Origin of the sequence: Candidatus Pelagibacter communis (assembly GCF_001180185.1) — a bacterium.
Taxonomy (GTDB): domain Bacteria; phylum Pseudomonadota; class Alphaproteobacteria; order Pelagibacterales; family Pelagibacteraceae; genus Pelagibacter; species Pelagibacter ubique_F.
In genome coordinates, this window is sequence record NZ_CVSS01000008.1 from 1 (window position 1) to 57671 (window position 57671).

General features: G+C 31.0%; 64 protein-coding genes (1 of these 64 running past the window's edge). 10 read left to right on the forward strand and 54 right to left on the reverse strand.

The window, feature by feature from the left end:
* From AMN95_RS00255 to ffh, 22 genes are all read right to left on the reverse strand, one after another.
* On the reverse strand, nt 1-544 hold a 544-nt coding region (locus AMN95_RS00255; RefSeq protein ID WP_179850328.1), incomplete at its 3' end, for a biotin/lipoyl-containing protein.
* Between the two features lie 4 nt (nt 545-548).
* A complete protein-coding gene (locus AMN95_RS00260; protein WP_075522007.1) occupies nt 549-3467 on the reverse strand; it encodes a 2-oxoglutarate dehydrogenase E1 component in 2919 nt (972 codons plus the stop codon).
* Nucleotides 3468-3502: 35 nt separating this feature from the next.
* Nucleotides 3503-4378, reverse strand: coding sequence for a succinate--CoA ligase subunit alpha (sucD, locus tag AMN95_RS00265; RefSeq protein ID WP_075522008.1), 876 nt, complete (start codon nt 4376-4378; stop codon nt 3503-3505).
* A 1-nt stretch (nt 4379) separates the two neighbouring features.
* Nucleotides 4380-5540, reverse strand: coding sequence for an ADP-forming succinate--CoA ligase subunit beta (sucC, locus tag AMN95_RS00270; protein WP_075522009.1), 1161 nt, complete (start codon nt 5538-5540; stop codon nt 4380-4382).
* A gap of 2 nt (nt 5541-5542) precedes the next feature.
* Entirely contained in the window at nt 5543-6505 is a 963-nt protein-coding gene (mdh, locus tag AMN95_RS00275; protein ID WP_075522010.1) for a malate dehydrogenase, read from the reverse strand.
* Nucleotides 6506-6514: 9 nt separating this feature from the next.
* Complete coding sequence (locus tag AMN95_RS00280; protein WP_075522011.1) at nt 6515-8008, reverse strand: CoA-acylating methylmalonate-semialdehyde dehydrogenase; 1494 nt, start codon at nt 8006-8008, stop codon at nt 6515-6517.
* Nucleotides 8009-8050: 42 nt separating this feature from the next.
* The gene (locus AMN95_RS00285) at nt 8051-8830 is read right to left on the reverse strand and encodes a succinate dehydrogenase iron-sulfur subunit (RefSeq protein WP_075522012.1); all 780 of its coding nucleotides are present in this window, start codon (nt 8828-8830) and stop codon (nt 8051-8053) included.
* On the reverse strand, nt 8830-10605 hold the full coding sequence (gene sdhA / locus AMN95_RS00290) for a succinate dehydrogenase flavoprotein subunit (RefSeq protein ID WP_075522013.1): 1776 nt from the start codon (nt 10603-10605) through the stop codon (nt 8830-8832). Before sdhA ends, AMN95_RS00285 begins: the two co-directional genes overlap by 1 nt.
* On the reverse strand, nt 10602-10925 hold the full coding sequence (gene sdhD, locus AMN95_RS00295) for a succinate dehydrogenase, hydrophobic membrane anchor protein (protein ID WP_075522109.1): 324 nt from the start codon (nt 10923-10925) through the stop codon (nt 10602-10604). The genes sdhA and sdhD overlap by 4 nt, the downstream gene beginning before the upstream one ends.
* A gap of 1 nt (nt 10926) precedes the next feature.
* Nucleotides 10927-11310 carry a succinate dehydrogenase, cytochrome b556 subunit gene (gene sdhC, locus AMN95_RS00300; RefSeq protein ID WP_075522014.1) on the reverse strand — a complete coding sequence of 128 codons (384 nt, stop codon included), beginning with the start codon at nt 11308-11310 and terminating at the stop codon, nt 10927-10929.
* Nucleotides 11300-12307 (reverse strand): aspartate-semialdehyde dehydrogenase, encoded by a 1008-nt coding sequence (locus AMN95_RS00305; protein WP_075522015.1) that lies wholly within the window; start codon nt 12305-12307, stop codon nt 11300-11302. The genes sdhC and AMN95_RS00305 overlap by 11 nt, the downstream gene beginning before the upstream one ends.
* Nucleotides 12308-12322: 15 nt before the next feature.
* On the reverse strand, nt 12323-13432 hold the full coding sequence (locus AMN95_RS00310) for a dimethylsulfoniopropionate demethylase (RefSeq protein ID WP_075522016.1): 1110 nt from the start codon (nt 13430-13432) through the stop codon (nt 12323-12325).
* On the reverse strand, nt 13429-14205 hold the full coding sequence (locus AMN95_RS00315) for an alpha/beta fold hydrolase (RefSeq protein ID WP_075522017.1): 777 nt from the start codon (nt 14203-14205) through the stop codon (nt 13429-13431). Before AMN95_RS00315 ends, AMN95_RS00310 begins: the two co-directional genes overlap by 4 nt.
* 8 nt (nt 14206-14213) lie before the next feature.
* Entirely contained in the window at nt 14214-15830 is a 1617-nt protein-coding gene (locus AMN95_RS00320; RefSeq protein ID WP_075522018.1) for an acyl-CoA synthetase, read from the reverse strand.
* A gap of 6 nt (nt 15831-15836) precedes the next feature.
* Nucleotides 15837-17600, reverse strand: a complete 1764-nt coding sequence (locus AMN95_RS00325; RefSeq protein WP_075522019.1) for an acyl-CoA dehydrogenase C-terminal domain-containing protein — start codon at nt 17598-17600, stop codon at nt 15837-15839.
* A 26-nt stretch (nt 17601-17626) separates the two neighbouring features.
* Nucleotides 17627-18733: a 3-isopropylmalate dehydrogenase gene (gene leuB, locus AMN95_RS00330; protein ID WP_075522020.1), complete on the reverse strand. Its 1107-nt coding sequence runs from the start codon at nt 18731-18733 to the stop codon at nt 17627-17629.
* Nucleotides 18720-19331, reverse strand: a complete 612-nt coding sequence (leuD, locus tag AMN95_RS00335) for a 3-isopropylmalate dehydratase small subunit (protein ID WP_075522021.1) — start codon at nt 19329-19331, stop codon at nt 18720-18722. Before leuD ends, leuB begins: the two co-directional genes overlap by 14 nt.
* Nucleotides 19331-20734, reverse strand: coding sequence for a 3-isopropylmalate dehydratase large subunit (leuC, locus tag AMN95_RS00340; protein WP_075522022.1), 1404 nt, complete (start codon nt 20732-20734; stop codon nt 19331-19333). The genes leuD and leuC overlap by 1 nt, the downstream gene beginning before the upstream one ends.
* Before the next feature lie 11 nt (nt 20735-20745).
* Nucleotides 20746-21282 (reverse strand): 50S ribosomal protein L19, encoded by a 537-nt coding sequence (gene rplS, locus AMN95_RS00345; protein ID WP_075522023.1) that lies wholly within the window; start codon nt 21280-21282, stop codon nt 20746-20748.
* A 16-nt stretch (nt 21283-21298) separates the two neighbouring features.
* Entirely contained in the window at nt 21299-21985 is a 687-nt protein-coding gene (gene trmD, locus AMN95_RS00350) for a tRNA (guanosine(37)-N1)-methyltransferase TrmD (RefSeq protein ID WP_075522024.1), read from the reverse strand.
* Nucleotides 21986-21997: 12 nt separating this feature from the next.
* Nucleotides 21998-22510 carry a 30S ribosomal protein S16 gene (gene rpsP, locus AMN95_RS05760; protein ID WP_075522025.1) on the reverse strand — a complete coding sequence of 171 codons (513 nt, stop codon included), beginning with the start codon at nt 22508-22510 and terminating at the stop codon, nt 21998-22000.
* 13 nt (nt 22511-22523) lie between these two features.
* Nucleotides 22524-23882, reverse strand: a complete 1359-nt coding sequence (ffh, locus tag AMN95_RS00360; RefSeq protein ID WP_075522026.1) for a signal recognition particle protein — start codon at nt 23880-23882, stop codon at nt 22524-22526.
* A gap of 161 nt (nt 23883-24043) precedes the next feature.
* Here ffh and dapF point away from each other — a divergent pair, with 161 nt between their 5' ends.
* Together dapF and ftsY are read left to right on the forward strand one after the other, a co-directional pair.
* Nucleotides 24044-24868, forward strand: a complete 825-nt coding sequence (gene dapF / locus AMN95_RS00365) for a diaminopimelate epimerase (RefSeq protein WP_075522027.1) — start codon at nt 24044-24046, stop codon at nt 24866-24868.
* Entirely contained in the window at nt 24868-25785 is a 918-nt protein-coding gene (gene ftsY, locus AMN95_RS00370; protein ID WP_075522028.1) for a signal recognition particle-docking protein FtsY, read from the forward strand. Before dapF ends, ftsY begins: the two co-directional genes overlap by 1 nt.
* Here the strand turns inward: ftsY and AMN95_RS00375 are convergent.
* The 21 genes from AMN95_RS00375 to hspQ all read right to left on the reverse strand — a co-directional run bounded on the left by AMN95_RS00375 (nt 25778) and on the right by hspQ (nt 43920).
* Nucleotides 25778-26341, reverse strand: a complete 564-nt coding sequence (locus AMN95_RS00375) for a hypothetical protein (protein WP_102133189.1) — start codon at nt 26339-26341, stop codon at nt 25778-25780. The two genes, ftsY and AMN95_RS00375, sit on opposite strands and share 8 nt — an antisense overlap.
* A 49-nt stretch (nt 26342-26390) precedes the next feature.
* Nucleotides 26391-27209: an alpha/beta hydrolase gene (locus AMN95_RS00380; RefSeq protein WP_075522030.1), complete on the reverse strand. Its 819-nt coding sequence runs from the start codon at nt 27207-27209 to the stop codon at nt 26391-26393.
* A complete protein-coding gene (locus tag AMN95_RS00385; protein ID WP_075522031.1) occupies nt 27193-28098 on the reverse strand; it encodes a DMT family transporter in 906 nt (301 codons plus the stop codon). The genes AMN95_RS00380 and AMN95_RS00385 overlap by 17 nt, the downstream gene beginning before the upstream one ends.
* A gap of 11 nt (nt 28099-28109) precedes the next feature.
* Nucleotides 28110-28286: a hypothetical protein gene (locus tag AMN95_RS05600; RefSeq protein WP_179850329.1), complete on the reverse strand. Its 177-nt coding sequence runs from the start codon at nt 28284-28286 to the stop codon at nt 28110-28112.
* Between the two features lie 4 nt (nt 28287-28290).
* Nucleotides 28291-29619: an amidase gene (locus AMN95_RS00390; RefSeq protein WP_075522032.1), complete on the reverse strand. Its 1329-nt coding sequence runs from the start codon at nt 29617-29619 to the stop codon at nt 28291-28293.
* A 7-nt stretch (nt 29620-29626) separates the two neighbouring features.
* Nucleotides 29627-30988 carry a TRAP transporter large permease gene (locus AMN95_RS00395; protein WP_075501351.1) on the reverse strand — a complete coding sequence of 454 codons (1362 nt, stop codon included), beginning with the start codon at nt 30986-30988 and terminating at the stop codon, nt 29627-29629.
* Complete coding sequence (locus AMN95_RS00400) at nt 30978-31568, reverse strand: TRAP transporter small permease subunit (protein ID WP_179850330.1); 591 nt, start codon at nt 31566-31568, stop codon at nt 30978-30980. The genes AMN95_RS00395 and AMN95_RS00400 overlap by 11 nt, the downstream gene beginning before the upstream one ends.
* An 87-nt stretch (nt 31569-31655) precedes the next feature.
* Entirely contained in the window at nt 31656-32813 is a 1158-nt protein-coding gene (locus tag AMN95_RS00405) for a TRAP transporter substrate-binding protein (RefSeq protein ID WP_075522033.1), read from the reverse strand.
* Between the two features lie 118 nt (nt 32814-32931).
* Entirely contained in the window at nt 32932-33885 is a 954-nt protein-coding gene (locus tag AMN95_RS00410; protein WP_075522034.1) for a 2-hydroxyacid dehydrogenase, read from the reverse strand.
* 11 nt (nt 33886-33896) lie between these two features.
* The gene (locus tag AMN95_RS00415; protein WP_075522035.1) at nt 33897-35270 is read right to left on the reverse strand and encodes an FAD-binding oxidoreductase; all 1374 of its coding nucleotides are present in this window, start codon (nt 35268-35270) and stop codon (nt 33897-33899) included.
* Between the two features lie 39 nt (nt 35271-35309).
* The gene (locus tag AMN95_RS00420) at nt 35310-36476 is read right to left on the reverse strand and encodes a pyridoxal phosphate-dependent aminotransferase (RefSeq protein WP_075522036.1); all 1167 of its coding nucleotides are present in this window, start codon (nt 36474-36476) and stop codon (nt 35310-35312) included.
* Between the two features lie 9 nt (nt 36477-36485).
* The gene (locus AMN95_RS00425) at nt 36486-37637 is read right to left on the reverse strand and encodes an alpha-hydroxy acid oxidase (protein WP_075522037.1); all 1152 of its coding nucleotides are present in this window, start codon (nt 37635-37637) and stop codon (nt 36486-36488) included.
* Nucleotides 37637-38788: an alpha-hydroxy acid oxidase gene (locus AMN95_RS00430; RefSeq protein WP_075522038.1), complete on the reverse strand. Its 1152-nt coding sequence runs from the start codon at nt 38786-38788 to the stop codon at nt 37637-37639. The genes AMN95_RS00425 and AMN95_RS00430 overlap by 1 nt, the downstream gene beginning before the upstream one ends.
* 9 nt (nt 38789-38797) lie before the next feature.
* Nucleotides 38798-39316: an acyloxyacyl hydrolase gene (locus tag AMN95_RS00435; protein WP_075522039.1), complete on the reverse strand. Its 519-nt coding sequence runs from the start codon at nt 39314-39316 to the stop codon at nt 38798-38800.
* 21 nt (nt 39317-39337) lie between these two features.
* Nucleotides 39338-39697 (reverse strand): cytochrome c-type biogenesis protein, encoded by a 360-nt coding sequence (locus AMN95_RS00440; RefSeq protein ID WP_075522040.1) that lies wholly within the window; start codon nt 39695-39697, stop codon nt 39338-39340.
* Nucleotides 39684-40208 (reverse strand): DsbE family thiol:disulfide interchange protein, encoded by a 525-nt coding sequence (locus AMN95_RS00445; RefSeq protein ID WP_075522041.1) that lies wholly within the window; start codon nt 40206-40208, stop codon nt 39684-39686. Before AMN95_RS00445 ends, AMN95_RS00440 begins: the two co-directional genes overlap by 14 nt.
* Entirely contained in the window at nt 40205-42079 is a 1875-nt protein-coding gene (locus AMN95_RS00450) for a heme lyase CcmF/NrfE family subunit (RefSeq protein ID WP_075522042.1), read from the reverse strand. Before AMN95_RS00450 ends, AMN95_RS00445 begins: the two co-directional genes overlap by 4 nt.
* Nucleotides 42080-42499: a cytochrome c maturation protein CcmE gene (gene ccmE, locus AMN95_RS00455; RefSeq protein ID WP_075522043.1), complete on the reverse strand. Its 420-nt coding sequence runs from the start codon at nt 42497-42499 to the stop codon at nt 42080-42082.
* Between the two features lie 9 nt (nt 42500-42508).
* Entirely contained in the window at nt 42509-42736 is a 228-nt protein-coding gene (locus AMN95_RS00460; protein WP_075522044.1) for a hypothetical protein, read from the reverse strand.
* Nucleotides 42733-43440: a heme ABC transporter permease CcmC gene (gene ccmC / locus AMN95_RS00465; RefSeq protein WP_075522045.1), complete on the reverse strand. Its 708-nt coding sequence runs from the start codon at nt 43438-43440 to the stop codon at nt 42733-42735. The genes AMN95_RS00460 and ccmC overlap by 4 nt, the downstream gene beginning before the upstream one ends.
* Nucleotides 43441-43599: 159 nt before the next feature.
* Nucleotides 43600-43920 (reverse strand): heat shock protein HspQ, encoded by a 321-nt coding sequence (gene hspQ / locus AMN95_RS00470; protein WP_075522046.1) that lies wholly within the window; start codon nt 43918-43920, stop codon nt 43600-43602.
* A gap of 87 nt (nt 43921-44007) precedes the next feature.
* On the opposite strand from hspQ, the gene AMN95_RS00475 reads away from it, so the two are divergent.
* Together AMN95_RS00475 and AMN95_RS00480 are read left to right on the forward strand one after the other, a co-directional pair.
* The gene (locus AMN95_RS00475) at nt 44008-44562 is read left to right on the forward strand and encodes a septation protein A (protein ID WP_075522047.1); all 555 of its coding nucleotides are present in this window, start codon (nt 44008-44010) and stop codon (nt 44560-44562) included.
* Nucleotides 44552-44890, forward strand: a complete 339-nt coding sequence (locus AMN95_RS00480) for a DUF2794 domain-containing protein (RefSeq protein ID WP_075522048.1) — start codon at nt 44552-44554, stop codon at nt 44888-44890. The genes AMN95_RS00475 and AMN95_RS00480 overlap by 11 nt, the downstream gene beginning before the upstream one ends.
* A 2-nt stretch (nt 44891-44892) precedes the next feature.
* On the opposite strand, the gene AMN95_RS00485 is transcribed toward AMN95_RS00480, so the two are convergent.
* Complete coding sequence (locus AMN95_RS00485; protein ID WP_075522049.1) at nt 44893-45654, reverse strand: Bax inhibitor-1/YccA family protein; 762 nt, start codon at nt 45652-45654, stop codon at nt 44893-44895.
* Nucleotides 45655-45716: 62 nt separating this feature from the next.
* On the opposite strand from AMN95_RS00485, the gene AMN95_RS00490 reads away from it, so the two are divergent.
* From AMN95_RS00490 to AMN95_RS00505, 4 genes are read left to right on the forward strand one after another with little or no spacing between them, the layout of a single operon-like run.
* Nucleotides 45717-46754, forward strand: coding sequence for an aldo/keto reductase (locus tag AMN95_RS00490; protein ID WP_075522050.1), 1038 nt, complete (start codon nt 45717-45719; stop codon nt 46752-46754).
* Between the two features lie 23 nt (nt 46755-46777).
* The gene (locus tag AMN95_RS00495; RefSeq protein ID WP_256997905.1) at nt 46778-47257 is read left to right on the forward strand and encodes an invasion associated locus B family protein; all 480 of its coding nucleotides are present in this window, start codon (nt 46778-46780) and stop codon (nt 47255-47257) included.
* Between the two features lie 3 nt (nt 47258-47260).
* Complete coding sequence (locus AMN95_RS00500) at nt 47261-48448, forward strand: argininosuccinate synthase (RefSeq protein WP_075522052.1); 1188 nt, start codon at nt 47261-47263, stop codon at nt 48446-48448.
* A gap of 6 nt (nt 48449-48454) precedes the next feature.
* Nucleotides 48455-49594, forward strand: coding sequence for an FAD-binding domain-containing protein (locus AMN95_RS00505; protein ID WP_075522053.1), 1140 nt, complete (start codon nt 48455-48457; stop codon nt 49592-49594).
* Here AMN95_RS00505 and AMN95_RS00510 read toward each other — a convergent pair.
* From AMN95_RS00510 to AMN95_RS00535, 6 genes are all read right to left on the reverse strand, one after another.
* Entirely contained in the window at nt 49591-49812 is a 222-nt protein-coding gene (locus AMN95_RS00510; protein ID WP_023854586.1) for a hypothetical protein, read from the reverse strand. The two genes, AMN95_RS00505 and AMN95_RS00510, sit on opposite strands and share 4 nt — an antisense overlap.
* Complete coding sequence (locus AMN95_RS00515) at nt 49809-50528, reverse strand: type 1 glutamine amidotransferase (protein ID WP_075522054.1); 720 nt, start codon at nt 50526-50528, stop codon at nt 49809-49811. The genes AMN95_RS00510 and AMN95_RS00515 overlap by 4 nt, the downstream gene beginning before the upstream one ends.
* Nucleotides 50529-50608: 80 nt before the next feature.
* Nucleotides 50609-51298 (reverse strand): hypothetical protein, encoded by a 690-nt coding sequence (locus tag AMN95_RS00520; RefSeq protein WP_256997906.1) that lies wholly within the window; start codon nt 51296-51298, stop codon nt 50609-50611.
* Nucleotides 51295-52782 carry a CRTAC1 family protein gene (locus tag AMN95_RS00525; protein ID WP_256997907.1) on the reverse strand — a complete coding sequence of 496 codons (1488 nt, stop codon included), beginning with the start codon at nt 52780-52782 and terminating at the stop codon, nt 51295-51297. The genes AMN95_RS00520 and AMN95_RS00525 overlap by 4 nt, the downstream gene beginning before the upstream one ends.
* Nucleotides 52722-52850, reverse strand: a complete 129-nt coding sequence (locus AMN95_RS05780; protein ID WP_075522056.1) for a DUF2256 domain-containing protein — start codon at nt 52848-52850, stop codon at nt 52722-52724. The genes AMN95_RS00525 and AMN95_RS05780 overlap by 61 nt, the downstream gene beginning before the upstream one ends.
* A complete protein-coding gene (locus AMN95_RS00535) occupies nt 52850-54340 on the reverse strand; it encodes a cryptochrome/photolyase family protein (protein WP_075522057.1) in 1491 nt (496 codons plus the stop codon). Before AMN95_RS00535 ends, AMN95_RS05780 begins: the two co-directional genes overlap by 1 nt.
* 27 nt (nt 54341-54367) lie before the next feature.
* Between AMN95_RS00535 and AMN95_RS00540 the strand changes: the two genes are divergently transcribed.
* Together AMN95_RS00540 and AMN95_RS00545 are read left to right on the forward strand one after the other, a co-directional pair.
* The gene (locus AMN95_RS00540) at nt 54368-55078 is read left to right on the forward strand and encodes an SDR family NAD(P)-dependent oxidoreductase (RefSeq protein ID WP_075522058.1); all 711 of its coding nucleotides are present in this window, start codon (nt 54368-54370) and stop codon (nt 55076-55078) included.
* Entirely contained in the window at nt 55053-56147 is a 1095-nt protein-coding gene (locus tag AMN95_RS00545) for a PQQ-dependent sugar dehydrogenase (RefSeq protein WP_075522059.1), read from the forward strand. Before AMN95_RS00540 ends, AMN95_RS00545 begins: the two co-directional genes overlap by 26 nt.
* A 5-nt stretch (nt 56148-56152) precedes the next feature.
* On the opposite strand, the gene AMN95_RS00550 is transcribed toward AMN95_RS00545, so the two are convergent.
* The 4 genes in view from AMN95_RS00550 to AMN95_RS00565 are tightly spaced (at most 37 nt apart) and all read right to left on the reverse strand, a layout consistent with a single transcriptional unit that may run on beyond the window.
* Nucleotides 56153-56425, reverse strand: a complete 273-nt coding sequence (locus AMN95_RS00550) for an SHOCT domain-containing protein (protein ID WP_075522060.1) — start codon at nt 56423-56425, stop codon at nt 56153-56155.
* Nucleotides 56426-56428: 3 nt separating this feature from the next.
* Nucleotides 56429-56632, reverse strand: coding sequence for a hypothetical protein (locus AMN95_RS00555; RefSeq protein WP_075522061.1), 204 nt, complete (start codon nt 56630-56632; stop codon nt 56429-56431).
* 37 nt (nt 56633-56669) lie between these two features.
* The gene (locus AMN95_RS00560; protein ID WP_075522062.1) at nt 56670-57515 is read right to left on the reverse strand and encodes a bifunctional 5,10-methylenetetrahydrofolate dehydrogenase/5,10-methenyltetrahydrofolate cyclohydrolase; all 846 of its coding nucleotides are present in this window, start codon (nt 57513-57515) and stop codon (nt 56670-56672) included.
* Between the two features lie 7 nt (nt 57516-57522).
* Nucleotides 57523-57671, reverse strand: the 3' portion of a protein-coding gene (locus AMN95_RS00565; RefSeq protein WP_075522063.1) for a YggT family protein. It continues 142 nt past the right edge of the window; the window shows 149 of its 291 coding nt (coding positions 143-291); the start codon falls outside the window, past its right edge — the gene reads right to left on this strand; it ends in the stop codon at nt 57523-57525.

Genomic DNA, 57671 nt, shown 5'->3' on the forward strand with positions numbered 1-57671 from the left:
TCAAATTTATTAAATCACCTTTTAAAATTCTTCCATCTTTTCCTGTGCCTTTTATAGAGTTAGTGTCTATGTTTTTTTCTATGACTATTTTCCTCACAGCTGGTGATAAAGTTTGATTACTTTTAGTAATTTCGAAATCTTTCTCTTCTTTTATTTCATTAGTTAAGACTAATGGCTCTTCAATTCCTTTAGTTTCTTTATCAAAAATATTAGGATCTTTTTGTGGTACCTCTAAATTTATCACGTTATCTGTTTTAATTGTTGAATTTATTTTTTTAATCTCTTCTTTTTTATTCGACGCAGAACCATTTTCTGACACAGATCCAAGTAGAGCACCTACCTCTACTACAGATCCATCTTTTGAAGTTATTTTTGACAATATACCAGTAACAGGCGAAGGAACTTCTAAATTTACTTTATCGGTCTCTAATTCAACTATTGGCTCATCTGCTTCTACCTGATCACCTTCATGTTTTAACCACTTTGAGACTGTTGCTTCTGTAATGCTTTCGCCCAAAACAGGGACCACAATTTTTTCACTCATTATTTTATTCAAATACTTTTTTAATAATTTCTTGTTGTTGAGAATTGTGCCTTTTTGCATAACCTGTTGCAGGAGTTGCATCTGGGCTTCTTCCTATATAAGAAATTTTATTATTATTAGCCTTTAAAGTATCCAATGTCCATTGGATATAATCTCTTACTGAAAACCAAGCACCCATGTTTTTTGGCTCCTCTTGACACCAGAAAAATTGAGCATTTTTTGCATAAGGTTTTAACTCATTAACTAAGGCTTTAGCTGGAAAAGGGTATAATTGTTCAATCCTATACATAAGCACATCATCTATTTTTAGTTTTTCCCTAGCATCTAATAAATCAAAATAAATTTTTCCGGAACATAGAATTACTTTTCTAATCTTAGAACTTTCTTTTAGCTTAATAAAGCCTTGTATTTTTGGATCTATCGCATGATCCCATAACACCCTATGAAAAGTGTTATCTTTATTAAAATCCTCTAAGTTCGAAACACAATACTTATTTCTCAACAAAGATTTGGGTGTCATTATAATTAATGGCTTTCTAAAACTTCTATGCATTTGTCTTCTTAAAGCATGAAAATAATTTGCAGGCGTTGTACAATTCATCACCTGCATGTTATCATTCGAACATAATTGTAAAAATCTCTCTAATCTTGCAGATGAATGTTCAGGACCCTGTCCTTCATACCCATGGGGTAATAAAAGTACTATTCCTGAAGCTCTATTCCACTTTCTTTCTCCAGATGCAATAAATTGATCAATCACTACTTGAGCACCATTTGCAAAATCTCCAAATTGAGCTTCCCAAATAGTTAGTGTATTAGGTTCAACTAAACTGTACCCATATTCAAATCCCAAAACAGCTAGTTCGGATAAAAAACTATCAACCACTTCAAAATGTTTTTGACTGTCCGAAATATTGTTGAGAGGTACATACCTAGAATTGTCAACCTGATTTCGAAGCACAGAATGTCTCTGACTAAAAGTTCCTCTACCAGAATCCTGACCCACAAGTCTAATTGGATATCCTTCCTCTAACAAAGATCCAAACGCAAGAGCCTCAGCAGAGGACCAATCAATTTCTTTACCCTTCGCAATACTCTCTTTTCGTGCATTAAATATCTTAGAGATAGTTTTATGAATATTTTTATCCTCAGGAATAAGATTTATTTTATTTGAAATTGTTTTTAAATTATCTTCATCAAAACCTGTTACACCCCTCTTATCTTTACCTCTCTCTGGTTTGTACCTTGACCAAGTACCTTCAAACCATTCTATTTTGGGTTTATAATCTTTTGCACTTTTATACTGTTCATCAAGAAGATCTTTAAAAGAATTCACATTTCTATCTAATAATTGTTGAGTTATAGAATTTTCTTGTACAAGTTTATTTCCATAAATTTTATGTACACTTGGATGAGATCTTATTTTTTTGTACATCAAAGGCTGAGTGAATGAAGGCTCGTCTCCCTCATTGTGGCCAAATCTTCTATAACAAATCAAATCTACCACCACATCTCGATTAAATTTTAATCTAAATTCTGTTGCTATTCTGGTCGCATATACAACTGCCTCAGGGTCGTCTCCGTTTACATGCAAAATTGGTGCCTCCACCATTTTTGCTACATCAGATGGATATGGTGAAGATCTTGCAAATCTTGGGCTAGTGGTAAATCCAATCTGGTTATTTACTATAATATGAATTGTTCCTCCAGTATTGTGTCCCGGTAATCCAGACATAGCAAAACATTCAGCCACAACTCCTTGACCAGCAAATGCTGCATCTCCATGAATAAGAATAGGAATAACTTTATTTCTCTCTTTATCTTTGTGAAAAAATTGTTTGGCTCTTGTTTGTCCTAAAACTACTGGATTAACAGCTTCTAAGTGAGAAGGATTATCTGTTAAACTTACGTGAACTGAATTCCCATCGAATTCTCTATCAGAGGATGCACCTAAATGATACTTTACATCTCCCGCACTTTCTTTAGTGTCGGAACTAAATTCACCTGCAAATTCGTTAAATATTCTTTTGTATGATTTTTGCAAAACATTCGCCAAAACATTAAGTCTTCCTCTATGAGACATGCCTATTTTGACTTCTTTGATATTATTTTGCCCACCAATTTTTATTATTTGCTCAAGAGCAGGTATCAAACTTTCACCTCCGTCTAAGCCAAATCTTTTTGTTCCTACATACTTAGTGGCTAAAAATTTTTCAAATCCTTCTGCCTGCACTAATTTATTTAAAATTGCCTCCTTACCATTTTTTGTAAACTTCAGGGCATTTTTGTCTTGCTCTATTCTGTCTCTAAACCACTTTCTCTCTACAGGATTAGAAATATGCATAAACTCATAGCCTATTTTGCCACAATAGGTCTTTTTCATAAATTTAAGTATTTCTCTGATATTTGCGTATTTACGATTAATTACTCCATTAAGAAAAATTTTCTTATCGTAATTTTCTTTTTTAAAACCATAAAATTCTGGATGGAGTTCATCTAAATATTCAGACTCTCTCATTTCTAAGGGATCAAGTTCTGCTAATAAATGACCTCGTAATCTATATGCTCTAATTAAAGCTACAGCGCTTATAGAGTCCTTATTTGAGTCAGCAAGTAATTGGAAATTAAATTTTTCTGATGTATCTAATTTGATATTGTCAGCATTACTTTTATCTTTTTCTTCTATCTTCTTTTGTAATTCATCGATATTTATCTTTTTTTTCTTTGGTCCCCAAGAGGGACCATTAATTTCTTTTGCTATTACATATAATTCCTCTCCAATGCCCTCAAAATAATTTGCCCAACTTTCTGGAAGATCAGCATCTTTATTAATAAATTTTAAATACATTTCTTCTATAAATGCACTATTAGACTTATTTAAAAATGAATTTTTTTCGAAATTGAAATTTTTTGATGAAGACATCTTTTGTATTTAATATATCCCTCTAGTTTTATTTTTCAATTAGACAGTTTATTAAATAAAGTTTTTCCAATAATTGAGGGCGATTTTGCTACAGTAATGCCACATTCTTCCATCTTTTTTATTTTATCTTTAGCTCCACCTTTTCCACCTGAAATTATAGCGCCTGCATGACCCATCCTTCTGCCTGGGGGAGCAGTAATTCCTGCAATAAATCCAACAATTGGTTTTTTAATCTTATGATTTTTGATAAATTCAGCAGCTTCTTCTTCAGCGGTTCCTCCGATTTCACCTATCATTAAAATAGACTCTGTTTCATCATCATTTAAAAATAAATCTAAACAATCTATAAAATTAGTTCCATTAATAGGATCTCCACCAATTCCTATACAAGTTGATTGACCTAGTCCATTTTCAGTTGTTTGAGCTACTGCCTCATATGTCAATGTACCTGACCTTGATACAATTCCAACACTTCCTCTTTTATGAATATTACCTGGCATGATTCCTATTTTACATTCATCTGGTGTAATTATTCCTGGACAATTAGGTCCTATCAATCTGCTATTAGAGCCACTTAATTTTTGTCTTACCTTAAGCATATCTTGAATTGGAATTCCCTCTGTTATACAAACAATAAGTTGAATTGATGCATCAATAGCTTCAATTATTGCCGCTGCAGCAAATTTTGCAGGTACATAAATCATAGTTGCGTCACCACCTACTTCATTTTTTGCTTCTAAAACACTGTTAAAAACTGGCCTGCCTAAATGTTTTTGTCCACCTTTCTTTGGCGTAACTCCACCAACAAGATTGGTGCCGTATTTTATAGCCTGTTCTGAATGAAAAGTTCCGTGCGCGCCTGTAAATCCCTGACAAATAACTTTTGTATTCTTATTTACTAAAACTGACATATTATTTTATTGCCTCAACAATTTTCTTAGCTGCATCATCTAAATTTTCTGCTGAAATTAATTCCAATCCAGAATTATCAAGAATTTTTTTTCCCTCTTTAAAATTTGTACCTGCTAACCGCACAACTAGGGGAACACTAATATTTATTTCCTTAGCTGCATCAACTACTCCTTGAGCAAGGACATCACATCTCATTATTCCTCCAAAAATATTAATTAAAATACCTTTAACATTTTTATCTGAGAGAATTATCTTTAATGCAGCAGATACTTTTTCTTTGGATGCACCACCGCCTACATCTAAAAAATTTGCTGGCTCTTTACCATACAATTTAATTATATCCATTGTTGCCATCGCTAATCCCGCTCCATTCACCATACAGCCAATACTTCCATCTAGCTTGATATATGCAAGATCATGCTTGCTAGCTTCTATCTCGGTAGGATCTTCCTCGTTTAAATCTCTTAATTCAATAATTTCTGGATGCCTGAATAAAGCGTTAGAGTCAAAATTAACTTTTGCATCTAAACAAACAATTTTTTCCTCTTTTGTCAAAATTAATGGATTTACTTCAACCATGTTAGCATCAGTACTCACAAACATTTTATATATTGATTTAATTAATTTAATTGCTTGTTTTTTTGCGTCTTGATTTAAATTAAAAATATTTATTATTTTTTCACAATCTGTCTCAGAAATTTCATCTCCTATATCAACTTTGGTGGTTATAATTTTTTCAGGTGAACTGCTTGCAACTTCTTCAATGTCCATCCCTCCTTGGTCGCTTGATATAAATGCGATTTTAGAACTTGCTCTATCAACTAGACAAGATAAGTAAAATTCTTTATCTATATTTGATGACTCTTCTACGTATAATCTTTTTACTTCTCTACCTTCGGGGCCAGTTTGATGAGTAAATAGTGTTTTTCCTAGTAATTCTTTAGCTGCTACTGTTAGTTCCTCAATAGTGTTTAAAATTTTTACACCGCCTGCTTTTCCTCTGCCACCCGCGTGAATTTGTGCTTTAAGAACATATTTTTCAGTTTTTAGTGCTTTTGCTTTTTTAATAAGCTCATCAACATCAAGCGCAAATACACCCTCAGGAACTACAGCTCCATATTTTTTTAATATTTGTTTAGCTTGATGCTCGTGAATATTCATTATTATTTAGATAAATCAGGATCTATTTTAGATGCAGCTTCCCATAGAGCTTTTACAGCATCTATTGAGTGCATAAATTCTTTTTTTTCTTTTTCATCTAAATCAATCTCCTTAATTTTTTCTACACCATCTTTTCCAATGATAACAGGAACTCCAGCGTAAACATTTTGTACACCGTATTCTCCATTTAATTGTACTGCACAAGGTAATAATTTTTTCTGATCATTCAAATAAGCTTCTGCCATTTGAACACCTGATGCTGCTGGTGCATAAAAGGCTGATCCTTTTTCTAAATATTTAACTATCTCAGCACCACCATCTCTTGTTCTTTGATTAATTTCCTCAACTCTTTCTGAAGAAATCTTTCCATCCTTTACAAGATCTAACAATGGTTTACCTGAAATTTTTGTAAATCTTGGCATAGGAACCATAGTGTCACCATGACCACCCATAACCATTGCCTCAATTTCTCTTACTGGCACATTTAGTTCTAATGATAAAAATAATTTAAATCTAGAGCTATCTAAAATACCTGCCATACCAACAACTTTATTTGATGGTAAACCTGAAAATTGTTGAAATGCCATAACCATAACATCTAAAGGATTGGTGATACAAATCACAAAAGCGTTAGGAGCATTTTTCTTAACACCCTCAGCAACTTGTTTAATAATTTTTAAGTTAATTCCAAGAAGATCATCTCGGCTCATTCCAGGTTTTCTTGGAACACCTGCTGTAATTATAATTACATCTGAATCTTTTATGTCTTCATAGTTATCAGTTCCTGAAAATCTAACATTAAATCCATCTACAGAAGAAGATTGAGCAATATCTAATGCCTTTCCTTTTGCAATACCACTAGCTACATCAAATAAAACCACTTCATTAACTAGTTCTTTTGTTCCTATTAAATGTGCAAGAGTTCCACCTATTTGGCCTGCACCAATTAAAGATATTTTTGTCATTTATTTCCTTTATTTCATTGTTGGCATAATAAATTCCGCATTTGATCGGACACCTGAAGGCCATCTAGACGTTACTGTTTTAAGCTTAGTATAAAATTTTATTCCTTCCAAACCATGCATTCCACTATCTCCAAATAATGATCTTTTCCAACCACCAAAACTATGAAATGCCATTGGCACTGGGATAGGCACGTTAATACCAACCATACCTACTTGAATTTTGCTTGCAAAAGTTCTCCCTACATCGCCATCTCTTGTATAAATACTAACTCCATTTCCGTACTCATGGTCGTTAATTAATTTTGCAGCCTCCTCAAAAGTTTTTACTCGAACAACTGATAAAACTGGACCAAATATTTCTTCTTTATAAATTCTCATATCTTTATTTACATGATCAAATAAGCATCCACCTATATAAAAACCGTTTTCATAACCTTGAAGTTTTAAACCTCTGCCATCAACAACTAACTTAGCACCTTCCTCAACACCTAGATCAACATAACTTGCAACTTTTTCTAAATGTTCTTTTGTAACTAAAGGGCCCATTTCTGATGTTTTATCCATTCCAGGACCAACTTTTAAAGCTTCAGCTTTTTTTGATAATCTTGATACAAGTTCATCGCCGATATCTCCAACCGCAACTGCAACTGATTGAGCCATACATCTTTCTCCAGCTGAACCATAAGCGGCACCCATAAGACCATTTACTGCACCATCTAAATCGCAATCTGGCATAACAACTAAATGATTTTTTGCTCCACCTAAAGCTTGAACTCTTTTTTCATTTTTAGCTGAATTTTCATAAATATATTTTGCAATTGGAGTAGAACCTACAAAACTGACAGCTTTAATATCTTTATTTTCTAAAATTGCATCAACGGCCTCTTTATCCCCATTTATCACATTAAATACTCCATCTGGAAGACCAGCATCTTTTAATAATTCTGCTAATCTAATGGAGCATGATGGATCTTTCTCTGAGGGTTTTAGTATGAATGTATTTCCACAAGCGATAGCTATTGGAAACATCCACATTGGTACCATTGCAGGAAAGTTAAAAGGTGTTATTCCAGCTACAACTCCTAAAGGTTGTCTCATCGACCAACTGTCGACATTAGTTCCAACATTTTCAGAAAACTCTCCTTTAAGTAAGTGTGGAATACCGCATGCAAATTCAACAACCTCTAAACCTCTTGTTAAAGATCCTCTCGCATCTTCATAAACTTTTCCATGCTCTTCTACAATTAATTGAGTGAGTTCATCTGAGTTTTTTTCAATTAACTCTTTAAATTTAAACATTATTCTTGCTCTTTGAAGAGAAGGTTTCAATGACCATTCATCAAAAGCTTTTTTGGCAATTTCGACTGATTGATCTAAGTCAGCTTTGGAAGCTAATCTTACTTCTTTTTCTTGATCTCCAGTTGCAGGATTAAATACTTTGCCTTTTTTTTCAGAAGAGCCTGGAATTATTTTTCCACCTACAAAATGTTCAATTAATTTCATGAATAGGATCTTTTAGAGTAAAAATTCTTATTAGTCTATCGTTTAAATATTAGCGGTTGCTAACATCTTTTTTATTTCAGCTATAGCTTTTGCTGGATTTAATCCTTTAGGACATGCGCTCGTACAGTTCATAATTGTATGACATCTATATAACTTAAGTTCGTCTGCAACTTTTTTTAATCGCGCTTGTCTCTCTTCATCTCTACTATCTACAATCCATCTATATGCCTGTAAAAGTACAGCAGGACCTAAATATTTATCACCATTCCACCAGTAACTTGGACAAGACGTTGAGCAACATGCACACATAATACACTCATAAGCACCATCTAATTTTGCTCTATCTTCTTTAGATTGAAATATTTCTTTTGTCTCTGATTTAGATTTTGATTTTAACCAAGGTTCAATTGATTGATATTGTTTATACAATCCATCAAGATCACCGATTAAATCTTTTTTGACTTTTAAATGAGGTAAAGGATAAATATCAATATCACCATTTATTTCTGAGTGTGCTGTAGTGCATGCTAAACCATTTTTTCCTGCCATATTCATTGCGCAAGAACCACAAACTCCATGCGCACAAGATCTTCTGTAAGCTAAGGTTGGATCTATTTCATTTTTAATTTTATTTAAAATATCTAATACTTTTGAAGGACAATTGTCCATGTCAACTTCGTACGTATCTATCCTTGGTTTATCTCCCGAGGAAGGGTCCCATCTATAAATATTTACTTTTCTTAAATTTTTTGATCCAGTTTTATCTTTGAAATACTTACCTTTTTTAATCTCAGAATTTTCAGGTAAACCTATTTGAACCATCAATAAACCCTTTCTTGGGGTGGAAAGTATTGAACATCATTTGTTAATGTAGATTTATGAACCTCTCTATAACCTATCTTTGTTTCTTTTCCATTACACCAAGCAAGTGTATGTTGCATAAATTTCTCATCATCCCTTTTTGGATAATCTTCTCTTGCATGAGCGCCTCTACTCTCTTTTCTGTTATAAGCAGAATTGACTGTAACAACTGCTTGTCTAATCAAATTATCAAATTCTAAAGTCTCAACTAAATCAGTATTAAAAATTAGCGATTTATCTTTCACAGATATAGACTCTAAACCATCGTAAGTTTTTCCTATTTCATCAAGACCTTCTTTAAGAGTTTTTTCTGTTCTGAAAACTGCACATTTTGACTGCATAGTTTTCTGCATCGATAATCTTAATTCAGCTGTTCCAATTTCACCTTTGGCATTTCTAATTTTATCAAAACGATCTAAACATTTCTGTGTTTCAGACTCACTAATCTCCTCGTGTGGAGTCCCAGGTTTAATTAATTCAGCTGCTCTTTTAGCTGCGGCTCTTCCGAAAACTACCAAATCTATTAATGAATTTGAACCAAGTCTATTGGCTCCATGAACTGAGACACAAGCCGCTTCACCTATAGCCATCAAACCAGGTACAGTTTTTTCAGAACCATTGACAGTTAAAACTTCTGCCTTGTAATTTGTTGGAATACCACCCATGTTATAATGAACAGTTGGAACAACAGGAATCGGTTCTTTTGTAACATCTACATTAGCAAATAGCCTAGCAGCTTCTGTTATACCTGGAAGTCTACTTTCAATAATATCTTTATCTAAATGATTTAAATTTAAATGGACATGATCATGTTCTTTTCCAACACCTCTACCTTCATTAATTTCTATAGACATTGATCTACTTACTACATCTCTTGAAGCCAGATCTTTTGCTTTAGGTGCATATCTTTCCATAAATCTCTCACCTTTAGAATTTGTAAGATACCCACCTTCACCTCTTGCACCCTCTGTTATCAGGGTACCATGGCCATAAATTCCAGTAGGATGAAATTGAACGAATTCCATGTCTTGAAGTGGTAAACCTGCTCTTAAAACCATCGCATTTCCATCACCAGTGCAAGTGTGTGCAGATGTAGCGGAGTAATACACTTTTCCATAACCGCCTGTAGCTATAATTACAGTATGTGCTCTAAATCTATGAATAGTTCCATCATTTAAATTCCATGCAATTAATCCTTTGCACTCTCCATCTTTCATCAATAAATCTAAAGCAAAGTATTCAATAAAAAATTCTGTTTTATGTTTTAAAGCTTGTCCATATAAAGTATGTAAAATTGCATGACCTGTTCTATCAGCAGCTGCACAAGTTCTTTGCACAATCCCATTTCCATAATTTTTGGTCATACCACCAAATGGTCTTTGATAAATTTTTCCATCTTCAGTTCTACTAAAAGGCACTCCATATTTTTCTAATTCAATAACTGCCTTAGGTGCTTCCTTACAAAGATATTCAATACTATCCTGGTCACCTAACCAATCTGCTCCTTTAACCGTATCATACATATGCCAACGCCAGTCGTCCTCACCCATATTGCCAAGTGCAGCTGAAATACCACCTTGTGCAGCCGATGTATGGCTTCTTGTTGGGAAAACTTTTGAAATACAAGCAGTTTTAAGCCCAGCCTCACTTAAACCAACCGCTGCTCTCAAGCCAGAACCTCCAGCTCCTAAAACAACTACATCATATTCATGATCTATAATTTTGTAAGTACTCATAAGATAGATATTAATATAATTGTAATTAAAGGAATTACCACTGCTGAAGCATATAAAACTCTGTTTGCGACATTTTTGATTTTATCATTTTTAACATAATCCTCAAAAACCTCACTAATACTTAAAGCTGAAAAGAAATATGCATTTATAATAAATACACTAAATAAGAACTTTAATATTGGATTTGAAAAAAAATTTATAACATTTGCATAATTTTGATCATAAATTGATGTAAAATTTATTATAAACCAAATCATCAAAGGTACTGATACTGCTCCACTTACTTTTAAAAAAATCCATTTTTTTGTCGCTTTAATCATTCTAAATAAAATTTTTTCCAATTAAATAAAAAACAATAGTTAAAATTATTGAACCAAAAATTACAATTAGTCCTGTAATTCTACTTATCTTCAATTCAAATCCATATCCAAAATCCATTATTAAATGTCTAATCTCACTTAAAATTTGAAAAGAGAAAGACCAACAAATACCTAAAATTATAAACTTTCCTATTATTGAACTCATAAATAATTCTACAATTTCATAATTGTCTTCAGCTAAAAAAAGTAATGAGGCCCACAAGCAAATTAATGTAATTGCAATAATATTTATTATGCCTGTAATTCTATGAGAAATAGAAACTAAGGATGAAATATGCCATTTATAAATTTGAATATGAGGAGATAACGGTCTTTTATTTTCCATAGAAATTATTTTTAAATAATGTTTCAGCTATTTCAACTGCATTCAAAGCTGCACCTCTTAAAAGATTATCTGAAACAATCCACAAATTTAATCCGTTTTTAATTGTTTTATCCTCTCTTATTCTAGATATAAATGTTTCATTTTTGCCTTCTGCTTCTAGTGGAGTTATATATCCACCATCACTTCTATCATCAATCACTTTGCAACCCTCGAACTTATTTAAAGCTTCAATAATATTTTTAATGGTAAATTTTTTTTCAAATTGAATGTTTACTGACTCTGCATGTGAAATAGAAATAGGTAATCTTACACATGTTGCTGTTAAATCAATCTTACTATCGAGTATTTTTTTTGTTTCATTAGTCATTTTTAATTCTTCTTTTGTGTAACCATCATCTGAAAATACATCAATATGTGGAATAGCATTAAATGCTATTTGTTTTGTAAAGTTTTTTGATTTTACATTTTGACCAGCTAATACTTGTTTTGTTTGCTCAATCAGCTCATCCATCGGTGCTTTTCCAGCACCAGAAACTGATTGATAAGTTGAAACAACTATTCTTTTAATAGTAAATAAATCGTGTAAAGGTTTTAAAGCTAAAACCAGTTGAGCAGTAGAACAGTTAGGATTAGCAATAATATTTTTTTTTATATTTTTTAATTCATTTGCATTAACTTGAGGCACTACAAGAGGTACTGTTGAGTCCATTCTATAAAAGCTTGAATTGTCGATCACTAAACAATACTTTGCAGCTTCTCCAGCATATTTTTCTGAAATTTTTCCTCCTGCTGCAAAAAATGCAATTTTTACTTTCGAAAAATCAAAACTTTCCAAATCTGAAACACTATAATCCGTTCCTTTAAAAGAAATTTTCTTTCCACTACTTCTGGATGAGGCTAGTAAATAGAGATTTTCAATAGGAAGTCCTTTTTTTTCAAGAACCTCTAAAGTTTTTCTACCAACGTTTCCAGTTGCTCCTACAATTGCAATATTCATGATGTAGCTTTTATACTAGATGAAAGGTAAATCGCAAACTTTAACGCTTAAAGAATTACCATCTATTTCTATTATCCCCGACTCAGAAGCTTTACAATATGGCTGATTAATCATAGCTATTCCAATAACTTTTTTGAAATGGGGTGAATAACATGCAGATCTTAGCTCTCCAATAAAATTGTTATTATCGTCTTTAATATTAACAGACTTGGTTAAGTTTATTTTATTTGTTTCGATAAATACGCCCATTAATTTTCTCTTAATTCCCTCTTTTTCAATCTTTATTAATTTATCTTTACCTAAGAAATTTACATTTGCATCCAAATTTACATATTTTTCAAAACCACATTCAAATGGGTTATCATTATTATCAAAATCATTTCCATAAGAAAGTAACCCGCTTTCAATTCTTTCAATAAGATTTGGGCATCCAGGTTTTATATTAAATTCTTTGCCTAATTCAAAAAGTCGATCGTATAATTCTAAGCCTGATTTAGTATTTTCTACATAAACCTCAAAGCCTCCTTGCTTTGACCAACCTGATCTAGCAATTAAATGTTTTGTTTCATTAAATTCAAAATAATCAAATCCAAAAAATTTTAAATCTTTAATTTTTTTCCCAAAAATCTTTTCCATTAAATCAAACGATTTTGGTCCTTGAACAGCAAAAATATCTACATTAGGTTCATAAATTTTCACATCGAATTTATTCCCAGAGGCTAAACCTTTTGCAAAAAAAATTACATCTGAGTCCGCAATTGATACCCACCATCTATCTTCAGCTAATTTTAATATGACAGGATCATTTACTAAATTACCATTTTCATCAATTATAGGACAGTAGTAGCATCTTCCCACTTTGGATTTTGACAAGTCTCTACAAGTCATAAGCTGAATTAGTTTAGCAGCATCTTTTCCAAAAATTTCGACTTGTCTTTCAGCTGCTACATCCCAGACTTGAACATCTTTTTTTAAATGATCACAAGACTCTTCTAGCGATCCAAATGCTGCTGGTAAAAGCATATGATTATAAACAGTGTATGCAGTCACACCTTGATTTTCAATTCTTGAGGTGTAAGGAGTACTTCTCAGTCTTCTTGACCTTGCTATGGAATAATTTTTCATTTATTTAAAAATTCTAAAATCTTTTCTCTCATTTCGAATGCTTTTTCAATCATTATCATGTGACCACATCCTTTTATTACATGAGTATTTGAATTTTTGATTAAATCAGAAAATTTGTTTCCAGACTCTAAGTTAACCATTTTATCAAGTTCACCGAAAATTAACATTGAAGGCACTTCTATTTTTTTTGCTGCATTAAGCCCATTTGAATAATTATTGCATGCATTCAAATCTACAGCCAGTATTTCGCTTATGTCTCTTGGTGATTGAATGATTTTTTCAACAGGATTACCTCCAATAAATTTTTTTGAACCCTCATATCCCCATTTCATCATTAATTTAACAGCATCTGAGTCACCATTTTCCGCAAGCTCTATTAAGTCAGGATGAACTGGCATTTTATTCGATCCTCCAACAAAAACTAATTTTTTTAATCTACTTTTGTATTTGTATGAGTATTCAAGGATTTCTAAACAACCTTGTGAATGACCAATTAAAATTAAATTCTTGAGGTTTAATTTGATAAAAACTTGTTCTAACCATTCTGAAATTTTTTCAATACTATCCAAGCAAGGTCCATCAGAGTTTCCGTGTCCAGGTAAATCAATTGAAAGGACATTAAAATTTTTATTTGAAAAAAATTGCTCAGTTAAGGACCAAACAATATGCGAAAGACCACTTCCATGTAAAAAAACAATTGTTTCTCTATTTACATCTAGGCCCTGACCTGCATCGGATGCATGAATATTTTTATTGTCTAATTGGAATATCAATTATTTACCTAAAATTTTTTTCTTAATTCAAATTTTTGAATTTTGCCTGTTGAAGTTTTTGGAAGCTCACAGAACACGACTTGTTTTGGCACTTTAAAACCTGCAAGAGTTTCTTTACAAAAACTTATTAATTCTTTTTCTGTGACAGGTTTATCTTTGACCATCTCAATAAATGCACATGGAACTTCACCCCACTTTTCATCAGGTTTAGCTACGACTGCTGCAATAGAAACTGAAGGATGCTTTGCCAAAGTATTCTCAATTTCAATAGAAGATATATTTTCTCCACCAGAAATAATTATATCTTTAGATCGATCTTGAATTTTTACGTATCCATCAGGATGCATGACTGCTAAATCACCAGAGTGAAACCATCCACCGTCCATAGCTTTATTCGTCGCCTCTTTGTCTTTAAAATAACCTTTCATAACCACATTTCCTCTAATCATAATTTCACCAATTGTTTTCCCATCTTTTGGTACTTCTTTCATTGTTTCTGGATTCATGACTGTGATGCCCTCAGTATTAGGATATCTTACACCTTGCCTTGCTTTAATCTCATTTTGTTTTTCTTCATCTAATCCATTCCAAACATCATTCCAAGCGCATTGTGTAACATGCCCATAAGTTTCTGTTAATCCATAAACATGCATTACTTCGAATCCAAGTTCTTTCATTTTTTTGAATATAATACTTGGTGGAGGAGCTCCTGCTGTAAGAACGTGAACTTTTTGTTTTAATTTTTTCCTATCTGTGTCAGGTGCACCTGTAATCATATTTAACACTATTGGTGCTCCACCAAAATGAGTTATGTTATGCTTGTCAATTAAATCAAATATTTTTTTTACATCAATATTTCTTAAACAAATAGTTTTTCCATTCAACATAGGAATAGTCCAAGGATAACCCCAGCCATTACAATGAAACATCGGTACAATAGTTAAAAAATTTAGTCTGTTAGGCATATTCCATGCAACGGCACTTCCTGTAGACATTAAATATGAACCCCTATGATGATAGACAACACCCTTAGGGTTGCCCGTTGTGCCAGATGTATAGCTTAGTGATATTGCCTGCCATTCGTCTTTTGGCATTTCCCAGTTATAATTTTCATCACCTGAATTCAGAAAACTTTCATATTCCAATTCACCAATTTTTTCACATTTCGATTGATCAGCAAATTTATCATCAATATCAATGATGACTATTTTTCTTTTTAAAGTGCTCAATGCTTTCTTTACTTCAATATGAAGTTGTCTGTCTACAACTAATACTTTTGCCTCACTGTGATCTAAAATGTATGCAATGGTCTTAGCATCCAATCTTATATTAATTGTATTTAAAACTGCACCAGTCATTGGCACTGAATAATGACCCTCAAAAATTTCAGGAGTATTAAAAGCTAAAAATGAAACAGTATCTCCTTTTTTAATACCTAATTTGTTTAATGCACTCGCAAATTTGACAGTTCGTTTATAGACCTGGTCCCATGTATATTTTAGGTCTTCATAAATAATCGCTTCATAATTTGGATAAATTTCTTTTGCTCTTTTTAAAAAAGTTAAAGGAGTTAATGGTACATAATTGGCACTATTTTTGTCCAGATTGGTATCGTAATGGGTCATTTTAATTTAACTAAATTTGAAACTCATAATATTTGAGCTACCAGAAATGGCTGATTTATAATGCTGTTCAGCTCTTGGTAATACTTTATCAAAATAAAATCTTGCAGTATCTATTTTATCCTCATAGAAATTTTTATTCTCATTAAAATCTTTAAAACTTACCTCCAAAACTTTAATCCATGCATATGCAATAGAGACATAGCCTAAAGTTTTTAGATAATCGTTTGCTGCTGCGCTGACATCATCTTTTTCTGTTTTTGCTTTATCTATCATCCATTCACTAAATTTTTTCAAGATATTTAGATGATCATTAAATTCTGATACAAATGATTTAATTTTTTCATTATTTAAATTACATTCAGATTTCATCTGATCTAAAAATTTAAAAATTATATTTCCATTTTTATTTGATAGTTTTCTAAAAACTAAGTCAGCAGCTTGTACTGAATTAGTTCCCTCATAAATAGGTGTTATTCTATTATCTCTATATAACTGTTCTATACCCTGATCTTTTGTATATCCATAGCCACCGTGAATTTGCATTGCATCACTAGTAATTTCCATAGCTAAGTCAGTAAATAATGATTTTACGACAGGTGTCATCAAAGATACATAATCAGATGCTTCTTGACGAACTTTTTCATTTGTATGATTTAAGCTAACTTCTGTTTGTTGAGATAACCAAAAACATAAAGCTCTCTCACCTTCAATAATTGACTTCATATTTAACAATGTTCTTCTGATATCGGCATGTTCAATAATACAGTCAGCTCCGTTTTTCGATTTTGAATTATTAGTTTTTCCTTGTTTTCTCTCTTTTGCGTAAGAAAGAGAATTTTGGTAAGCAATTTCTGAAATACCTAAACCTTGAATACCAACAATTATTCTCTCAAGATTCATCATGGTAAACATGGCACTCAAACCTTTTTCTTTAGAGCCTATCATGTAACCAGTGGCATCATCAAAATTTAAAACACATGTAGCTGATCCTTTAATACCCATCTTGGTCTCAATTGACCCGGTTGATATCCCGTTTCTTGGACCCAATGATCCATCATCTTTTACAATAAATTTTGGCACTAAAAATAGACTTATTCCTTTTGTGCCAGCTGGAGAGTCGTCTGCTCTCGCTAAAACTAAGTGAATAATATTTTCTGTTAAATCATGATCTCCAGATGTAATAAAGATTTTTTGACCAGTTATTTTAAAAGTTCCATCAGATTGTTGTTTTGCTTTCGTTTTTAGTAATCCTAAATCAGTACCACATACTGGTTCCGTTAAGCACATAGTACCACTCCATTTACCCTCAACTATTTTTGGTAAATATCTGTTCTTAATTTCATCAGTAGCATGATGATTTATACAATTATATGCACCAATACTTAGCTCGCTATAAAGTTTAAAAGATAAACTAGCTGATGACAACATCTCATCAAAAAATGCACTTACTGTTTTTGGCATACCTTGTCCTCCATATTTTGGATCACAAGATAGAGATGTCCATCCATCTTCGATATACTTTTTATACGCCTCTTTATAACCAGGCGGAGTCCGGACTACACCATTTTCTAAAACTGCTGGATTTTCATCTCCTACCTTTGCTAATGGCAAAATAAGATTTTGATTAATTTTTGCTGCTTCTTGTAAAATGTCTTTTACCAAATCAGATGTGACTTCTTTATACTTATCCAGCTCGTTATATTTTTGATTATTTCTTAATTTTTCAAAAAGAAACATCATATCTTCAACAGGTGCTGTATAGCTTGGCATTTGATAAGTTTAAGATAATTAGTTAATTATTGCAATTTTGAAATTATCGCATCACCCATTTCTGATGTGGATACTTCTTTCATTCCTTTAGATAAGATGTCTTTTGTTCTAAGGCCCTCATTTAATACACTTTGAACCGCTTTTTCTAAGGCCTCTGCCTCTTTATCAAGATCCAAAGAATATCTTAAGGCCATAGCAAAACTTAAAATTGTAGCAATGGGATTTGCAACACCTTTGCCTGCTATATCTGGAGCAGATCCATGAATAGGCTCATACATTGCTCTCATCTCACCATCTTTATTTTTTGCTCCTAAAGAAGCTGAAGGTAAGAGTCCTAGTGATCCTGTCAACATTGATGCTTGATCAGATAACATGTCTCCAAAAAGATTATCTGTTACAATTACATCAAATTGTTTTGGATTCCGTAAAAGTTGCATTGCACAGTTATCCGCAAGCATATGATTTAGTTCTACATCTTTAAATTCTTTATCATGAAGTGCTTGCACTTCTTCCTTCCAAAGTTGTCCTGCTTCCATAACATTTGATTTCTCACAAGAGGTAACTCTGTTGGATCGTTTCTTTGCTAAATCAAAAGCGACTCTAGCTACTCTAACTATCTCACTGCTTGTGTAAGTATGAGTATTAATTCCTTTTCTTTCACCATTTTCAATTGGTTTAATTCCTCTTGGCTCACCGAAGTAAATTCCACCTGTTAACTCTCTCACTATCATTATATCTAAATCAGAAACAATTTCAGGTTTTAAAGTTGATGCATCAACTAACTGTTTAAAACATATCGCAGGTCTCAAATTTGCAAACAGCTTAAGTTCTTTTCTTAATTTTAAAAGTGCTCTTTCTGGTTTTTTAGAAAACTCTACTTTGTCCCACTTAGGTCCACCGACAGCACCTAGCATAACCACTGCGCTCTCTAATGCTTTATAAAAAACTTCATCAGTTATCGGTGTACCATGTTTATCGTAAGAACATCCTCCTGCTAAATCCTCGTCTATTTCAAAATCAAGAGACTTTTTTTCATTAAACCAATTTATAGTCTTTCTTACTTCTCCTATAACCTCTGGACCAATCCCATCCCCAGGAAGTAATAAAATTTTTCTTTTTTTAACTTTTATCATTAATGATCCATGGTTTTTTATTTTTTAAATTTTTTTCAAAACTTTCAATTTTATCTGATTTTTTTAATGATAAGGCTATATCGTCTAAACCCTCTAAGAGACACTTTTTCTTAAAAGAATCTACTTTAAATTTTACTTCATTATTTCCATAAACTATTTTCTCATCATTCAAATCAACCGAAATTTCCTCTTTTCTATTTGCATACTCTGATAATTCTTTTATTTTCTCATCATCAAGAATAATTGGCAAAATTCCGTTTTTAAAACAATTACTATAAAATATGTCTGCAAAACTAGAGCTAATAACGCATGTAATACCAAAATCTAATAATGCCCATGGAGCATGTTCTCTAGATGAACCACATCCAAAATTTTTTCCTGCAATTAAAATTTTTGACTCATTAAATGGTCTTTGATTAAGAATAAAATCATTAATTATTTTTCCTTTTACATCGTATCTCATCTCATAAAAAAGATTTTTACCAAGTCCGGTTCTTTTAATTGTTTTAAGAAATTGCTTTGGAATAATCATATCTGTATCGATATTTACTATTGGTAAATATGCTGGAATACTTTTTAAAGTAGTAAATCTCTGCATTAACTTTGATACTTTCTTACATCATCTAAATTTCCTGAAATAGCTGCTGCTGCTGCCATTCCTGGACTTACAAGATGAGTTCTTCCACCTCTACCTTGCCTTCCCTCAAAATTTCTATTAGATGTTGATGCACATCTTTCTTCTGGTTTTAATTTATCTGCATTCATTGCTAAGCACATTGAACAACCCGGTTCTCTCCACTCAAATCCTGAGCTAACAAATATCTTGTCTAGACCCTCTTGTTCTGCTTGCTCTTTGACCAATCCAGATCCTGGTACCACCATAGCATGGACATGAGAGGCTATTTTTTTATCTTTTAAAATTTTTGCTGCTTCTCTTAAATCTTCTATTCTTCCATTTGTACAGCTGCCAATAAAAACTTTATCTATTTTAATATCTTTAGCTGCCATGTTAGGTTTTAACCCCATATATTTTAATGATCTTTCTAATGAATTCTTTTTATCTTCATCTTTCTCAGCATTAGGATTTGGAACTTTACCATCAATCGTTATTACATCTTGCGGAGATGTTCCCCATGTTATCATAGGTAAAATTTCATTGGCCTCTAAACTTATTTCTTTTTCAAATGTCGCATTGTCATCTGAATTTAAACTCTTCCAATATTCTAATGCTTTATCCCATTTTTCACCTTTAGGAGACATGGGTTTTCCACTTAGATATTTAAATATCTTCTCATCTGGAGCAATCAATCCTGCTCTTGCCCCACCTTCAATAGTCATATTGCATATAGTCATTCTTTGTTCCACACTTAGTGATCTAATTAAATCACCAGCATATTCAACAACGCACCCTGTACCACCTGCTGTTCCGATTTTTCCAATTATCTGTAGTATTACATCTTTTGATGTTACTCCTAGCGGAAGTTTTCCATTAATATTAATTCTAAAATTTTTTGCTTTTTTTTGCACTAAGGTTTGTGTTGCTAAAACATGTTCAACTTCTGATGTTCCGATTCCAAATGCTAAAGCTCCAAATGCACCATGTGTAGCAGTATGACTGTCCCCACAAACAATTACTGTACCTGGTTGGGTAAATCCTTGTTCAGGTCCAATAATATGTACAATTCCCTGTCTTTTATCATTCATGCCAAAAAGCTGTATACCAAATTCTTGACAGTTTTTTTCCAATGTATCCACCTGAATTTTAGACTCTTGATCCGCTATACCATTTGTTCTGTCAGTCGTTGGAACGTTATGATCTGCAACAGCCAATGTTAAATTTGGATGCCTTACTTTTCGATTAGAATTTCTAAGACCTTCAAAAGCTTGGGGACTTGTTACTTCGTGAACAAGATGTCTATCGACAAATAATAAAGCTGTACCATCAGTCTGCTGATCAACTAAATGGTCATTCCAAATTTTATCGTAAAGTGTATTTGGCATTGAAAAAAAAATTATTTTTTTTCTGTTGAGCTTTCTATTTCCTTTTTAGCTTCTGCTTTAGGAGGTTCTTCCTTTTTAGCTTCTGCATTAGGAGCTTCTTCTTTTTTGTCCTCTTCTTTTAGATTAATAGGAGCAAGATTCTCCTCTGTTACTGTCTCTGGTTTAACATCAATATCTATACCAATTTTTTTTCTAATCTTTTCTGCAATTCTTGCTGATTTACCTGTTCTATCTCTTAGATAATATAATTTTGCCCTTCGCACTTTTCCAGAACGAATAACTTTAATAGAGTCAATAACTGTTCCAAATAATGGAAACGTTCTCTCAACACCCTCTCCAAAAGATATTTTCCTTACAGTAAATGAGGAATTTAAATCTCTGCTTTTTTTAGCTATACAAACACCTTCAAAATATTGAATTCTTTCTTTTTTACCTTCAGTAATTCTCACACCGACTTTAACAACATCACCTGGAAAAAACTCTGGGATCTTCTTTTCAGAAAGAATTTTTTTTACATTGTGTTGGTTTATTTCTTCTATTGTTTTCATTCCAGTATTTATCAATTTAATTCTTCTTATATTTTTGCCACATATCTGGCCTTCGGACGCGTGTTATAGCCTCAGATTGAGATAAACGCCAGTCTTTAATTTTAGCGTGATCACCTGATAATAACACATCTGGCACTGATTTTTGCTCCCAAATCTGTGGTTTTGTATATTGAGGATACTCTAAAAGACCATTTTCAAAAGTTTCCTCGGAAGCTGATTTTTCGTTACCTAAAACTCCAGGCAAAAGTCTCAATACACTATCAAGAACTACAAGTGCAGCTGTTTCTCCACCAGATAGCACATAATCTCCTATACTTATTTCCTCTATATTTCTTGTAGTTAAAACTCTCTCATCAACTCCTTCAAAATGTCCACAAATTAAAGAAAATGATTTTGCCTTAGATAATTCCATAGCAAGATTTTGATCAAATTTTTTACCTTTAGGTGAAAGGTAAAAAATTCTCTCTCCTGCATTTATATTTTGGTCAATGGATTTTGCTAAAATGTCAGGTTTAAGCAACATACCTGTTCCACCACCATATGGTGTATCATCAACAGTTTTATGTTTATCTGTTGCTGCATCTCTAATATTAATCACATTTAAACTCCACAATTTCTCAGCCATTGCTTTACCATAAAGGCCTTTATCTAGTGGGCCAGGAAAAACTTCTGGATAAAGTGTAAAAACTTGAGCTTGCAACATAAATAAATTTTTTTATTTCTTTTCTTCCTTTTTAGCTTCTGCTTTTGGAGCTTCCTCTTTTTTAGCTTCTGCTTTTGGAGCTTCTGCTTTTGGAGCTTCTGCTTTTGGAGCTTCCTCTTTTTTAGCTTCTGCTTTTGGAGCTTCCTCTTTTTTAGCTTCTCCAGCTGGAGCAGCATCTGATTTCGGAGATTCTTCCTTTTTAACCTCATCAGAACCTTCTTTTTTTCTGTCTTTTTTTGGAATTGCTTTTTGTGGGTTATTTCCATTAGCAGGCATAGGCATCAATTCATTTTCACCTAAAATTCTAGCTACTCTTGTTGTAGGTTGTGCACCTTGACCCAGCCAGTATTTTATTCTCTCAGCCTCTAATCCAATTCTTTCCTTTTTTTCTTTTGGTAACAGTGGATTAAAAAAACCTACCTTCTCTATGAATCTGCCATCTCTAGCAAATCGACTGTCGGCTACAACAACTTTATAGACAGGTCTCTTTTTTGTGCCACCCCTAGATAATCTTAATTTTAACATTTACTCTCCTTTTTTATTTTAATTGATTAAATAATTCTGGTGGTATTCCTTTATCAGACATACCTTTCAGATTTCCTTTTGACATCTTTTTCATCATTTCAGACATCATTTTAAATTGTTTCAACAATTTATTGATAGTGGCCGGATCAGTACCTGAACCATTAGCAATTCTTTTTTTTCTAGAACCGTCAATTATTTTTGGGTTCTCTCTTTCTTTTCTTGTCATTGATAAAATTATAGCTTCATTTTTTGTAATAACACTTTCATCAATACCAGCTGCATCCATTTGAGATTTCACTTTTGAAACTCCCGGCATAAAAGACATAATACCCTCAATCCCTCCCATTTTTTTCATTTGTCTCAGTTGAGTTAAATAATCTTGCAGTGAGAATTGTCCTTTTTTTAAATTTTCCTCTGTTTTTTTTATATTTTCTTCACCAAGATCTTGAGCTGCTTTTTCAACAAGGGAAACAATATCTCCCATCCCAAGAATTCTGTTTGCAATTCTATCTGGATGAAAAACTTCAAGACTCTCAATCTTTTCACCAATACCTAAAAATTTAATTGGGACCTGTGAAACAAATTTCATACTTACAGCAGCTCCACCTCTCGCATCACCGTCTACCCTTGTTAAAATAATTCCAGTTAAATTTACTGTATTATTAAATTCTTTTGCTACTGATGCAGCTACTTGTCCAGTAAGCGAGTCTGCGACTAAAAAAGTCTCTGCTGGTTTGATGGTATTTTCAATTTGTTTAATTTCACTCATCATCTGTAAATCTATTTGTGTTCTACCTGCATTATCAAACAAGATAATATCTGCACCATTCAAGTTTGCTGCGCTAATTGCTCTTTGACAAATATCACTGGGTAGTTGACCTTCAACTATTGGAAGAGTTAATATATTATTTTGTTCACCTAAATATTTTAACTGCTCTTGAGCAGCTGGTCTGTAAATATCTAGACTAACCATCATTACTTTCTTTTTTTTTGTATTCTCTAAATATCTCGCAAGTTTAGCTGTTGTAGTTGTTTTACCAGAACCTTGTAGCCCGACTAGCATCATCGGCACTGGTGGCACTGCATTTAAATTTACATCATTATTTTTTTCACCTAAAAGATTAACTAATTCATCATAGACAATCTTTACCACCATATCACCGGGTGATGTTGATCTAATAATTTCCTGACCTAATGCTTTTGGTTTAACCTTTTCAATAAAATCTTTAGCAACTTCAAGAGACACATCAGCTTCCAATAAAGCTTGTCTTATTACTCTTAATCCTTCATCTACCTGATTTTCATCAAGTGATGGAGCTTTTTTTAAAGAGGAAAAAACTTCCTCAAATTTATTTGTTAAATTTTCAAACATATTTATTACACACAGCAGTAATCCCACTAGTGGGCGAACCCTCGCTGACTAGTGTCGATCTCTTTGTTTCCAAAGACACCGCAAATTTAATGTTTTTGCGGAAACTGCCACAAACTATAATAGAGGTTCAAAAAGTCAATAAATAAGTTAAATAACTATATATGGACATCAAAGCTTTTAAAATGGACGGATTGGGTAATGATTTTGTGATAATTGATAATAGAGAAAAAATTACCAATTTGACGAAGGATCAGATAGTTAAAATTTGTGACAGAAATTTTATTGGCTGTGATCAACTAATTTTTATTGAGCCAGATAGTTCTGCAGATGCAAGTTTAAGATTTTTTAATTCAGATGGAGGAGAGTCTGGGGCATGTGGAAATGGAACCAGATGTGTTGCAAATTTTATTTCAAATGAAGAAAATAACAAATTAATAATTTTAAATACGCTATCTGGAAAATTAAAATCTGAAATTTTAGAAAAAAAAATTGTTACAACAGAAATTGGTAAAGCAAAGTTAAAATGGAATGAAATACCTTTATCAAAAGAAATGGATACAAAAAATTTAAATATCAAAATTATTGATACAAATAATAATGAGTATTTAGGTGGAACTGCAATTAATGTGGGTAACCCTCATATTGTTTTTTTTGTTAAAAAGATTGAGGATTTTAATATAGAAAAAATCGGCCCTGAGATAGAAAATCATGAAATCTTCCCAGAGAAATGTAACGTAACAATTGCACAAATTTTAAATAAAAGTTTAATCAAAGTAAAAGTTTGGGAAAGGGGAGCTGGTCTAACTAAAGCATGCGGGACAGCAGCATGTGCTACAGCATATGCTGGTAAATTAAATAATCTTACAGAAAATAAGACTGATATAGAGTTTGCAAATGGAAAATTATCAATTTCAATAGATGAAAATAATTCTATTCACATGAAAGGACCTGTTTCAGATATTAAAGAAATAAAGATAAAATTGTAATGGGAATATTTGATAAATTTAAAATCGGATTTAAGAAAAGTGCATCAGCATTTACATCTGGACTTAAAGAAATAATTGTCAAAAAAGAAATTAATGATGAAAATTTAAATAAAATTGAGGAATTTTTAATTCGATCAGATGTGGGAGTTGAGGCTGCATCTGAAATAAAAAAAATAATTTCTAAAAAAAAAATTGATCCAAATGAAGATCTATCTGTTGAGATAAACTCAATTTTAAAAGAGTATATAATTTCTTTAATGAAACCCTTGGAAAATAAATCTTTTTTTGAGAAAAAAGAAAAGCTTAATGCAACATTAATTTCTGGCGTGAACGGTGTTGGGAAAACAACAACTATTGGTAAAATAGGAAAAATATTAAAGACTAACGGCAATAAAGTCATATTTGCAGCTTCAGATACATTTCGTGCAGCTGCAATTGAACAACTAGAAAATTGGGCAACTAAAGTAGATGTTCAAATAGTAAAATCATCTCAAGGAGCCGATCCAGCTTCAGTTGCTTTTAAAGCTGTGGATGAAGCTATTAAAAATAATTTTGATCAAGTTTTGATAGATACTGCAGGAAGACTCCAAAATAAAAAAAATTTAATGGAAGAATATAAAAAAATAGCGAATGTTACAAAAAAAATAGACCCCAACGCACCTCATAATGTTATTTTAGTTTTAGATGCAACTTCAGGACAAAATGTATTAAATCAAGTCGAAGAATTTAATAAAATCATCCCAATAACAGGTATCGTGATGACAAAACTAGATGGTACAGCTAAGGGAGGAATTTTGTTAGCGCTAGCAAAAAAATATGAAATTCCAATTATTGCACTTGGTTTGGGTGAAAAAGTAGACGACTTACAATTGTTCGAAGCAGAAAAATTTGCTGAGGCTTTTACTCAAATTAATTGATTAAATTGCTAGAGATTAATGGTTTGTAGATATTACATTTATAACTATCATCAAATTTATAATGACTACAATCTTTAGAAAATGAAGAGATTATAAAGTCAAATTTACCAGTGGTAGGGTAAAGCTCTAGTTTTTTACTGGCGATGTCATATTTAAAATTAGCATTTAAACTTTTCACAGCGCTAATCATTACTAATGTTTTGTCATCTTTTAATAAATAATATGCAAAATCATCTGGAAACACTGGAAAATCATATTCTTGTAAAAAATATTTAGCTTGTGAAGGAAACCACTCATAAGAAATTAGAGGTGAAGAGGACTTTGTTAAATGATTATAAATATAAAGATCTTTTGGATAATCATTTATATAATTTTCATTTTCGCCTCTTGCTAAAATAGATTTTTCTCTACCTTTAAAATATAAGCTAAATTCTTTGTTGTGTGAATCCATATGATCTATGTGAAATAAATCATCCGGTTGAAAAAAATCATCTTGTGAATAAACGTTGGTAATAAAAATAAAGAGTGTAATAAATAAAAAAGATAATCTTTTCATTATCTTTTAATAAAATCAAATTCTGAAGTATATTTGTTGATATTGTGGCTTAATTTAAACTTTTTAAAAATGATTTAAGGGCTTTAACAAGGTTTTCGTCATACTCCATCATATGATTGTCATGTTTTGTAAAAAAAGAATATTTCGGTTCATTGGCTTTTTCATACATTTTTTTTCCCATAAAAAATGGAACTATTTGATCAGCCTCACCATGCATTATCAAAATTGGAACTTTTATATTCTTAATTTTGCTTTTATTATCAAATTTGTCTTTCAATAATAAACTAACAGGAATATATGGATAAAACGTTTTGGCTGCATCAATCATAGAAGTAAAAGGAGTTTCCAGTATAACACCAGCAAAATTTTTATTTTGTGACAAATGAGTTGCGACACCAGTTCCTAATGACTCGCCATAAATAACAATATTTTCTTCTTTAACACCTTTTCTAAATAACCAATTTATTCCACTTCTTCCATCTTTATAAAGGCCTTCCTCAGATGGTTTACCTTTATTACCACTAAACCCTCTCCAGGCAATTATTAAAAAATTAACATCCATTTTATGGAAATGGTTTAATTTATGAATTCTATTTTCAAGGGTACCAGCATTTCCATGAAAAAATAAAACCGTTTTATATTTTTCTAAGTCTTTTTCATGAAACCAGCCCAATAAATCAATATTATCCTCCGTCTTAATTTTTACTTTTTCAATAGGGACTGATATTTGATCACCAGAATAATTATTTTCGTTTGGATGATATAATAAATTTCTCTGATAAAAATATAAAAAAACTAAGATTAAAAAATAAACAAAAAAAATTATTTGAAATAATAACAACAAAATATTCCTAGACTTTTTTAACATTTTTTTTCTTTGCTAAGTATATGCCAAAAAACACAAGGATTGTTCCAATGAAATGATAATTTTCAAATTTTTCATCAAATAAAAAATAACCATAAATTGCTCCATATACTGTAAAAACATAAAGAGTGAAGCCCGTCAAGGACGCGCCTAATTTTTTTTGAGCGACAGTGTAAAGTGTAAAAGCAATTATTCCTGGCGAGATAGCAGCAAAAATTACCCAAAAATAAAATTCTGGTATGAAAACTGTCTGTTTATAAAATATTTCCTCACCTATATAGAATGGTAATAAACTTAAGGCTCCAAAAAATGATATTAAAGTAAATCTTTCAAAAATTTTCAGTTCTGAATTCCAGTAAAACAAATAAATTGAATATAATGCCCATCCAATAGCGGCAGCCAACATCCATAAATCACCAATTGTAAATTGTAAATTAATAAATAAATCTAAATCTCCTTTTATAATGATTGTGAAGACACCTATTAAACAAACGATTAATCCAATTATTTTTGTGAAATTTATTTTTTCATGAAAAAAAAAGTATGAAATCAAAATTATGAACACTGGCGAAGAAGTATAAATAATTCCCATATTCGTTACAGTTGTAGTCTCACCTGCTAAAAATGGAAAGGCTCCACATACTCCACATCCCATTGAGCCTAAAAAAAATAATTTTTTATATTCTTTTTTAATAATCTTAAAATTTTTTTTTAATGTTATGTATGTAAAAGGCAATAATATCAAAAAAACTAGTGTCCATCTCCAAAAAGCTAATGATATTGGGGGTACAAACTCGACACCACCTCTAGCTACAACAAGATTACTAGCCATAAAAATTGGCTGGATAAATAATAAGGAAAATGAAAAAAAATTTTTTTTCGAATTATTCAATTTACGGTAAATTAACTTTTATCGAAGAAGGCTTCGTAAATCATCATTATGATGGCAGCACCCATTAACAAATAAACCGGTATTACATCTAAAAAACCAATCATCATTGATCTAGTAAGGGTAGTCGCTAGACCAATTAAAAAGAAAACAGCAAATGACAAACCTATTATTGTTGTTATTTTATTCATACAATTAATCCTGACACTCCTTTTCAAGCCAATTGGCAACACCTAAAAATCTATGATCATCATATTTGTTGCCAATTAATTGAACTCCTAATGGTAGATTATTTTCGCCCTCAAGTAAAGGCAGTGATATACAAGGGGTACCTAGATAAGACCAGACTTTGTTAAATTCTGCTGTTCCAGTACTCTTTAATCCTTTAGGTGCAACACCAGGACTAGATGGGGATAGTACTCCATGATAATCTTCAAATACTTCTTCATAAGACTCATAACTTCTTTTCATAAAATCGATTGCCTCAGCATATTCTTTTGCGGTGTATTTATTTCCATTTGAAATAGCATCCTGCATATACTTTGAAAGTTTCTTTTTAAATTTTTGATAATAAACAGAAAAATTATTGGCTAAGTCTGTTTCATGAATAATTTGATGATATCTGTGGATATCCTTAAAATATGACGGAGTATCAAATATCTCAATATTTTTTTTAAAAGATTTAATAAAATATTCAAAAGACTCTCTTGATTTTTTATCAATTATTTTCCAATGGTCAGTTTTATAAAAAATAAACTTAGGCTCAAAAATTGGGCCTTTCTTCGTTTCAGATAGAATATTTTCTGTAGAGTAATGGATTGTAGCTGGATCATATTTATCTTTCTTTATTAATACCTTAGCTAACATTGCTACATCTTCAACTTTACGACCAAACATACCAATTTGATCTAAGCTGTATGAGGTTCTTAGAACTCCGTTTCTTGAAATTAATCCATAGCTTGGTTTATAACCAACTACACCGCAATAAGACGCTGGTCTTATTACAGATCCTCCTGTTTGAGAACCAATAGAAGCTGGTGCCATAAAGGAAGCAACCGAAGCTGCTGATCCACTAGATGAACCACCTGGTGTTCTATCTTTATCGTGTGGATTAGTTGTAACTGGCGGTCCTAGGTAGGCAAGCTCTGAGGTTGCTGTTTTGCCCATAACAATTGCTCCTGATGCATGAAGCAAATCAATTATTTCAGCATTTTGAGAATACGATTTTCCTTTCCTGATTACAGTTCCACACTCAGTGGGCATATCAACAGTTCCTATAATATCTTTCACTGCTATCGGTACTCCATGCAGTGGTCCTACTGGTTTTCCTGATCTTCTATGATCATCAGCCTCAGTTGCTTTTTCTAATAAAACTTTTTTATCAAAATGTGCCCAAGCTTTTACATCTTTTTCAAACTTATTTATTCTTTCAATATATTTTTCACAAACTTCGACTGATGTTAGTTGAGCATCTTTTATTTTTTTTGCTAATTCCTCAAGACTTAAAGAAAATATATCTGTCATTCAAAAATTAATTTGCAAATAATGTCTCTGGTAACCAAAGTGCTATTCCTGGGAATAAATACATTAGAACCATCGCTAAAATTACAATTCCTAAGAAAGGCATTATTCCTCCAAAAATTTCCATAAGTTCAACATTCTTTGATTGAACTCCTTTCAAATAATATGCTGACATTGCCATGGGGGGTGTCAAAAATGAAGTTTGTAAATTTAAAGCAATTAGCATTGCAAAGAAATATGGATTAACACCAAAAAATTCAACTAATGGTAAAAAGATTGGCACAAATATAATTAATATCTCGGTCCATTCTAGAGGCCAGCCTAATAAAAATATAATCAATTGGGTAATAACTAAAAACTGCCAAGGTTGTAAATTTAAAGATTTAAAAAAATGCTCAAAAACTTCATGGCCACCTAAGTATGAAAATACTGAGGCAAAAGTCCAAGATCCAATAAATAACCACATAATCATAGCTGTTGTTTTTGCTGTAAGAAAAACTGACTCTTTAAAATTTTTCCATTTAAGGGTTTTGTAAAAATATGACAGCACTAATGAACCAAATGCACCAACAGCGGCTGCCTCTGCTGGGGTTGCTATACCTGCAAGTATTGTTCCCAAAACTAGGATTATTAATGAGAATAAAGGTAAGAAAGAAACTAAAACTTCTTTCATAATTACTGCAGTAGGAGGTATTTCCTCTGCTGCAGGTTTTGGAGCTATTGAAGGATTCATCCAAGCCCTAAATACTGCATAACCGATATAAAGTCCTGCTAGCATCAATCCTGGAAAGATTGCAGCTGCAAACAATCTTAAAGGAGATAATTGCGCAATTACAGAATAGACGATTAACATAATGCTAGGTGGAATTAAAATTCCTAAGCAACCACCTGAACAGATAATTCCAGATGCAAATTTTTTATCATAACCAGCTTTAATCATTGCTGGCCAAGCAAGAAGACCCATTAACGTTACTACTGCTCCTATGATACCCGTAGCAGTAGAGAATAATGCACAGGTAATTAATGCAGCAACTGCCATTGAAGCTGGAAGTTTGTGAGATGCTAGTCTTATTGCAAAAAATAATTTTGCTACAATACCAGCTCTTTCAACTAAATATCCCATAAACAAAAAGAGGGGAACTGCGGTCAATACGTTGTTATCCATTACAGTATAAGTATTTTGAACAAAAAGTTGGAATATCCTATTATCAAAGAGATGCTCCATCTTGGTTGGATCAAAATAAGCGTAGTATCCAAAACCTAAACCCATTGCCATTAAAGTAAACGCAATAGGAAAGCCTAATAGAACGGCAAATAGAAATATCCCCATCATCATAATTGCTACTTCTGGATTTGTTAAACTAAATAACATCTTCTTTGTTTCCTTCTTGTGAAGTTCTCATTAATACTTTTTCAGTTTCCTCAGCGTCGCGCTCTGTACCTCTTTCAGGCCAACTACCTGTTTGAATACAAATGATACATCTAAATACCTCACCAATTCCTTGGAGTGTTAAAAGCGTTCCAGATAAAGGTATTAAAGATTTTGCCATATAAATTTGAATTTGTGCAGGACTATTCCAACTTGTTTCTTTAATCTTCCACGCAAGTGCTGCATATTCATAACCATAAAAAGCTAATGCAATGACACCAGGAAAAAAGAAAATAAAATATAAAACTACATCTATCCAAGCTTGCGTTCTTTGAGAAAATAACCTGTATATAACATCTCCTCTTACATGAGCTTCAGTGCATAAAGTATAAGCTCCTGCCATCATAAAAATTGCACCATACATCTGAAGACTAAAATCGAAATTCCATAAGGTTGGGGCATTTAAAGCATATGCCATAAAAACTTCATAACATGTTCCACCCATCAAAATTACTATACACCATGAGAATGCTTTACCCATTGAGACACTCAATCGATCAGCGAATTTTATATAAGATCTCATCATAGATATAAACTTTTATTGAATTGTTATGGATTAATCAAATAAAAAGGGGGCCGAAGCCCCCTCATTAAAATTTGTAAAAGTTAATTATATCTTAACTTTTCCAATTGGACCAAACTCATTTTCATATGCAAGTTTGTAATTAGGCTGATTCATCAGCAAGTACTTCATTACTCTCTTCGCATAAGCTTTTTGAGAATCAACAATCTTCTTAAAGAAAGGATCTTTCTTATTGAAGTCGCCAATTACTTTGTCCCAACCTTTTAATTGTTGAGCTAAAATCTCATCTGAAGTTTGGTAAACATTTACTTTATGCTCATTCATTAACTTAGCTAAGTCAGCTGAGTATCTTACTAAAGCTTTAAAGTAGTTATCACTGTTTGCAGCATAAGCAGCATTTTTCAATATTGCTTGGTGTGCAGGTGATAAACTATTATATGTTTTTTTGTTAACTGGTATTTCAAACATCTCTTGAGATTGGTGGAAGCTTCCTAAGTGATAGTGCTTAGAAACGTCTTGCATACCAAATTGAGAGTCTGAAGTTGGGTTGTTAAACTCAGCAGCTTCAATCAAACCAGTTTTCATAGCTGGCTGAATTTCACCACCTGGCAATTGTCTAACTACCATTCCCATTGCAGTTAAAACGTTAGTCGCTAGACCAACTGTTCTGTACTTCATACCTTTAACATCAGATACTTTAGTTACGTTCTTTTTGAACCAACCAAAAGGCTGTGCTGGCATAGGCATATGGAAAAAACCAATGTAGTCGAAACCTACTTTTGCAAGAGTTTCGTCATATAGTTTTCTTCCTCCACCATACTCCATCCATCCCATAACTTCTTGAGATGACATACCGTATGAAGGACCAGTTCCAAATAATGATGCAGCTGGATTTTTACCATACCAATATGCAGTCACCCAGTGACCCATATCTACTACACCAGAACTTACTGCTTGTCCGATTTCTGAAGTCTTTACGACTGCTCCAACTGGTTGAAGATCAATCTTAAGTGTACCTCCAGACATCTCATCTACCATTTTGCAGTAGTCTCCAGCCATTTCAAAAAAGATGTTTGCTCCACTTGGCCATGCAGCCTGCATCTTTAAAGTTTTATGACCGCCAGCAGTTGCTATGTTTGGCATTGCAACCGCAGCTGCAGCTACAGCACCAGCTTTAGCAGCAGTTTTAAAGAACTTACGTCTTGAAGATGTTTTAATCTTCAATGATTTATTTTCTTTTGTCATTATTACTCCTATTAAAGTTAATTAACTCTCTTAATTAAAGCATAGATTCAGATTAGAGTCTTTCTAAAAAAAAACTCTTATGTCGCAGAATTATTATATAATACAATCTAGAGTAGAATTAATTTACCTTGTTTTTACAATTTCCAGTCTTAAAAAATTCATCAACATTATCAATTGCAAGATTTGCCATCGCAATTCTAGTATCCTTCGTAGCACTTCCTAAATGAGGTAGAATAAAAACTGACTTTATTTTTAAATAACCTGGATTTAAATTGGGCTCATTTTTGTAAACATCAAGACCAGCAGCATAAATTTTTCTTCTATTTAAAGCATCTATTAAAGCATCATCATCAACTATATCACCTCTAGCAACATTAGTTATAACTGCCCCTTTAGGGAAGTATTCCACTGTTTCTTTATTGATCATGTTTTCTGTTTCTTTAGTTGCTGGACAACAAATAGATAAAACATCAGAAACTGAAAAAAGACTTTTTATGTCTTTATGATAAATCGCCCCAAGCTCTTTATCATCACTTAGTTTTGACCGATTATGATAGTGAATTATCATTCCAAGCGATCTTGCTATTTTTGCTATTTTTTGACCTATCCTTCCCATACCTAAAATTCCTAGTCTTGTTCCGGTCAATTGTTTTCCAATTAAATAGTCTGCAGACCATTTCCAACCACCTTCTCTGGCAGATGAAATTCCCTCTGACGCTCTTCTACAAGCACCTAAAATTAATAATATTCCAATTTCAGCTGTTGCATCTGACAAAACTTCAGGTGTATTTGTTACTATAATTCCTCTTTTTTTGGCGGCTTCTAAATTAATATTTCCAAAACCCACCGCAAAATTTGAAATTATTTTGACAGAATCTGGGAGTTTATCAATAGTTTCTTTATCCATTTTGTCAGTAAGTGATGTTAAAATCCCATCACAACCTTTAGACATTTCAACTACTTTTGACTGAGAATATAATTCATCATTTGTATTAAAAATCGGATCAAAAGTTTTTGTAGCTTTATCCTCGCTTTCTTTAATCAATTTTCTAGTAATCAAAATTTTTTTCATTTAATTTTTAATTAGTTAAGATCAAAAATCTTGCCAGGGTTCATGATGTTATTTGGATCTAGAGTTCTTTTAATCGATTTCATAACCGGGATATTATCTGGATGTTGTTCTAGTAGGTACTCTTTTTTGTGAAGTCCTACACCATGTTCGCCTGTAATAGTCCCATTGAGTTCTAATGCTTTTCTTATCAAAGTATCATTAAAGGCTCTTATTTGTTTATACATTTCTTTTTTTGCTGGATCGTAAGGTAGAACCACATGAAAATTACCATCACCCATATGACCTACCATTGGAGCTCTTACTCCAAATTTTTTTGCTTGTTCCTCTGCAAATTTTACACACTCTGTAATCTTCGAAATTGGAACACATACATCAGTAGAATAAACTCGTCCATTATCATGTATAGCTTTAACTGAATAATATACATCCCATCTTGCTTTCCATAGTTTATTTCTCTCATCTAAATCTTTGGCCCATTTAAAAGAGCTACCATTATTATCTTTGGATAATTCTTCTACAATTTTAATATTTTCGTTATTTGACACCTCTGATCCATGAAATTCAAAAAATAAAGTTGGAACTGCTTCAATATCTTTTAAATTTGAATAATTAATGCTAATTCCCATTTGATCAGCGTTAAGCATTTCTATCCTAGCAATTGGAACTCCATACTGAATAACCTGTTGAGCTGTCATAACAGCATCTTCTAATGAAGAAAAATGACATACAGCACTCATTATGCTTTCTGGAATAGGGGATAGTCTTAAATGGACTTCAGTTATAATTCCTAAAGTCCCCTCTGAACCTATAAATAAATTTGTTAAATTATATCCAGCAGATGTTTTTTTAGTCCTACCACCAGTTTTTATAATATCACCATTAGGTAAAACTACGGTAAGACCCGATATAACTGTTTTCATTGTGCCATACTTTACGGCCATTGTACCTGACGCTGAAGTCGAAGCCATTCCACCTAAAGCAGCATTTGCCCCTGGGTCAATTGGAAAAAAAACACCATCCTCTCTTAAGTATTCATTTAATTGTTCTCTTGTTACACAAGCTTGAACTCTACAATCAAAATCCTCAACATTTACACTTAAAATTTTATTCATCTTCTCCAAACAAATAGTTATTCCATTCTCATTTCCTACAACATTTCCCTCTAACGAGGTTCCTGTTCCAAAAGGAACAACAGGTATTTTATGCTCATTACATATTTTTAATATTTTCGAAACCTCTTCATTGGTTTCTGGAAAAACTACTGCTTGGGATAATATTGGATCATAAGTATCTTCTCCTCTAGCATAATTAGCTCTGGCGGACACTGAAGTTGAAAATCTACCGTTAAGCATTTTCTTCAACTCTGCTTGGACTTGTTCATTCATACCAAAAGATATTAATAAATATTAAGAGAAAAATACATCTTATTTAGTTAGCATTTTCTTAATATTTTCTAATGCTTGAGAAATATTATCCCTAGAAGCGGCAAAACTAAATCTTACATAATTTTGGCAAGTTTCACCAAATGCTGATCCAGGTACAATTGCTACCCCAGCCTCATGCATTGCTTTTCTTGCAAATTCAGCACCATTCATTCCAGTACCAATTACTTTTGGGAAAGCATAAAAAGCTCCTCCGGGTAAACTACATTCAACACCCGGTAAGTCATTAAGACCTTTGTAAATTAATTCTCTTCGTTGAGTAAATTTTTCCATCATTTCATTAATTGAGTCATCTGGTCCATCTAGTGCTGCAATTCCGGCAAATTGAGCGGCGGCGTTTACACAAGATACACTATTTATTAATAATTTATTAACATGCTCAATTAAATGTTGTGGCCAAAAGCTCCAACCGAGTCTCCAACCTGTCATCGAATAGGCTTTACTCCAACCTTCTAAAACTATCAATCTTTCTCTTAACTCTGGGTAGTTGAAAAATGAAGGCATTTCTTTATCGTCAAAAATTTGTCTGCTATAAATCTCATCGCTTAATATTGTTACATGTGGATATTTCTTTAAGCCATCGGCTAAAAAATCTATATCTCTTTTTTCAACGAAACTTCCTGTTGGGTTATTAGGATTAATTAAAATTAACAATCGTGTTTTATCTGTAATTAAAGATAATATTTTGTCTGGATTGAATTTTAAATCTTTATCTTCTGTAAGATCATATGGAACAGATGTCGAGCCTGTATAATGTATCATAGACTCATAAATTGGAAAAGCGGGAGTAGGGTGTATAATTTCTGCACCTGGCTCTCCGAAACATTGAATAGCATAATGCATTGTGGGTTTTCCACCTGGCATAATTAAAATTCTTTCAAAATCTATCTCAACGTTGTAACGTTTTTTTATCCACCTTGTCACAGCTTGTCGACATTCGGCAATACCATTGGACATTACATATCCATGATGTCCGTCGTCTAAAGCTTTCTTTGCTGCGTCAACTACATGTTGAGGGGTTTTAAAATCTGGTTGTCCCAACCCTAAGTGGATCATTGGCTTACCTTGAGCTTCTAGTTTTTTCGCTTCCGCGAGAACAGTAAAAGCTGATTCAGTTCCTAATCTCTCTAAACTTTTTGCTAATTTCATAATTTTTCTCTAATTTCTATAGATTAATTTTGAACTATTCAACTCTTTTAAACTTTTACAGCCCATTAAAATCATATTTCTGTTTATTTCATCATGCATATTTTTAAGTAAATGCTCAACGCCTTGCTGACCTCCTGCGGCTAAAGAGAACAAAAACATTTTACCAAAGCTACATGCTTTTGCACCTGCAGCTATAGCTTTAAGTACATGTGTGCCTCTTCTTACACCTCCGTCAAGAATGATCTCAAGCTTATCTCCTACAGCATCTGAAATAGCTTTTACTTGATCGAAAGGAGATCTAGATCCATCAAGTTGCCTTCCACCATGGTTCGAAATCATTATAGCAGAACACCCAATATCAATTGCTCTTTTTGCATCTTCAACTGACATGACTCCTTTTAATGCAAAAGGTCCATTCCATTTTTTTACACAATACTCAGCATCTTTCCAATTCATTGCCGGATCGTATTGCTCATTAATGTATTCAATAACAGATTTTGCAATATTAGTTCCCTTATCAGTTTTGTTAGCTACATTTGCTAATTTAAACTTACCATGAGTCAAGTAATTAAATACCCATCCAGGATGAAGTGCGAAACTCATTAAGCTTTTCAAAGTTAATTTAGGAGGAGTTGTAAAACCTGTTCGATGATCTCTTTCTCTGTTACCAGCAACTAAAGTATCAACTGTCAGACACATACCATCAAATCCTGATCTTCTACAGCGGTCGATCAAATCATCAGTGATAGATTGATCTTTATGAACATAAAGTTGAAATAGTTTTGGACCTCCAGATACATTTGAAATTTCTTCTATCGTATTATTTGCCATAGTTGACATACTATAAAATATTCCATATTTATCAGCCGCCCTCGCTGAAGCTTTATCTCCATCGTGATGGTATAGTCTCTGCATTGCACATGGTGATAAAAAAATTGGCATATCAATTTTTTTTCCAAAAATTGTTGTAGATAAATCTGGTTTTCCAACACTAGCTAAAATATTAGGAACTAAATCACAATCATCAAAAGACTTTGTATTTCTTTTTAGGGTCGTTTCGTCGTCTGAACCACCATCAATATAGTGAAAAATTGGTGAGGGTAATTTTTTTTTTGCAAGCTTTCTAAAATCGTTAAAGTTATAACAATTTTTTAAACTCACTATTTTCTAAATCTTAAATTGTTTCTATTTAAATCACTTATTTTGGTGCAGCCCATTAATTTCATATCCCTTACTAATTCTGACTTATATTTCTCTATGGCCCTTTCAACACCTGCTTGACCACCAGCAGCTAACGCATAAAGATATAATCTTCCTCCTGAACATGCTTTTGCACCTAGTGACAATGCTTTCAACATATGAGTTCCTCTATGAATTCCACCTTCGCAGATCACATCTAATTTATCACCAACGGCATCAACAATTTCTGCCAATTGATCAAAAGGAGCTCTAGAACCGTCTAATTGTCTTCCACCATGATTTGAAACCATAATACCAGTACATCCGATGTCGACTGCTCTTTTAGCATCCTCTACACTCATTACCCCTTTTAAAGCAAAATGACCCCCCCATTGAGCACATAGTTTTTCTGCATCTTTCCAATTCATCGACTGATCTAACATTGTGGAAAAATAATTTCCTATTGAAGTATTAGTATCAGTCCCTTCTTTAACAAAATCTTGCAAGTGAGGTAATTCAAATTTACCTTTTGTTAAATAATTTATACCCCACATTGGTTTAACAGCAAAACTCAATAAACTAGACAAAGTTAATTTTGGAGGTGATGTAAATCCTGTTCTCAAATCTCTTTCTCGATTACCTCCAGTAATAGTATCAACTGTTAATGCCATAACATCGAATTTTGCAGCTTTAGCTCTTTCTAAACAAGAGTCATTCAAACCTCGATCTTTATGAAAATAAAATTGAAACATTTTTGGAGTATCAATCATTGAGGATATTTCTTCTACGCTAACTGTCGCTAATGCTGAAACTCCAAACATTGTATTAAATTTTTTTGCTGCTTTTCCAACAGCTCTTTCACCATCGTAATGAAATAATCTTTGAAGAGCTGTAGGCGAAAGATAAAAAGGTAAATCTAATTTTTTTCCAAATATTGTTGTGGATAAATCAACATTTTCTACACCTCTTAAAACATTTGGTACTAAATCAACATCATCAAAAGAACTTGTATTTCTAGCATATGTTATTTCATCATCTGCTGCACCATCAATATAGTGAAAAATTGGTGAAGGTAATTTTTTTTGAGCTAATTTTCTAAAATCACTAAAATTATGACAATCATTTAAATTCATAAGACTATTTTAGAAATTTTTAATGAAATTGAACATGTAACTATTTGCTCCAGGGTTTTTATCCCCTAAACTAGCATTAGATACATGATTATAAGACAAACCAAAACTTGACTTATCTGAGGTAGCATATGATAGTTGAACCTCAGACTTAAATTCTAGAACGTGACCAAGATCTTTACCATCTCCCTCATGGTATAATCCTGGAGCAAAACTTGGTGTAAATAATAGTCCGCCTCCCATATCAACATTCCATTCAACACCAGTATAAACATATGCTGCAGAATTTTCTGTTATAAAACCACCCGTAATTGGAGAGATGTTGCCAAGGAAAGTATTCCTATTAAGGTTTTCATTTTGATGTTGAATGCCGAATAAAATAGCTTTTTGTTTATGATCGCTAAAATCAAAATTACCTGTGTAAAAATTTATTTGATGCTCGTTATTTTTATTCTTTAATTCTTCTCCGGCAAATAAATTTGTTACAGTAAATATTATAATTAAAATTAAAGCTAATTTTTTTAAAATCATAAATATTTTTTACATTGTATGTTAACTTTTATTAATCTTTTTAAATATTATTGCACCACCAAATAAGAAGATCAATAGAGGTAAAAACCACAAGAAATATGTATTTTTATTGAAATTTGGATCATATAAAATCCACTCACCGTATTTATCCGTCAAAAAGCTGTAAATTTGGCTCTCTGATAAACCTTCATCTATTTTCTTTTTTACTACAACTTTTAAACTGATAGCAAATTCAGAGTCAGAGTCATAAACGGATTGACCTTGACAAATTAAACATCTCAAATTTTTCGTTATTTTGTTTTGTAGTTTATCTTCAATAGCTAGGGCCTTATTAAAATTTAATAGTACTAAAATAAATATAAAGAGTTTAATAATTTTCATTTATAATTTTTTTAATTTCATCTACAGTTATACCATCAAGTGGTCCAATAAATCTTTTCACAATTTTATTTTCATAAATTAAAAAATTTTCAGGAACACCGTAAGCTCCCCATTCAATGGCTTTCGTTCCATCTCTATCAATTAAAATCTTTTTAAATGGATTCCCCAATTCGTCTAAGAATTTTTTTGCATTTTCAAAATTATCCTTATAATTTAAACCAATTATTTCCAGCTGAGAATTTTTACTTAATTCTATCAGAAATGGATGTTCATCTACACATGGAAGACACCAAGATGCCCAGATATTAAATAAATAAAATTTATTTTCATAAAAAATTTTTTCAGAATTCAATTCCTCTTTAGAAAAAAAAGTGATTGCTGAAAATGAAGGGATAAATTTGATGTTGCTTTTTGGTTGATATAAATTTGATTTATTTAAACTTTTATAAAAAATAATAAATAACAAAATTAACGAGAAAATAATTAATAATTTAGCAATATTGTTTTTCATTTTGGCTTTCTATTGAAAAAACTCAAAGCACCACCCATAGAGATTAACAATACTGAAATCCATATCCAAATCATAAAAGGTTTCACTTGATAACGTATGTTAAAAAATTCTTCATTTTGAACTGTATTCATTGTAATAAATTTATCTTCTAAAAATGAAGTTTTGATATCAGCCTCACTAGTTATAATGTTTGGCTGGTTATATACTCTTAATTCAGGATTTAACTTGATCTCATTATCCTTTTCTTTGATTAAAAAAAAACCAGTAAAAGAAATATAATTTTTTTCATCAGTCTTTTTAAGATCTGAAAAAGTAATTTGGAACTTATCAGAAATAAATTTTTCTCCAACTTTTAAATTAGTGATTACCTCGCTTGAAAAAAAATTGTTAAATAAAATACTTAATATTAAAAGACTAAATCCGAAATGAGACAAATTTTGAGACACATTTTTTATCTTTTTAAAAAGGAAGTCTTTAACAGTTACAAAGAATAAATAAAAAGCACTACCAATTAAAATTGTATTTACTAATAGTTTTACACTTAAACTCTTTAAGATAAAAAAAGACAACAAAATTGATAACAAAAAAAGAATTAAAAAATTGATTTTTCCCTCTAATTTAGATTTTATCCATTTAAGTTGTGGACCTATAGCCATAAAAATTAGAAACGGTATTAAAAAAGGAATCATCAATTTATGATAAAAAGGTGGTCCAACAGAAATTTGCTGAGATGAAATAACATCTAATAGAATTGGATAAATAGTTCCTATCAAAACTACAGATAAAAAATACATCATAAACCAATTATTAATAAGTATTGATGTCTCTTTGCTAATTAAAGCGAATAAAGATGAGCTATTTTTTTCAATTTTATGAAAAACAAAAAAAATAAATAAAGAAATAAAAATTAATATAAACAAGAAAGTTAAAATGAACACCCCTCTTTCAGGATCATTAGCAAATGTATGAACAGAATTTAAAATTCCAGAACGAACTAAAAAAGTTCCACACATACTTAGACTGAAAGTTGTGATAGATAGTATTATAACCCAAGAACTAAGTGTTGATCTTTTTTCTAGAACCAAAATACAGTGCAACAGAGTAGTTAATGCCAACCAAGGCATTAAAGAAACATTCTCAACAGGATCCCAAAACCAAAAACCACCCCAGCCTAGTTCGTAGTAAGCCCAAATTGATCCTAATAGAATTCCTAAAGTTAAAAATATCCACGATACTAAAATCCAATTTTTGATATGAGTGGCCCAAATTTTTGAAATATATTTAGTTACAGTTGCTGCAAGCACACTAGAGAAAATTATCGATGATCCTACATAACCTAAATATAAAATTGGAGGATGAATTGCTAAAGCTGGATCTTGCAAAATTGGATTCAATCCTAGCCCCTCATTTGGAGTTGGGAATACATAATTGAATGGATTAGAGGTAGTTATTAAAAACACAAAAAAACCAATAATTATTATTTGTTGAAAAAGTACAGTTAAAACTCTGTATTTTTTTAATAAACTCTTTGTCTTAATCAAAAATATGAAAATAAATAAAGTTAAAACTAATAACCATAATAATAAACTTCCCTCATGGTTTCCCCAGGTACCTGTAATTTTATAAAATATAGGTTTTGTAGTGTGCGAATTATTGAAAACTGTCTCATTACTAAAATCAGAAAATAAAAATGATAATATCAAACCTAAAAAACTTAAAATAACTAAAATTAATTGTATAAAGGAAAAATTTATTATTTTATTATCTAATACTTCATCATTTTTATAATTTTTTATTGAGAAGAAAAATATTGGAAATGAAATCATCAATCCAAAAATTAATGCATAATATCCAATTGAACTGTACAACATTTATTTTTCCTCTAAAGCCTTTTTAACCTCTGGAGGCATATAATTTTCATCATGCTTTGCTAAAATCTTTGAAGCTTCAAAATAACTTCTATCTTTTAAATAACCTTCTGCAACTACACCTTTTCCTTCAGAAAAAAGATTTGGAACTGCTCCTGAATAAATTACATTAATTTCATTTTTAAAGTCTGTAATTATAAAATTAATATCATTACTTGATATTTTAATTGAATTTTTTTTTACCATGCCACCAATTCTAATTTTTTTATTTTCTAGCTTCCCGATCAATTTTACATCTGAAGGAGATTTAAAATAAACTACATTTTCCTCTAAAGATTTTAAAATCAAAAATACAGATAAAATTAAAGATAATAATATTAATACTATAAAGAAGAATCTTAGCTTAACTTTTCGGCCATACATGGTTTAAAGTTAAATAATCTGGGCACTAGACAAAATTTCTTTATTGATACTATGAGATCTTGCAATTTCTGCTTTCTTCGAGTCTAAAGCTCCATACTTAGAAATAAATTTATTTTTCTCTTTGATATATTGAATTTTTATAACTGTATATAAGGCGATAAAACTTATTAAAGTGAAACAAAATGCAGACCAAACAAATAAACCATATCCGTTCATATAAAAAAATTCATTAATCATAATCTATCTAAGCCTTTATTTTTAATTTTTATCAACTCTGTATTATATTTCATTAAAAAAATCAGCAAAGAAAAAAGAGCAAATGCCGCAGTCATTATCAATAATGGAAATAACATAGAAGAGTGTATTGTTGATTTTGACAATATATTAATTGAGGCTGGTTGATGCAAAGTGTTCCACCAATCTACAGAGTATTTTATAATAGGAACATTAATAATCCCGAGTAGGGTTATTAGAGTAGTTACTTTAATGATTTTATCTCTATCATCATAAATTCTCCACGCAACTAAGTACATTAAATAAAATATAGCCAAAATAAGCATTGAGGTAATTCTTGCATCCCAAGCCCACCATGTACCCCAGGTTGGTTTTCCCCAGATTGAACCTGTGACCAAAGCAATTATATTGAAAACTAATCCCGAAGGAGCCAAACTTTTAGCAACAAGGAAAAAATTATTATTCTTAAAAATATACCCGCTTAAAGACAAAATAGTAATTGATGAAAAAATACCAAGTGAAATCCATGCTGCAGGAACATGAACATACATAATTCTAACTGAATGACTTTGTTTGTAATCTTGCGGCGATATGATTAAAGCTTCAACTAAACCGATCGAGAGAACCAATACAAATAAAATTAAAACATATTTTGGAGCTCTTGAAGTAATTGAAAAGATTTTATTTGGTTCAAATATTTTAAACATAAATAATTAAAGTTAATTTTAATATGAAAGATTTATCTGATCAAGAATGTAGAGGGAGATAATAATGGAATGATATTTTACACTCTTGACCAGATATGTGTAAAAATAACTAAATACTATGACTAAGTTTTGTATTAAATGTGTTAAAATGATGAATATTTAGTTTGAAAGCTTAAAATAGCTCGATCCCTTTTTACCCGAAAAAATCTCCTCAATTAATGGGTGTTTGATAGGTTCGTCAGAGTCATCAAATAAAAGGTTTTGCTCTGAAACATACGCTTCATAGGTAATTTCATCATTTTCAGCAAGTAAATGATAAAATGGTTGATCTTTTCTCGGTCTAACATTTTTTGGGATAGATTGGTACCATTCTTCAGAATTATTAAATTCGAAGTCAACATCATAAATTACACCTCTAAATTCAAAGTGCTTGTGTTTAACAATATCTCCGATTGAAAATTTTGCTTTTTGTATTCCCATATATTTAATATGGAGATTTAAAAATAAAAATCAATAAGAAAAATTAAAAGTTTCTGAGAAAATGTAAATTATGTTAATATCTTTTTAGTGAATAAGTCTATTTTAAAATTTATCACAGATTTTGGGCCTTTAGCTATATTTTTTTTTTATTATTATAGTAATGACAAAAATTTGGCAGTAGCAATACCTCCCTTAATAATTGCAACATTAGTTTCATTAATACTTGTTTGGTTTTTTGAAAAAAAAATTCCTCCAATGCCATTAGTAAGCGGTGTTTTAATAACATTCTTTGGTGGATTGACTATATATTTTAATGATCCGATATTTATTTACATAAAACCAACAATTATAAATATCATGTTTGCTTTAGCATTATTTTTTGGAAAATTTTTTACGAAAGAACCAATTTTAAAAAAAATTATAGGTAAATCTATTCTATTAACAGATTTAGGTTGGGAAATATTAAACAAAAGATGGATGTTTTTTTTCTTAGGACTTGCCTTATTAAATGAATTTATATGGAGAACACAATCTGAAGAATTTTGGGTAAATTTTAAAGTTTGGGGTATGTTGCCTATTACAATAATATTTACAGCCTTTCAAATTGGACTGATTAACAAATATAAAATTAATGACGAATAATTTAAAGCTAGTAATAAATAACTCTTATAAAAAAATTGAAGATAAATATTTTTTTGAAAAGGATGAGTTGAAAATAATTTTAGACTTGTATGCTAAAATGGTTTCAGAAGGCTCATGGAAAGATTATGGACTGAATATCTCTAGTAAACAAGTAAGCTTTAGTGTCTTTAAAAATGCAACTGAGAATGCACTTTACAAAATTTGTAAAAACTTTAGACCAAAAAATAAAAATTTAAAATACTTAATTACTGATACAAATGGTAAAATATTAAAAAATTCTTTTGAGTTAAAAAGCTTATTAAAAAATATAAGTTGGAAAAAACTTTAGAATTATCTTCTTTGACCAAACAATCTTAAGAGCATAATAAATAAGTTGATAAAATCAAGATAAAGAGTTAAAGCACCCATCACTGCTTTTTTACCAACTAGTTCACCAGTATCACTAGCAACATACATGTTTTTAATTTTTTGAGTGTCATATGCTGTCAATCCTACAAAAATCAAAACACCAATTATAGATATTACAAAGTACATCATTGATGACTTTAAAAATATATTAACTAATGAAGCAATAATTATTCCAATTAATCCCATCATTAAGAATGATCCAAATTTAGTCAAATCTCTCTTAGTTGTGTAGCCGTAAATACTCATCGCACCAAAAGTTGCTGATGATATAAAAAACACTCTTGTTACACTTAAACCGGTATATACAAGCAAGATTGATGATAAAGACAGTCCCATTAAAGCTGCAAATATCCAAAATGTTGTTTGAGCTTTTGATGCACTCATTTTATTTATTCCAAAACTCATGTAAAAAACAATTCCAAGTGGTGCCAACATTACAATCCACTTCAAACCTGACATATAAATAGCATTTCCAAACTGAGTTAAAGATACTATCGTTCCATTAGGATCTGTTATTACAGACATTTTAAATGATATCAGTGCAATAATACCAGTTAAGAGGACACCTGTAGCCATATAATTATAAACTTTTAACATGTAGGCTCTTAAGCCTTCATCCATCACCGCTGTGGATTGCTGAGCTACTTTTTCTCTGTTTAAAATTCCGTGTTTATCGAATTCCATAATTAGTTAGATATAATAGTCTTTTACTAATTATTCAAGATACCTTAAAAGGTTTAACTTCTATGAATTACAAAACATTAGGTAATACTGACATAAAAGTAAGTACAATTTGTCTCGGAACTATGACTTGGGGTGAGCAAAATACTGAAAAAGAGGGTTTTCAGCAGATGGATTATGCCCTAGATCAAGGTGTAAATTTTTGGGACACTGCTGAATTATACTCAATACCTCCTAAAGAAGAAACATTTGGTCATACTGAAATAATTATTGGAAACTGGTTTGAGAAAACAAAAAAAAGAGACAAAGTAATCTTAGCTACTAAAGTTGCAGGGCCAGCTAGAGAATATATTAGAGGTGGCGGAAATAACTACACTTTAAAAAGAATGACAGAAGCTCTTCATAACAGTCTAAAAAGATTAAAAACTGATTATATAGATCTATATCAATTACATTGGCCAGAAAGAAATACAAATACCTTTGGTAGACTAGGTTATGAGCATAATGAAAGTAAAGAGTGGAATAGATTCGAAGATGTTTTGAATTATTTAAGTAAGTTCATAAAAGAAGGAAAAATAAGAAATATTGGATTGTCAAATGAGACCCCTTGGGGTGTTTCTAAATGCCTTAGTTTGGCAAAAGGAAATGATTTGCCAAGAATGTTGAGTATTCAAAACCCCTACAGTTTATTGAATAGAACATATGAGGTAGGATTAGCAGAAATTTCTATCAGAGAGGAAATAGGATTATTAGGATATTCACCTCTTGCAAGTGGTTATTTAACTGGAAAATATCGTGATAATCAATTGCCAAAAAATTCAAGGCTTGAGAGAGACGGGGACTTTTGGACACGTTACAACAAGCCAAATACATCTAAAGCTGTCGATGCTTATTATGAAATTGCTCAAAAGTATAATATAGATTTTACTCAAATGTCATTGAAATTTTGTGAGATTCAACCTTTCATGACAAGCGTAATTATTGGAGCTACTACAATGGACCAGTTGAAAACTAACATAGAAAGTGTAAATATTAATTTAACTAATGAAATTGTTGATGAAATAAATGAAATTCAAAAAATTTACCCAAATCCATGTCCTTAATTAAAAAATATTACATATACTTTTTGTTAGTTGTTTCCCTATCCATAACACCACTAAAAGCAGAAGAGTTAAAAGAAATTGGAAAATTTAAAGATTGGAAAACAATGATTTTAATTGAACAAACTGGAACCGTATGTTTTGCACAATCAACTCCAGTTTTACAGGCACCAAAATCAAATAAAAGAGATGCAAGATTATTTGTAACTTTTAGACCAAGTGAAAAAATTAAAGATGAAGTAAGCGCTAGTCCTGGTTATGAATTTAATAAAAATAATTCTGTTACTGCAATATCTGGAAAAAATAAAATTAAATTTGATATTGTACAACAAGGTTTTGCTTGGATCGCTGATAACAAAATTGAAAAAAAAATGATTAAAGTTATGAAAAAAGGTTCCAGAATTATGATTACAGGGTATAATCAAAAAGGTTCTCAAACAATAGATCATTATTCACTTCTAGGTTTTACTAAAGCTTATAATGCTGCAAAATCAGCTTGTAGCTAATTGATGAAACCAAAGAAAAAAATTGTTCTGGCTTATTCTGGAGGCCTCGATACTTCTATAATTTTAAAATGGCTACAAGAAAATTATAATGCAGAAGTTATTTGTTACACTGCAGATATAGGTCAAAAAATTGATAGAAAAAAAATAACTTCTAATGCAAAAAAATTTGGTGTTAAAAAAATTATAATTCAAGATTTAAAAGATAAATTTGTTAAAGATTATGTTTACCCTATGATAAGAGGGCATGCAATTTATGAGGGATTTTATTTACTAGGAACTTCAATTGCTCGGCCGCTCATTGCTAAAAATCAAATTAAAATAGCAAAAAAATTTAAAGCGTATGCTGTTTCACATGGAGCGACAGGAAAAGGGAACGATCAGATAAGATTTGAGCTTGGTTATCATTATTTTGGGCCTAAAATAAAAGTTATAGCACCTTGGAGAATTTGGAATTTAAAATCTAGAACTGATTTAATAAATTATGCAAAAAAACATAAAATAGAAATTCCTAAAGACAAAAAAGGTGCTCCACCTTTCTCAGTAGATGATAATTTATTTCATACTTCAACAGAAGGAAAAGTCTTAGAGAACCCAAGAAATTCAGCTCCAGAGTTTATTTTTCAAAGAACTAATTCTCCTGAAAAAGCTCCAAGTAAACCATCCTTTGTTACAATTAATTTTAAAAAAGGAGACCCTTTTGCAATCAACGGAAAAAAAATGTCTCCTTCAAAACTATTAGAGAAACTTAATAATATTGCTGGAAAAAATGGGATAGGAAGAGTCGATTTAGTTGAAAATAGATTTATAGGAATAAAATCTAGAGGTGTATATGAAACACCAGGAGGAACTTTATTAATCCATGCACAGAGAGCAATTGAATCTGTAACTTTAGATAAAGAAACTATGCATAAAAAAGATCAGATAATGCCTAGATATGCTGAGCTTATTTATAATGGATATTGGTATTCTAAAGAAAGATCTAATCTTCAAAAAGTTGTGGACCTCAAAAAAAGCAAAGTTAACGGATCAGTGAAACTTAAACTTTATAAAGGAAACATAATAACAGAGTCTAGACGGACAAATAGCTTGGCATATTCAATGAAAAAAGTTTCGTTTGAAGAAAATAAATCTTTCAAAAAATCTAGTGTTGAAAGATTTATTAATTATCACAAAAAAAGATTACGATCATAAATCACTATGAAATTTGAAAATTCAAGGGCAAAGGCTATTGAGAAATTAAATGAGTTTGTAGAAAAAAATTTATCTGAATATTCAAAGTTAAGAAATTTTGATTTTGGACCAGAAAAGAGATCAAATGTTTCTTGTTTGTCTCCTTACATCACCCATGGGATAATTAATGAACAAGAAATAATTCAAAAATCACTAAACAAATTTTCTTTTTCAAAAAACGAAAAGTTTATTCAAGAAGTTTTATGGCGAACTTATTGGAAAGGTTGGTTAGAGTTGAGACCAAATGTTTGGACAGATTATCTTGTTGAATTAAACAAAATAAAAAATGAATTTAAAAATAATCAAAATTATTTTTCTGCGATAGAAGGAAAAACTAAGATAGAGTGTTTTAATGAGTGGGTAAAAGAACTAAAAGAGAATAATTATTTACATAATCACACCAGAATGTGGTTTGCCAGTATTTGGATTTTTACTTTAGAATTACCTTGGCAATTGGGTGCAGAATTTTTTCTGCAACATCTTTATGATGGGGATGCTGCATCAAATACTCTTGGTTGGCGATGGGTTGCTGGAGTTCAAACTCAAGGGAAACATTACCTTGCAAGTGAATGGAATATTAAAAAATTCACTAACAATAGATTTCAAAATATAAAATTAAATGAAAATGCTCCTCCAAAAGTATCTGAAAAATCTTATCAAATAATTAAACAGAATTTCAATAACCCGCAAAAAATTGAGAATAAGAATCTTTTAATTTTTGAAAATAATCTCTCGTTTGAAATCACTGACTTTAAAGATAACAACTTTAAAAAAATTTATCTAGTTTCTAATAAAAATGAAAATAGAGTAATAAAACTCAGTGAAAAGTTAGTGAAATTTAAATCTCATTTAATAGAAGACCAAGAACAAAGATTAAAAAATCAATCTATTGATTGTCAAATTATAGATATAAGTGAATTAACAAATATTGAAAATTGTTATGGTTTATATCCAACGGTAGGTGAAAATTTAGATTTTTTAAATTCGAATAATTTAAAGATAGATTTTTTATATAGAAATCTTGATCAATTGGCTTGGCAATACTGCAATAAAGGATTTTTTAATTTTAAAAATTATATTCCCAAAATAGTCTCGACTTTTAACTAAAACCAACGAACCATCCCAATAATTCCAGCTGTTGCATAAAAAAATTGTAATAACAAAATTCCTTTATGACCACCCCTATAAGCCCAAATTCCAATTAAAATAGCTGACAAAAGCAATAGACAAAAACCAAAAAATTCTATTCCTATATTTAAAGCAACAAACAAGGAATATAATATTGCAGTTATAACCCCTGCCCATTCAAAGATCTTATTATTCATAAAAGTTTTTTAAAATTATCATAAAGGATTGTAGAATAGTTATTCATATCTTTCATGTTATCTTTTGCAGATTGGTCAAACTTTTCTAATGCACCATTACCAAGCTGATCCTCTAAAGCTTTTTTGTATTCCGGTACACATCCCCACTCATTGACTGTGGTGTCTTTAATTTCTATATGAAATTGAATTCCATAAGCATGGTTTTGATATTTAAAGATTTGATACTTGGTAATTGGAGAAGAGGCTAATAAAGTTACATCTTTATTATTTTCAATACCTTGAACCTCATAAGAGTGCCATTGTAAACTTTTAATCGTATTAGGAAATTTTGAAAATAATTTATCTTCGTCTTTTTCATTAGAGAAATTAATATCCATAATTCCTATTTCTGCTGGTTTAGATTTAACTACTTTTCCACCAATCACTTCTCCTAAAAGCTGACAACCTAAACAAAAACCTAAATAGGGTTTTTTTAAATTAACAACAAATTCTTTAATTGCTTTCTTTTCTTCTATTAACCAAGGATATTCTTGTTCCATATAGGTATCCATTGGACCCCCCATGCAAAACATTCCATCAAATTTACTTAAATCATCTGGTATTTTTTTACCTTCATCTAACTGAATGGTAGTTAAATTTAATCCATCAGTTAGCATAAGGTCTTTTATATAACCAGGATCTTCAATTTTTATGTGTTGTAAAATAATAATGTTCAATACTTTTTATTTTAACTTATATAAATTTTTTAAACAATAATTTACTGGTCTAATTAAAAGTTGAAAGTTTTTTTTAAAATCTATCTTGCTAGTTTTATAAAAATATCACCCATACCAGCATCTAAATTTTCTAAAGGTGTATTATTTCTTAGTTCACAATATCTACCAGTAACTTGGTGACTTTTGACCAAGTCTATTTCATTTTTTTCACAATTTTTCCCATTGTGCAATAAACCTATTACAATTCGACCATTTAGACTATAAACCTCTGATTTATTTATTTTTTCACCATCACAAAAATAATCTTTGTTTACTCTATTAGGAAAATCTTTTTTAGCACAAGGATTCTTTATTGTTAAAACATAAAATTCTTTGAAACCATCTTCAAATTTATATTCTATTTTTTGAGCCTCAGAATACTTCATAAGATCACATGAACATGGAACACAGCATCTATAATAGTTTCCACAGATTTTTTTGTTTGTTTTACTTTCTTTAATAAATAAAAATTCTGATTCACTGTTTGGATCGATCAGGGATCCAGAAACTGCACAATATAATTTATTAAATTCAATAAAGTCTTTATAGGTAATTTTTTTATCTATAATATATTTAAAAAATTTTGGTCCTGCGGCATTTCTATTTTTATCTGGGAATATTCTCGACCAATCGGTAATTAGCTCTTTGTGATAGTTTTTTTCCTCAGCAAACGATTTAAGTTGAAATAATATTACGAACACAATCAAAGATATATTAAATGTTTTTTTCAATTTTGTTTTACAGTAATTGTTTGGTTTAACTTGCTAATATCAATTAATTTTATACTTCCATTTGTCCATCTAACCTCCACTTTAAAATTTTTTTCATTTTTTCTAATTCCATAATGTGCCACAGGCTCCATTTGACATAGGTAACCAGATCCTGCGTCAATAGTTTTTGAGTGTTTTCTCTGATCGGTTATTAATGTTACTGTAGCTCCTCTTGCTGGAGCACCATGTTTGTTAAGTGGTTTAATTCTTAAATATTTATTTTCTTTTTTAACTATCGCCTTGTACAAAGTTAATGTTTGTTCTTTACTTTCACCTCTAGAAACTAATAATTCTAAAATTCCATCATTATCTATATCTGCAACAGCTGCTCCAGTTCCGTAACCATCAGCTTCGAGTCCTACCTGGAAATCTATTTGTTCAAATTTACCATTATCTTTTATTCGAAATAATTTATTTGGTTCTGCAATATTGTTCATGAAAACTTCATCAAATCCATCGTTATCAAAATCTGCAGAAATAATTGTTCTTATCCTAGAGGGTTGGTCAAAATCTTTATTGCCAATATCTTTAAATTCATTATTTTCTAATACATAGGCTCTATGGTAACCACGCCAATTTCCACTCAAGATATCTAATCTACCACGATAATATATGTCAGATAAAGCTGTGCCTCTACCATTTTGGATAACATCATCTACTCTATAATTAAAAGCTACGTCTTCAAAATTTCCATTATTATTCTTAAAAAGAAAATTTGCTCCTCTTTCATTTGCTGCAAAAATATCTGCTTTTGTTGTTAGAATATGTCCCGACACTACTGCTCTTCCACCAGTAATGTTATCAATATTTAAATTCTTAGCTTGATCTTTTATTGTCTCGTTTTCAATCTCATAAAATCTTGTTGGTCCACCGTAGTTAGCAACATAAATACCATATTCACCGTTTCCCTTTCTATCTACACAAACTACAGATCTTCCTGCTGTTAAATTTAGATTTTCCATATTTTTCTCTAATTCAAATAAATCAAAATAATTATTGTTTTTAAAATCTAGCAATCTATCCGAATATTTTTTAACACCACTATATGTATCAGTGTTTAAAAAATAAATTTCTTCAAAACCATCTTTATCAATATCGCAAGAAGCAACTCCTATGGTTTTCTTTGAAGTATCTGAAAAAATTTTTTGTTGGTTTAAATCCTTTAATTTTCCATCCTGAAAAGCTAGAGCTAAATTTGGAAAGCCAAAACCTGTAACCAAAAACTCATAATTACCATCCATATTAAAATCTGTTACAGAAATACCGTAGCTAAGTCTTTTCTTATTATTCTCAATAATTTTTGATAAATCCTCAAAAAATTCTGCACGAACATTATTTGAGAGAATTACAAATAAAAATAAAATTAAATATTTATAAAAATTTTTTACTTTTTTGATGAACATTTTTTTGAACAATATTTGACTTTTTCCCAATTTAATCTCCATTTTTTTCGCCAAACAAAAGGTCTTTTACAAACAAAACAAATTTTTGAAGGAAGATTTTCTTTTTTCACTAGATTGTATTTTGTTTAATAAATTTATCTGCAGCTGACAAAATCATTTTTTTTCTTTCAGTTTTCATTTTATCGAAAATTCTGACCATCATTGAAAGTCTAGGATTTTTTAAAAAAAAATTTCTATTTCGATCAATAAATCTCCAATAAAGACCATCCATAGTGTTACACCACTCACCTTTTTTAAAATCCATCATTTTCATAAAGTAACTTGATCCACAAATATAAGGTTTGGTTGCAAATATTCCTCCATCACTAAATAATCCCATACCATAAACATTGGGCACCATTACCCAATCTGAGGAGTCTACAAACATTTCCATGAACCATTTGTAGACTATGGTAGGTTTTATTTCACAAAGATTCATTATGTTAGATAAAATCATTAATCTTTCAATGTGATGAGACCATCCATGGTTTAAAGCATTTTTAATTGCATAATCAAGCGGAGGTAAACCGGTTGTGCCTTCATACCAAGATTTTTTCATTTTTCTATTTTGTTTGAAGAAGTTTCTGGTTTCCATTTCATTTGAATAACCTTGATAAATTCCTCTCATGAACTCTCTCCAACCAATTACCTGACGTATGTAACCTTCTAATGAATTTAATCTTATCTTTTTACTTTTATGGAATTCTAAAACTTTTTTAATAATAAATTCTGGAGTAATTAAACCTAAATTAATATATGGACTTAATGCACTATGAAATAAAACATTATCTTTTTGATCAACAGCATCTTCATAATCACCAAATAAATTTGATTTTTCTTTAATGAAAAAATTTAAAAGCTTTACAACATCATTATATTCAGTAGCGAACCAAAAATTTTCAGTTTTACCTGGATGATCTTTGAATAATTTTTCAATAATTGGTTTTAACTTTTTTGTATGATTAGTTTCATTTATTTTTGGAAACTTTGGAACAGAAATATTTTTTGGTAATTTATTTCTATTATCTTCATCAAAGCTCCATTTACCTCCAATTGGGTTTCCGTCTGAACCCATCAATATTCCTGATTTTTTTCTAACATCCTTGTAAAAAGTTGCCATGAAAGGTTTTTTTGATTTGGAGAGATATTGTTTAAATTCCTCTCTTGAGTTTAAAAACATTGGAGTTTGAATAATATTCCATTTTATTTTTTCCTTTTTAAAAAATTGATTAATTTTTTTTTCAAAAAATTTATCTTCAACTTCAAAGCTTGAAATCTCTTTTATTTTCTTGGAATTAATTATTTTTTGCAATTTTTTTAAATAATCATACTTAAATTCTTTATCCTCAATTTTTATATATTCTAATTTAAATTTATCTTTTTTAAGAGTATCTGCATGTGAGCGCATTGAGGATAAAAAAAGAAGTATTTTTTGTTTATGGTGTTTTTCATAAGTGCATAACTTGTAATCTTCGGCCATAAAAAATAGGTGGTCTTTTTTGAAGCGGTCCAAGTATTTTGATGGAAATAATTGATTACCCAGTATAAAAAATAACTTCATAGTTAAATATAACGAATAAAATTTTTTATGTCAGAAAAATATCTTATTTTTGGTGCGACAGGTTCAATCGGATCTAGCTTAGCTGAACAATTAGTAAACCTAGGAAATTCTGTTCATTTAGTTGGAAGAAATGAAAATGAAACAAAAAGCATTTCTGAAAAACTTGGTTGTGCTTTTACCATTGCTGATGTTTTAGAAGATGGATTTATAGAAAAAGTTAAAAATGACATTTCAGATATAAAAGGGGTTGCTTATTGTGTTGGTTCAATAGATTTAAAACCTCTGAGAATGGTTAATGAAAATGATTTTAATAAATGCATGAAATTAAATCTCTATTCGGCAGTTGAAGTTATTAAAGGTTATCAAGAAAGTTTAAAAAAAAATAAGGGTTCAGTAGTTTTATTCTCTACAGTAGCAGCACAAAGAGGATTTACTAATCATGCGATAATTGCTTCAGCTAAAGCTGCTGTTGAGGGATTAACTGTTTCATTGGCAGCTGAATTTGCTCCAAATATTAGAGTTAATTGTATTGCACCAAGTTTAACTAATTCAAAGATTGCGGAACCAATGTTGAAAAACAAAGCATTAGCGGATGGAATAGCAAAAGCTCATCCTTTAAAAAGATTGGGCGAAGGAAAAGACTCAGCTTCTCTTGCAAAATTTCTCATTACTGATGATAGTTCATGGGTTACTGGCCAGATTATTGCCGTCGATGGTGGTAGATCAAAACTTTCTTAAAGTGAGTAAATTTTTTATTTCCATATTCTTATTTTTAGTTTCTATAAATGTTTCATTTGCAGAAAATCTTATTTTTAAAAAAATTATAGATTTAAATGACCCATGGGGCTCTACATTCATCAATAATAATGAATTATTAATTTCAGAAAAAAGTGGGAAAATTAAGTTAATTAATCTTAATTCTAAAAAAATCTCTGAAGTTAATCATAATCTAAATTATCTAGAACATGGTCAAGGAGGTTTGTTAGATATTCTGTTTAAAGATAGTTTTGTTTATATTTCTTATTCAGAAAATAGAGGAAGTGGAAAAACCAGTACTTCAATAGCTAAAGCAGAATTTGATAAAAAAAGTTTAATTTTTAATAATATTTTTCAAGCTAACCCACCAATAGACTCTGGATATCATTTTGGTTCAAGACTTTTAATAAAAAATAATTACATTTTTGCTACTGCTGGTGAAAGAGGTCAGGGAATGATTGCACAAGATCCAACAAAACATCCGGGGAGCATTATTAGAATTAATACTGATGGAAGCATACCAAAAGATAACCCTAAATTTAAAAATAAATCAAATTGGTTACCTGAAATTTATCAAATTGGGGTGAGAAATCCTCAAGGGATAGCTTTATGCCCATTTGATGGAAAAATTTATATAAGTAATCATGGTGCAAAAGGAGGTGACTGGTTTGGAGAAGTTAAGATTGGTGAAAACTATGGTTGGAAAATTCTAGGATGGGGAGGAACTAACTATTCAGGTACGAAGATTGGTCCAAAATGGAAACCTGGTTTTACAAAAGCAATTCAATATTGGGTGCCCTCCATAGCTGTGAGCGCAATAACTATTTATAAAGGTGAAGAATTTAAAGAGTGGAATGGCCAAGCATTAATAACATCTCTCAAAGACAAGTCATTAAGGAAATTAAATTTTAAAAATTTATTAAATATACAAGAAGAAATTATTTTTAAAAATGAAATAGGGAGAATTAGAGACATACAAATACACCCTAATAATGGAAAAATTTATTTTTTAGCTGGAGATAATTTATGGTTAATGGAAAAAAAAAAATAATGATATTAATTATTCAGTAATTTATTTTTTGCTTTATCAAATTCTTCCTGAGTTATTACACCTTTTTCATGCAAATCGCTTAATTTTGAGAGTTCGTCACTTAGATTGTTTTTTTCATTAGCAAAATTAAAATCATCTGAGTTTGAATCTTTCTCATCAGCTTTATCTAATTTGTTGGCTTCCTTTGCACTAAAACCTTTCATTATAGCTGTGCCGCCAAGATATAAAACAAATGCCATTATTGGTATAACTAAACCAAAAAAAATCATCTTTTCCATTTTTTAATCCTCGTCTTCTTCTCTCCATTTTTTTTCATACATGAGGTAAGCAGCATATATTACTGATACTGTCCCCACTATCATACCATAATCAAATCCTGTTTGCATATCATGTAAATACCAACCTAGCTGAGTCGCGCCAATAGTTGGGACGGTTAGCAACAGAAATATTAAACCAATCCTGTATGGATATTTTGGTTTTTTCATACTTTAAATTACCAAATTAAATTATAAGATTTAATTATTAAATTTGCGATCTTTTGAAACACTCTATTGTATTTTTCAGTAAACAAGCAATAGTCATTGGTCCCACGCCTCCAGGAACTGGTGTCAAAGCTTTAGCTTTTTTTGAAACTTCATTAAAATTAACGTCTCCTACAATCCCTTTCTCAGTTTTATTTATCCCCACATCAATAACAATTGCATCTTTTTTAACCCAATCACCTTTAACTAGCTCTGGAATGCCTACTGCTGCTACAATAATATCTGCTTGCAAACACTCAGATTTTAAATCTTTAGTCTTAGAATGTGTAATAGTGACAGTGCAGTTCTCTTTTAAAAGTAGTTGTGTCATCGGCTTTCCATTTAAATTTGATCGTCCTACTATCACTGCTTTTTTTCCACTGATATTAGGTTCAATTTTTTTAATCAACAAATAACATCCAAGAGGTGTGCAAGGAATTGAACTCTCATAACCAGATGAAAGATTACCAACATTCATTGGATGAAAACCATCAACATCTTTTGAAGGATCAATAGTTTCAATTACTTTTTGTTTATCAATATGTTTTGGTAACGGCAACTGGACTAAAATACCAGAAACTGTGGCATCGACATTCAGTTCTTTTATTTTTTCTAATACAGTTTTTTCTTCAACTGAATCTGGATACTTTATTACTTCTGAATTTAATCCAACTTCCTTAGCGGATCTTTCTTTATTTCTTACATAGATTTGGCTTGGTGTAAGATCTCCAATAAGTATAACTGTTAAACCAGGTATTTTGTTATGTTGTTTTTTTAACTGAGATACTTCTCCCTTTAACTCTTCTCTTAATTCTGCAGCTACTTTTTTACCATCAATTAAAATCATATTTTTTTTAAAAAATTATTGGTGCGATGTAAAGCTTCATACACATTTCAATAAACCAAATCAATAAAAGAAGAATGATTGGTGAAATATCTAATGAACCTAAATTTGGCAAAAAACGTCTTATTTTATTTAGAAATGGATCTGTAAGTCTGTAAC

Coding starts and splice junctions, on each gene's coding strand:
- rplS (WP_075522023.1), bottom strand. CDS start 21,282: ATGAAAACAATAGAAGAAATAAACCAACACAATGTAAAAAAAATTCTT.
- AMN95_RS00410 (WP_075522034.1), bottom strand. CDS start 33,885: ATGAAAAAAATTTTGATTACTAGAAAATTGATTAAAGAAAGCGAGGAT.
- AMN95_RS00260 (WP_075522007.1), bottom strand. CDS start 3,467: ATGTCTTCATCAAAAAATTTCAATTTCGAAAAAAATTCATTTTTAAAT.
- trmD (WP_075522024.1), bottom strand. CDS start 21,985: ATGTTGCAAGCTCAAGTTTTTACACTTTATCCAGAAGTTTTTCCTGGC.
- leuB (WP_075522020.1), bottom strand. CDS start 18,733: ATGATAAAAGTTAAAAAAAGAAAAATTTTATTACTTCCTGGGGATGGG.
- AMN95_RS00310 (WP_075522016.1), bottom strand. CDS start 13,432: ATGAAAAATTATTCCATAGCAAGGTCAAGAAGACTGAGAAGTACTCCT.
- AMN95_RS05600 (WP_179850329.1), bottom strand. CDS start 28,286: ATGAATAAAATAACAACAATAATAGGTTTGTCATTTGCTGTTTTCTTT.
- sdhA (WP_075522013.1), bottom strand. CDS start 10,605: ATGAGTACTTACAAAATTATAGATCATGAATATGATGTAGTTGTTTTA.
- AMN95_RS00285 (WP_075522012.1), bottom strand. CDS start 8,830: ATGGTTCAAATAGGTTTACCTGAAAATTCTGAGATTAAAAAAGGTAAG.
- sdhC (WP_075522014.1), bottom strand. CDS start 11,310: ATGGAAAATAAAAGACCGTTATCTCCTCATATTCAAATTTATAAATGG.
- AMN95_RS00380 (WP_075522030.1), bottom strand. CDS start 27,209: ATGTTAAAAAAGTCTAGGAATATTTTGTTGTTATTATTTCAAATAATT.
- AMN95_RS00375 (WP_102133189.1), bottom strand. CDS start 26,341: ATGAAAAGATTATCTTTTTTATTTATTACACTCTTTATTTTTATTACC.
- AMN95_RS00435 (WP_075522039.1), bottom strand. CDS start 39,316: ATGATTTTAAAAAAATTAGCTTTAATTTTAATTATAATATTTACTGTA.
- AMN95_RS00555 (WP_075522061.1), bottom strand. CDS start 56,632: ATGAAAAAACCAAAATATCCATACAGGATTGGTTTAATATTTCTGTTG.
- AMN95_RS00535 (WP_075522057.1), bottom strand. CDS start 54,340: ATGAAGTTATTTTTTATACTGGGTAATCAATTATTTCCATCAAAATAC.
- AMN95_RS00545 (WP_075522059.1), top strand. CDS start 55,053: ATGGTGGTAGATCAAAACTTTCTTAAAGTGAGTAAATTTTTTATTTCC.
- AMN95_RS00445 (WP_075522041.1), bottom strand. CDS start 40,208: ATGAAAAACAATATTGCTAAATTATTAATTATTTTCTCGTTAATTTTG.
- AMN95_RS00510 (WP_023854586.1), bottom strand. CDS start 49,812: ATGAATAATAAGATCTTTGAATGGGCAGGGGTTATAACTGCAATATTA.
- AMN95_RS00505 (WP_075522053.1), top strand. CDS start 48,455: ATGAAATTTGAAAATTCAAGGGCAAAGGCTATTGAGAAATTAAATGAG.
- ccmE (WP_075522043.1), bottom strand. CDS start 42,499: ATGTATGGCCGAAAAGTTAAGCTAAGATTCTTCTTTATAGTATTAATA.
- AMN95_RS00450 (WP_075522042.1), bottom strand. CDS start 42,079: ATGTTGTACAGTTCAATTGGATATTATGCATTAATTTTTGGATTGATG.
- AMN95_RS00400 (WP_179850330.1), bottom strand. CDS start 31,568: ATGAGATCTTATATAAAATTCGCTGATCGATTGAGTGTCTCAATGGGT.
- AMN95_RS00395 (WP_075501351.1), bottom strand. CDS start 30,988: ATGTTATTTAGTTTAACAAATCCAGAAGTAGCAATTATGATGATGGGG.
- AMN95_RS00490 (WP_075522050.1), top strand. CDS start 45,717: ATGAATTACAAAACATTAGGTAATACTGACATAAAAGTAAGTACAATT.
- AMN95_RS00415 (WP_075522035.1), bottom strand. CDS start 35,270: ATGAATGAACAAGTCCAAGCAGAGTTGAAGAAAATGCTTAACGGTAGA.
- ftsY (WP_075522028.1), top strand. CDS start 24,868: ATGGGAATATTTGATAAATTTAAAATCGGATTTAAGAAAAGTGCATCA.
- AMN95_RS00500 (WP_075522052.1), top strand. CDS start 47,261: ATGAAACCAAAGAAAAAAATTGTTCTGGCTTATTCTGGAGGCCTCGAT.
- hspQ (WP_075522046.1), bottom strand. CDS start 43,920: ATGGGAATACAAAAAGCAAAATTTTCAATCGGAGATATTGTTAAACAC.
- sucD (WP_075522008.1), bottom strand. CDS start 4,378: ATGTCAGTTTTAGTAAATAAGAATACAAAAGTTATTTGTCAGGGATTT.
- AMN95_RS00460 (WP_075522044.1), bottom strand. CDS start 42,736: ATGATTAATGAATTTTTTTATATGAACGGATATGGTTTATTTGTTTGG.
- AMN95_RS00405 (WP_075522033.1), bottom strand. CDS start 32,813: ATGACAAAAGAAAATAAATCATTGAAGATTAAAACATCTTCAAGACGT.
- AMN95_RS00430 (WP_075522038.1), bottom strand. CDS start 38,788: ATGAATTTAAATGATTGTCATAATTTTAGTGATTTTAGAAAATTAGCT.
- dapF (WP_075522027.1), top strand. CDS start 24,044: ATGGACATCAAAGCTTTTAAAATGGACGGATTGGGTAATGATTTTGTG.
- AMN95_RS00280 (WP_075522011.1), bottom strand. CDS start 8,008: ATGAAATTAATTGAACATTTTGTAGGTGGAAAAATAATTCCAGGCTCT.
- ffh (WP_075522026.1), bottom strand. CDS start 23,882: ATGTTTGAAAATTTAACAAATAAATTTGAGGAAGTTTTTTCCTCTTTA.
- ccmC (WP_075522045.1), bottom strand. CDS start 43,440: ATGTTTAAAATATTTGAACCAAATAAAATCTTTTCAATTACTTCAAGA.
- leuD (WP_075522021.1), bottom strand. CDS start 19,331: ATGCAGAGATTTACTACTTTAAAAAGTATTCCAGCATATTTACCAATA.
- rpsP (WP_075522025.1), bottom strand. CDS start 22,510: ATGTTAAAATTAAGATTATCTAGGGGTGGCACAAAAAAGAGACCTGTC.
- AMN95_RS00320 (WP_075522018.1), bottom strand. CDS start 15,830: ATGACCCATTACGATACCAATCTGGACAAAAATAGTGCCAATTATGTA.
- mdh (WP_075522010.1), bottom strand. CDS start 6,505: ATGACAAAAATATCTTTAATTGGTGCAGGCCAAATAGGTGGAACTCTT.
- sucC (WP_075522009.1), bottom strand. CDS start 5,540: ATGAATATTCACGAGCATCAAGCTAAACAAATATTAAAAAAATATGGA.
- AMN95_RS00485 (WP_075522049.1), bottom strand. CDS start 45,654: ATGGAATTCGATAAACACGGAATTTTAAACAGAGAAAAAGTAGCTCAG.
- AMN95_RS00550 (WP_075522060.1), bottom strand. CDS start 56,425: ATGGAAAAGATGATTTTTTTTGGTTTAGTTATACCAATAATGGCATTT.
- AMN95_RS00540 (WP_075522058.1), top strand. CDS start 54,368: ATGTCAGAAAAATATCTTATTTTTGGTGCGACAGGTTCAATCGGATCT.
- AMN95_RS00420 (WP_075522036.1), bottom strand. CDS start 36,476: ATGAAATTAGCAAAAAGTTTAGAGAGATTAGGAACTGAATCAGCTTTT.
- AMN95_RS00525 (WP_256997907.1), bottom strand. CDS start 52,782: ATGGAGATTAAATTGGGAAAAAGTCAAATATTGTTCAAAAAAATGTTC.
- AMN95_RS00325 (WP_075522019.1), bottom strand. CDS start 17,600: ATGCCAAGCTATACAGCACCTGTTGAAGATATGATGTTTCTTTTTGAA.
- AMN95_RS00440 (WP_075522040.1), bottom strand. CDS start 39,697: ATGAAAATTATTAAACTCTTTATATTTATTTTAGTACTATTAAATTTT.
- AMN95_RS00480 (WP_075522048.1), top strand. CDS start 44,552: ATGACGAATAATTTAAAGCTAGTAATAAATAACTCTTATAAAAAAATT.
- AMN95_RS00390 (WP_075522032.1), bottom strand. CDS start 29,619: ATGACAGATATATTTTCTTTAAGTCTTGAGGAATTAGCAAAAAAAATA.
- leuC (WP_075522022.1), bottom strand. CDS start 20,734: ATGCCAAATACACTTTACGATAAAATTTGGAATGACCATTTAGTTGAT.
- sdhD (WP_075522109.1), bottom strand. CDS start 10,925: ATGATTAAAGCGACAAAAAAATGGATTTTTTTAAAAGTAAGTGGAGCA.
- AMN95_RS00305 (WP_075522015.1), bottom strand. CDS start 12,307: ATGAATATTGCAATTGTAGGAGCAACTGGAAACGTTGGTAGAAAAACT.
- AMN95_RS00560 (WP_075522062.1), bottom strand. CDS start 57,515: ATGATTTTAATTGATGGTAAAAAAGTAGCTGCAGAATTAAGAGAAGAG.